At 73.7% G+C, this 54,205-nt stretch carries 58 protein-coding genes (2 of these 58 cut by a window edge); 20 read left to right on the plus strand and 38 right to left on the minus strand.

The window, feature by feature from the left end:
• A protein-coding gene (locus tag ACPFP2_RS04905) for a flavin reductase (protein ID WP_424086522.1) crosses the window boundary here: on the plus strand, positions 1-190 show its 3' portion. Its footprint begins 74 nt before the window's first position; the window shows 190 of its 264 coding nt (coding positions 75-264); its start codon lies beyond the left edge, outside the window; its stop codon occupies positions 188-190.
• 41 nt (positions 191-231) lie between these two features.
• Here the strand turns inward: ACPFP2_RS04905 and ACPFP2_RS04910 are convergent, their stop codons facing one another.
• The 4 genes from ACPFP2_RS04910 to ACPFP2_RS04925 all read right to left on the minus strand — a co-directional run bounded on the left by ACPFP2_RS04910 (position 232) and on the right by ACPFP2_RS04925 (position 5,178).
• Complete coding sequence (locus tag ACPFP2_RS04910; RefSeq protein WP_424086524.1) at positions 232-627, minus strand: zf-TFIIB domain-containing protein; 396 nt, start codon at positions 625-627, stop codon at positions 232-234.
• 29 nt (positions 628-656) lie between these two features.
• Entirely contained in the window at positions 657-1,292 is a 636-nt protein-coding gene (locus ACPFP2_RS04915; protein ID WP_424086526.1) for a phosphoribosyltransferase, read from the minus strand.
• Between the two features lie 10 nt (positions 1,293-1,302).
• Complete coding sequence (locus ACPFP2_RS04920) at positions 1,303-2,598, minus strand: glycosyltransferase 87 family protein (protein WP_424086528.1); 1,296 nt, start codon at positions 2,596-2,598, stop codon at positions 1,303-1,305.
• A gap of 63 nt (positions 2,599-2,661) precedes the next feature.
• Positions 2,662-5,178: a putative bifunctional diguanylate cyclase/phosphodiesterase gene (locus tag ACPFP2_RS04925; RefSeq protein WP_424086530.1), complete on the minus strand. Its 2,517-nt coding sequence runs from the start codon at positions 5,176-5,178 to the stop codon at positions 2,662-2,664.
• 548 nt (positions 5,179-5,726) lie between these two features.
• Here ACPFP2_RS04925 and ACPFP2_RS04930 point away from each other — a divergent pair.
• The 6 genes from ACPFP2_RS04930 to ACPFP2_RS04955 all read left to right on the plus strand — a co-directional run bounded on the left by ACPFP2_RS04930 (position 5,727) and on the right by ACPFP2_RS04955 (position 9,800).
• On the plus strand, positions 5,727-6,029 hold the full coding sequence (locus tag ACPFP2_RS04930) for an AfsR/SARP family transcriptional regulator (RefSeq protein ID WP_424086957.1): 303 nt from the start codon (positions 5,727-5,729) through the stop codon (positions 6,027-6,029).
• Between the two features lie 4 nt (positions 6,030-6,033).
• The gene (locus tag ACPFP2_RS04935) at positions 6,034-6,855 is read left to right on the plus strand and encodes a tetratricopeptide repeat protein (protein WP_424086532.1); all 822 of its coding nucleotides are present in this window, start codon (positions 6,034-6,036) and stop codon (positions 6,853-6,855) included.
• Positions 6,856-7,067: 212 nt separating this feature from the next.
• Positions 7,068-7,559, plus strand: a complete 492-nt coding sequence (gene moaC / locus ACPFP2_RS04940) for a cyclic pyranopterin monophosphate synthase MoaC (RefSeq protein WP_424086534.1) — start codon at positions 7,068-7,070, stop codon at positions 7,557-7,559.
• On the plus strand, positions 7,556-8,026 hold the full coding sequence (locus tag ACPFP2_RS04945) for a MogA/MoaB family molybdenum cofactor biosynthesis protein (protein WP_424086536.1): 471 nt from the start codon (positions 7,556-7,558) through the stop codon (positions 8,024-8,026). The genes moaC and ACPFP2_RS04945 overlap by 4 nt, the downstream gene beginning before the upstream one ends.
• Positions 8,027-8,112: 86 nt before the next feature.
• On the plus strand, positions 8,113-9,372 hold the full coding sequence (locus ACPFP2_RS04950; protein WP_424086538.1) for a molybdopterin molybdotransferase MoeA: 1,260 nt from the start codon (positions 8,113-8,115) through the stop codon (positions 9,370-9,372).
• Positions 9,366-9,800 carry a molybdenum cofactor biosynthesis protein MoaE gene (locus ACPFP2_RS04955; RefSeq protein ID WP_088976659.1) on the plus strand — a complete coding sequence of 145 codons (435 nt, stop codon included), beginning with the start codon at positions 9,366-9,368 and terminating at the stop codon, positions 9,798-9,800. The genes ACPFP2_RS04950 and ACPFP2_RS04955 overlap by 7 nt, the downstream gene beginning before the upstream one ends.
• 306 nt (positions 9,801-10,106) lie before the next feature.
• On the opposite strand, the gene ACPFP2_RS04960 is transcribed toward ACPFP2_RS04955, so the two are convergent.
• Complete coding sequence (locus tag ACPFP2_RS04960; RefSeq protein WP_424086541.1) at positions 10,107-11,552, minus strand: glycosyltransferase 87 family protein; 1,446 nt, start codon at positions 11,550-11,552, stop codon at positions 10,107-10,109.
• Between the two features lie 203 nt (positions 11,553-11,755).
• Positions 11,756-12,301 carry a DoxX family protein gene (locus ACPFP2_RS04965; protein ID WP_424086543.1) on the minus strand — a complete coding sequence of 182 codons (546 nt, stop codon included), beginning with the start codon at positions 12,299-12,301 and terminating at the stop codon, positions 11,756-11,758.
• 134 nt (positions 12,302-12,435) lie between these two features.
• Here ACPFP2_RS04965 and ACPFP2_RS04970 point away from each other — a divergent pair, with 134 nt between their 5' ends.
• Positions 12,436-12,981 carry a GNAT family N-acetyltransferase gene (locus ACPFP2_RS04970; protein WP_424086545.1) on the plus strand — a complete coding sequence of 182 codons (546 nt, stop codon included), beginning with the start codon at positions 12,436-12,438 and terminating at the stop codon, positions 12,979-12,981.
• 10 nt (positions 12,982-12,991) lie between these two features.
• Here ACPFP2_RS04970 and ACPFP2_RS04975 read toward each other — a convergent pair whose 3' ends face one another.
• Complete coding sequence (locus tag ACPFP2_RS04975) at positions 12,992-14,233, minus strand: ATP-binding protein (protein ID WP_424086547.1); 1,242 nt, start codon at positions 14,231-14,233, stop codon at positions 12,992-12,994.
• A 140-nt stretch (positions 14,234-14,373) separates the two neighbouring features.
• Entirely contained in the window at positions 14,374-14,850 is a 477-nt protein-coding gene (locus ACPFP2_RS04980) for an LppU/SCO3897 family protein (RefSeq protein ID WP_424086959.1), read from the minus strand.
• Between the two features lie 294 nt (positions 14,851-15,144).
• Between ACPFP2_RS04980 and ACPFP2_RS04985 the strand changes: the two genes are divergently transcribed.
• A complete protein-coding gene (locus ACPFP2_RS04985; RefSeq protein WP_424086549.1) occupies positions 15,145-16,128 on the plus strand; it encodes an EamA family transporter in 984 nt (327 codons plus the stop codon).
• Positions 16,129-16,139: 11 nt separating this feature from the next.
• Entirely contained in the window at positions 16,140-16,928 is a 789-nt protein-coding gene (locus tag ACPFP2_RS04990) for a prepilin peptidase (protein ID WP_424086551.1), read from the plus strand.
• A gap of 101 nt (positions 16,929-17,029) precedes the next feature.
• Here the strand turns inward: ACPFP2_RS04990 and ACPFP2_RS04995 are convergent, their stop codons facing one another.
• The 5 genes from ACPFP2_RS04995 to ACPFP2_RS05015 form a co-directional block, all read right to left on the minus strand.
• Complete coding sequence (locus ACPFP2_RS04995) at positions 17,030-20,224, minus strand: UvrD-helicase domain-containing protein (protein ID WP_424086552.1); 3,195 nt, start codon at positions 20,222-20,224, stop codon at positions 17,030-17,032.
• 94 nt (positions 20,225-20,318) lie between these two features.
• Complete coding sequence (locus ACPFP2_RS05000; RefSeq protein WP_424086554.1) at positions 20,319-21,566, minus strand: metallophosphoesterase; 1,248 nt, start codon at positions 21,564-21,566, stop codon at positions 20,319-20,321.
• A 13-nt stretch (positions 21,567-21,579) separates the two neighbouring features.
• Positions 21,580-21,825: a MoaD/ThiS family protein gene (locus tag ACPFP2_RS05005; RefSeq protein ID WP_424086556.1), complete on the minus strand. Its 246-nt coding sequence runs from the start codon at positions 21,823-21,825 to the stop codon at positions 21,580-21,582.
• Between the two features lie 3 nt (positions 21,826-21,828).
• The gene (gene moaA / locus ACPFP2_RS05010) at positions 21,829-22,842 is read right to left on the minus strand and encodes a GTP 3',8-cyclase MoaA (protein ID WP_424086557.1); all 1,014 of its coding nucleotides are present in this window, start codon (positions 22,840-22,842) and stop codon (positions 21,829-21,831) included.
• Positions 22,839-23,753: a fructosamine kinase family protein gene (locus tag ACPFP2_RS05015; RefSeq protein WP_424086559.1), complete on the minus strand. Its 915-nt coding sequence runs from the start codon at positions 23,751-23,753 to the stop codon at positions 22,839-22,841. The genes moaA and ACPFP2_RS05015 overlap by 4 nt, the downstream gene beginning before the upstream one ends.
• 173 nt (positions 23,754-23,926) lie before the next feature.
• On the opposite strand from ACPFP2_RS05015, the gene ACPFP2_RS05020 reads away from it, so the two are divergent.
• Positions 23,927-24,979 (plus strand): DUF4192 domain-containing protein, encoded by a 1,053-nt coding sequence (locus tag ACPFP2_RS05020; RefSeq protein WP_424086561.1) that lies wholly within the window; start codon positions 23,927-23,929, stop codon positions 24,977-24,979.
• Between the two features lie 5 nt (positions 24,980-24,984).
• Here the strand turns inward: ACPFP2_RS05020 and fdhD are convergent, their stop codons facing one another.
• The gene (gene fdhD / locus ACPFP2_RS05025; RefSeq protein ID WP_424086562.1) at positions 24,985-25,839 is read right to left on the minus strand and encodes a formate dehydrogenase accessory sulfurtransferase FdhD; all 855 of its coding nucleotides are present in this window, start codon (positions 25,837-25,839) and stop codon (positions 24,985-24,987) included.
• 148 nt (positions 25,840-25,987) lie between these two features.
• Here fdhD and mobA point away from each other — a divergent pair, with 148 nt between their 5' ends.
• The 3 genes from mobA to ACPFP2_RS05040 all read left to right on the plus strand — a co-directional run bounded on the left by mobA (position 25,988) and on the right by ACPFP2_RS05040 (position 28,089).
• A complete protein-coding gene (gene mobA / locus ACPFP2_RS05030; protein ID WP_424086563.1) occupies positions 25,988-26,641 on the plus strand; it encodes a molybdenum cofactor guanylyltransferase in 654 nt (217 codons plus the stop codon).
• Entirely contained in the window at positions 26,638-26,892 is a 255-nt protein-coding gene (locus ACPFP2_RS05035; RefSeq protein WP_424086564.1) for a DUF6457 domain-containing protein, read from the plus strand. Before mobA ends, ACPFP2_RS05035 begins: the two co-directional genes overlap by 4 nt.
• 90 nt (positions 26,893-26,982) lie before the next feature.
• Positions 26,983-28,089 (plus strand): T3SS (YopN, CesT) and YbjN peptide-binding chaperone 1, encoded by a 1,107-nt coding sequence (locus ACPFP2_RS05040; RefSeq protein ID WP_424086566.1) that lies wholly within the window; start codon positions 26,983-26,985, stop codon positions 28,087-28,089.
• 24 nt (positions 28,090-28,113) lie between these two features.
• On the opposite strand, the gene ACPFP2_RS05045 is transcribed toward ACPFP2_RS05040, so the two are convergent.
• Positions 28,114-29,070, minus strand: coding sequence for a zinc-binding dehydrogenase (locus ACPFP2_RS05045; protein WP_424086568.1), 957 nt, complete (start codon positions 29,068-29,070; stop codon positions 28,114-28,116).
• Between the two features lie 130 nt (positions 29,071-29,200).
• Positions 29,201-29,659, minus strand: a complete 459-nt coding sequence (locus ACPFP2_RS05050; protein ID WP_088976642.1) for an Lrp/AsnC family transcriptional regulator — start codon at positions 29,657-29,659, stop codon at positions 29,201-29,203.
• A 59-nt stretch (positions 29,660-29,718) separates the two neighbouring features.
• Here ACPFP2_RS05050 and ddaH point away from each other — a divergent pair, with 59 nt between their 5' ends.
• The gene (ddaH, locus tag ACPFP2_RS05055; protein ID WP_424086571.1) at positions 29,719-30,552 is read left to right on the plus strand and encodes a dimethylargininase; all 834 of its coding nucleotides are present in this window, start codon (positions 29,719-29,721) and stop codon (positions 30,550-30,552) included.
• Between the two features lie 69 nt (positions 30,553-30,621).
• Here ddaH and ACPFP2_RS05060 read toward each other — a convergent pair whose 3' ends face one another.
• Both ACPFP2_RS05060 and ACPFP2_RS05065 read right to left on the minus strand, forming a co-directional pair.
• The gene (locus tag ACPFP2_RS05060) at positions 30,622-31,848 is read right to left on the minus strand and encodes an ABC transporter substrate-binding protein (RefSeq protein ID WP_424086573.1); all 1,227 of its coding nucleotides are present in this window, start codon (positions 31,846-31,848) and stop codon (positions 30,622-30,624) included.
• Between the two features lie 56 nt (positions 31,849-31,904).
• The gene (locus ACPFP2_RS05065; RefSeq protein WP_424086575.1) at positions 31,905-32,723 is read right to left on the minus strand and encodes an alpha/beta hydrolase family protein; all 819 of its coding nucleotides are present in this window, start codon (positions 32,721-32,723) and stop codon (positions 31,905-31,907) included.
• Between the two features lie 81 nt (positions 32,724-32,804).
• On the opposite strand from ACPFP2_RS05065, the gene ACPFP2_RS05070 reads away from it, so the two are divergent.
• Entirely contained in the window at positions 32,805-33,404 is a 600-nt protein-coding gene (locus ACPFP2_RS05070; protein WP_424086577.1) for a bacterial proteasome activator family protein, read from the plus strand.
• 4 nt (positions 33,405-33,408) lie between these two features.
• Here ACPFP2_RS05070 and ACPFP2_RS05075 read toward each other — a convergent pair whose 3' ends face one another.
• The 3 genes from ACPFP2_RS05075 to ACPFP2_RS05085 all read right to left on the minus strand — a co-directional run bounded on the left by ACPFP2_RS05075 (position 33,409) and on the right by ACPFP2_RS05085 (position 35,945).
• Positions 33,409-34,221: an HAD family hydrolase gene (locus ACPFP2_RS05075; protein WP_424086579.1), complete on the minus strand. Its 813-nt coding sequence runs from the start codon at positions 34,219-34,221 to the stop codon at positions 33,409-33,411.
• Positions 34,221-35,042 (minus strand): HAD family hydrolase, encoded by an 822-nt coding sequence (locus tag ACPFP2_RS05080; RefSeq protein WP_424086581.1) that lies wholly within the window; start codon positions 35,040-35,042, stop codon positions 34,221-34,223. Before ACPFP2_RS05080 ends, ACPFP2_RS05075 begins: the two co-directional genes overlap by 1 nt.
• A 183-nt stretch (positions 35,043-35,225) precedes the next feature.
• Complete coding sequence (locus ACPFP2_RS05085) at positions 35,226-35,945, minus strand: hypothetical protein (protein WP_424086583.1); 720 nt, start codon at positions 35,943-35,945, stop codon at positions 35,226-35,228.
• Positions 35,946-36,077: 132 nt separating this feature from the next.
• Between ACPFP2_RS05085 and ACPFP2_RS05090 the strand changes: the two genes are divergently transcribed.
• The 3 genes from ACPFP2_RS05090 to ACPFP2_RS05100 all read left to right on the plus strand — a co-directional run bounded on the left by ACPFP2_RS05090 (position 36,078) and on the right by ACPFP2_RS05100 (position 37,806).
• Entirely contained in the window at positions 36,078-36,509 is a 432-nt protein-coding gene (locus ACPFP2_RS05090) for an OsmC family protein (protein ID WP_088976635.1), read from the plus strand.
• A 149-nt stretch (positions 36,510-36,658) separates the two neighbouring features.
• The gene (locus tag ACPFP2_RS05095; RefSeq protein ID WP_424086961.1) at positions 36,659-37,003 is read left to right on the plus strand and encodes a metallopeptidase family protein; all 345 of its coding nucleotides are present in this window, start codon (positions 36,659-36,661) and stop codon (positions 37,001-37,003) included.
• 77 nt (positions 37,004-37,080) lie between these two features.
• A complete protein-coding gene (locus tag ACPFP2_RS05100) occupies positions 37,081-37,806 on the plus strand; it encodes an AIM24 family protein (RefSeq protein ID WP_424086585.1) in 726 nt (241 codons plus the stop codon).
• A gap of 39 nt (positions 37,807-37,845) precedes the next feature.
• On the opposite strand, the gene pheA is transcribed toward ACPFP2_RS05100, so the two are convergent.
• From pheA to ACPFP2_RS05125, 5 genes are all read right to left on the minus strand, one after another.
• The gene (gene pheA / locus ACPFP2_RS05105) at positions 37,846-38,802 is read right to left on the minus strand and encodes a prephenate dehydratase (RefSeq protein WP_424086587.1); all 957 of its coding nucleotides are present in this window, start codon (positions 38,800-38,802) and stop codon (positions 37,846-37,848) included.
• A 10-nt stretch (positions 38,803-38,812) separates the two neighbouring features.
• Positions 38,813-39,400 carry a hypothetical protein gene (locus ACPFP2_RS05110; RefSeq protein WP_424086588.1) on the minus strand — a complete coding sequence of 196 codons (588 nt, stop codon included), beginning with the start codon at positions 39,398-39,400 and terminating at the stop codon, positions 38,813-38,815.
• 102 nt (positions 39,401-39,502) lie between these two features.
• Positions 39,503-39,892, minus strand: a complete 390-nt coding sequence (locus ACPFP2_RS05115; RefSeq protein ID WP_424086590.1) for an ACT domain-containing protein — start codon at positions 39,890-39,892, stop codon at positions 39,503-39,505.
• Between the two features lie 69 nt (positions 39,893-39,961).
• On the minus strand, positions 39,962-40,420 hold the full coding sequence (locus tag ACPFP2_RS05120) for a PAS domain-containing protein (protein WP_424086592.1): 459 nt from the start codon (positions 40,418-40,420) through the stop codon (positions 39,962-39,964).
• A gap of 181 nt (positions 40,421-40,601) precedes the next feature.
• Entirely contained in the window at positions 40,602-41,339 is a 738-nt protein-coding gene (locus ACPFP2_RS05125; protein WP_424086594.1) for a hypothetical protein, read from the minus strand.
• Between the two features lie 163 nt (positions 41,340-41,502).
• On the opposite strand from ACPFP2_RS05125, the gene ACPFP2_RS05130 reads away from it, so the two are divergent.
• The gene (locus ACPFP2_RS05130) at positions 41,503-42,720 is read left to right on the plus strand and encodes an arginine deiminase (protein WP_424086596.1); all 1,218 of its coding nucleotides are present in this window, start codon (positions 41,503-41,505) and stop codon (positions 42,718-42,720) included.
• A 77-nt stretch (positions 42,721-42,797) separates the two neighbouring features.
• On the opposite strand, the gene ACPFP2_RS05135 is transcribed toward ACPFP2_RS05130, so the two are convergent.
• From ACPFP2_RS05135 to ACPFP2_RS05190, 12 genes are all read right to left on the minus strand, one after another.
• A complete protein-coding gene (locus tag ACPFP2_RS05135) occupies positions 42,798-43,682 on the minus strand; it encodes a DUF5926 family protein (protein WP_424086598.1) in 885 nt (294 codons plus the stop codon).
• 62 nt (positions 43,683-43,744) lie between these two features.
• Positions 43,745-44,227 (minus strand): ATP-binding protein, encoded by a 483-nt coding sequence (locus ACPFP2_RS05140; RefSeq protein ID WP_424086599.1) that lies wholly within the window; start codon positions 44,225-44,227, stop codon positions 43,745-43,747.
• A 3-nt stretch (positions 44,228-44,230) separates the two neighbouring features.
• Positions 44,231-45,688 carry a PAS domain-containing sensor histidine kinase gene (locus tag ACPFP2_RS05145; protein ID WP_424086601.1) on the minus strand — a complete coding sequence of 486 codons (1,458 nt, stop codon included), beginning with the start codon at positions 45,686-45,688 and terminating at the stop codon, positions 44,231-44,233.
• A gap of 52 nt (positions 45,689-45,740) precedes the next feature.
• The gene (locus tag ACPFP2_RS05150; RefSeq protein ID WP_424086603.1) at positions 45,741-46,532 is read right to left on the minus strand and encodes a glycerophosphodiester phosphodiesterase; all 792 of its coding nucleotides are present in this window, start codon (positions 46,530-46,532) and stop codon (positions 45,741-45,743) included.
• A gap of 10 nt (positions 46,533-46,542) precedes the next feature.
• The gene (locus tag ACPFP2_RS05155; RefSeq protein WP_088976623.1) at positions 46,543-46,878 is read right to left on the minus strand and encodes a rhodanese-like domain-containing protein; all 336 of its coding nucleotides are present in this window, start codon (positions 46,876-46,878) and stop codon (positions 46,543-46,545) included.
• A 57-nt stretch (positions 46,879-46,935) separates the two neighbouring features.
• Positions 46,936-47,874: an LCP family protein gene (locus ACPFP2_RS05160; protein ID WP_424086963.1), complete on the minus strand. Its 939-nt coding sequence runs from the start codon at positions 47,872-47,874 to the stop codon at positions 46,936-46,938.
• A gap of 206 nt (positions 47,875-48,080) precedes the next feature.
• A complete protein-coding gene (locus ACPFP2_RS05165) occupies positions 48,081-49,292 on the minus strand; it encodes an LCP family protein (protein WP_424086606.1) in 1,212 nt (403 codons plus the stop codon).
• Between the two features lie 283 nt (positions 49,293-49,575).
• Positions 49,576-50,802 carry an LCP family protein gene (locus ACPFP2_RS05170; protein WP_424086608.1) on the minus strand — a complete coding sequence of 409 codons (1,227 nt, stop codon included), beginning with the start codon at positions 50,800-50,802 and terminating at the stop codon, positions 49,576-49,578.
• A gap of 78 nt (positions 50,803-50,880) precedes the next feature.
• A complete protein-coding gene (locus ACPFP2_RS05175) occupies positions 50,881-51,855 on the minus strand; it encodes an NAD-dependent epimerase/dehydratase family protein (RefSeq protein WP_424086610.1) in 975 nt (324 codons plus the stop codon).
• 96 nt (positions 51,856-51,951) lie between these two features.
• On the minus strand, positions 51,952-53,625 hold the full coding sequence (locus ACPFP2_RS05180) for a solute symporter family protein (RefSeq protein WP_424086612.1): 1,674 nt from the start codon (positions 53,623-53,625) through the stop codon (positions 51,952-51,954).
• Complete coding sequence (locus tag ACPFP2_RS05185) at positions 53,603-53,974, minus strand: DUF485 domain-containing protein (RefSeq protein ID WP_424086613.1); 372 nt, start codon at positions 53,972-53,974, stop codon at positions 53,603-53,605. The genes ACPFP2_RS05180 and ACPFP2_RS05185 overlap by 23 nt, the downstream gene beginning before the upstream one ends.
• 225 nt (positions 53,975-54,199) lie before the next feature.
• A protein-coding gene (locus ACPFP2_RS05190; RefSeq protein WP_424086615.1) for a flavin reductase family protein crosses the window boundary here: on the minus strand, positions 54,200-54,205 show its final stretch. 627 nt of this gene lie beyond the right edge of the window; the window shows 6 of its 633 coding nt (coding positions 628-633); its start codon lies off the right edge, out of view; it ends in the stop codon at positions 54,200-54,202.

Consider the following 54,205-nt stretch of genomic DNA (forward strand, 5'->3'; position numbering starts at 1 on the left):
GTGTCAGCCGGCCCGGCTCGGCCTGCTGGTGGAATACCGAGGAAACCGGACCGCGCTACTGCTCTACCTCGGCGCGTTGATGGCCGAGGCCCGTGACCAACTCGCCCAGCTTCACCCGGACCGGGCCCCGGAACTGCACGAACGCTTCCTCGCCTGGGCTCGGGCGCGCGGACAACCCACGCTCGACTAGGGAGGGCCGTGGGCCGGGCGGGCCGGCCCACGGCGTGCGGCTCAGCCGAACATCTCGTCGAGGAAGCCCTTGTGCTTCTTGCGCTTGTAGTGCCCGTGGTAGCCGTGGTGCTGCTGCGGGTGGCCGTACACCGGCTGCGGCGGGTAGCCGGGGGCGGGCGGCGGGGGCGGCGGTACGGCCGGGTAGCCCGGCTGGTGCGGGGGCGGGGGCGGCGGCGGGGCGTACCCGCCCTGGTGCTGCGGGGCGGGAGCGTGGGGCTGCTGCCCGGGCGGCGGAGGGCTCTGCTGCTGGTTCCAGCGGGACTCGGCCTCGAAGAGCTTCTCGAGCTCGCCGCGGTCGAGGAAGATCCCTCGGCACTCCGCGCACTGGTCGATGACGACGCCGCTGCGCTCGTACTGGCGCATGTCTCCGTGACACTTGGGACAGGTGAGCTGCATCGCTCGACGGTACCCGGTCGGAGCGAACTTCAGGCGGTGGCGACGAGCGCCTCGCTGACCTCGTCGTCGGAGACCTCGTGGAAGTCGTCGTAGTAGGCGCCGACCGCGCCGAAGCCGGGCGGGCGCTGGGCGCAGATCACCTGGTCCGCCTCGGCGGCGAGCATCTCGTACGCCTCCTGGGAGCCGACCGGCACCGCCACGACGACCCGGCCGGCGCCGAGGTGGCGGGCGACCTGGACGGCGGCCCGGGCCGTGGCGCCGGTGGCCAGGCCGTCGTCGACGATCACGGCGGTACGGCCGGTGAGGTCCAGCGGTGGCCGACCGGCCCGGTAGCGGGCCTCCCGGCGTTCCAGTTCGGCCTGCTCCCGGCGTTGCACGTCGGCGACGTCGTCGGGGCCGAGCTGGGCGGCCACCGGGTCGTTGAGCACGCGGACGCCGCCGGGGCCGAGCGCGCCGAAGGCGACCTCGGGGGCGAACGGCATGCCCAGTTTCCGGACCACCAGCACGTCCAGCGGCGCGCCGATCCGGTCGGCGACGACCCGGGCCACCGGCACGCCGCCCCGGACCAGCCCCAGCACGACGACGTCGGGTTGCCCGACCAGGCCGGTCAGTCGTTCGGCGAGCTGCCGGCCGGCGTCCTCGCGATCGCGGTAGGTGCTGCTCATGTCTCCAGGTCTACGCCCTTCCAGCGGCCCCTGTCGGCGAAACCGGGACTCCGGTCGGGGTGAGCGCGGGCGCCCAGACCAGCAGGGCGAGCGGGTAGAGCAGGTAGCCGAAGCGGGTGGAGGGCATGAGCAGGATTGCGGCGAGCAGGCCGTACCCGCAGATCAGCGCGGTGGCGGCGGCGGTGCGGGGCGGGCGGCGCAGCAGCCGGACGGCGATGGCCAGGCCGACGGCGACGAGCAGCGCGCCGGCGACCACCCGGCCGGCCGGCAGCGTGGTCGCGACGAGGTGGCCCGGGAAGGGGGACTGGGCGGGGCTGGTGACGAGGCCGTGGCCGAGCGGGAAGCGCAGCACGTTCTCCACCAGGGCGTCCCGGTCCACCAGCAGGGCCGGGACCAGGGCGAGAAGCGGCAGGCCGAGCGCGCCGGCGGTGACCCGCAGCCCGGCCCGGCGGGTGGCGCCCCAGAAGATCAGGACCAGGGCGACGGGCCAGGCGAAGAGCTTCAGCGCCCCGGCGAGCCCGACCGCGACGCCCGCCGCGCCGGGCCGCCCGACGGCGGCGAACGCCAGCGCGAGCAGGCAGAGCGCGAGTACGGGCAGGTCGTCGCCGCCGGTGGCGAGGGTGAGCGCGCAGACCGGCAGCACGGTCGCCGCCTGTACGCCCCGCAGCACCGTCGCCGGGGCGGGCCGGTCGGTCGGGAGGCGGCGCGGGTCGCGCAGGACGGCCACGGCCAGGGCCAGCACCAGCGCGGTGACCAGGGCGAACCAGACCCGTGAGTCGGTCCACCAGGCGTCCACGGCGGCCCGGGGCAGCCCGAACAGCGCCATCCCCGGCTGGTACGGCGTGTAGCCGAGCAGCCGTTCGTCGGCGGGGAGCGCGGCGATCGCGTCGTGCCCGAGGTACGGGGTGCCGGTGTCCGCCAGCCGGATGCCGGCGTGCTCGACCACCACCACCTCCTCCTGCGCCCGGTCGGTACGCCCCGACGCCCGTTGCACGCTCTGCGCCACCAGTGGCAGCAGGGCGGTGGTGGCCCAGGTCAGCCCGGTGACCGCCCAGCGGGCCGGGGTCGCGGTCAGTGCCGGACGGGACCGGCGGGCGAGGAGTTGGCCGGCGACCAGGAGGGCGGCGAGCAGGTAGCCGAGCGCCGCGACGCTCCCCCAGGCCCGGTGCGGCGGCAGGGTGGAAGTGGCGGCGGTGACCGCGGCGAAGGCGGCGGAGACGGCGTACAGGCCCAGGTCGAGGGCGAGGCCCCCGGCGGCGGAGTCCACCGCGCGCCAGGTGCGGGCGGCTCGGTCGAGGGCGGTCACGCCGGCCAGTCTGGCAGACCGGTCGGGTGCGGCCCGGCGGGCCCGAGGTCAGGCCGGCAGAGGTCAGGCCGGCAGGTGGGGAAGGCCCGTCGCGCGGCTCCGACCGGGCTGGCGGCGGCCGGGGGCGAGGCGGATGACCGCGCCGGTGTCGTGCAGCGGCGGGACGAGGGTGCCCGGACGGCCGCCCGAACCACGCTGGAGGGCGGCGAGGAGGGTGCCGGCGGGCAGCGGCCGGGCGAAGAGGTGCCCCTGTCCGGCGGCGCAGCCCAGCTCCCAGAGGGCCCGGCGCTGCGGTTCGCTCTCCACGCCCTCGGCGACCACGGTCAGGTCGAGGCTGCGGCCCAGGTCGAGGGTGGAGCGGATGACGGCGGCGGCTTCCGTCGACCCCTCCATGGCGGTGACGAAGCTCCGGTCGATCTTCAGCTCGTGCACCGGGATGCGGGAGAGCAGGGAGAGTGACGAGTAGCCGGTGCCGAAGTCGTCCAGGGCGAGCCGGACGCCGGCGTCGCGCAGCCGGCTGAGCACCCGGTCGACGACGTCGAGCTGGCTGAGGGTCAGCGTCTCGGTCAGCTCCAGCACCAGCCGGTCCGGCGGGAGATCGTGCGCCCGCAGCCGGGCGAGCACCGCGCCGGGGAAGCGGGCGTCGAGCAGGCTGCGCGGGGAGACGTTGACCGAGACCGGCAGGTCGAAACCGGCGGTACGCCAGCTCACGGCCGCCAGCAGCGCCTGGTCGAGGATCGCCTCGGCGAACGCGGGCAGCAGGCCGGAGCGTTCCACCGCCTCCAGGAAGCGCAGCGGGTCGATCATGCCGTGGGTGGGGTGGTGCCAGCGGGCCAGGGCCTCCGCTCCGGTGACCTCGCCGGTGCCCAGGTCCACGATCGGCTGGAAGTTGACCGTGAACTCGTGGTCGGCCACCGCCCTGGGCAGTTCCCCGCCGAGGGTGAGCCGGCCGAGGTCGGCGGTGTCCCGGCCCGGCGCGTACGTGGCGATCCGCTGCCCGGCCCGCTTCGCCTGGTACATCGCCACGTCGGCGCGGCGCAGCAGCTCGGGCATGCCGCCGCTGGCCGGGGCCACGGCGATGCCGCCGCTGGCCTCCACGCTGATCCGCATCCCGTCCACGTCGAACGGCTCGTGCAGGACGCCGATCAGCGCCTCCGCCCGGTGCGCGGCCACCGCGGGGGCGGGCAGGGCGCGCAGCAGCACGGCGAACTCGTCGCCGCCGAGACGGGCCACCAGGTCCTCGTCGCGGGCGGCGCGCCGCAGCCGGTCGGCGACCTGGGTGAGGACCTGGTCCCCGGCGGCGTGGCCGAGCGTGTCGTTGACCTCCTTGAAGTGGTTGAGGTCGATCAGCACCAGCGCGGTGACGCCTTCGGCGTGTCGGGTGGCGAGCTGTGCGGTGCCGCTCTCCAGCAGGTGCCGGCGGTTGGCCAGCCCGGTCAGCGCGTCGTGGGTGGCGGCGTGCTCGTGCTCGGCGGCCACCCGCGCCAGCTCCGCGTACGCCTGGGCGTTGCGCACGGCGGTGCAGAGCGCGGAGGTGAAGGTGCGCAGGGTGTACTGCTCCCGTTCGGAGAGCTGCACCGGGCCGCGGAAGCGCAGCCGGAGGGTGCCGACGTCGGCGGTGCGGTCGTGTCCTTCGAGGCGGGCGGTGACCACCGCGCCGTCGACCGGGCTGGGCTCGCCGGCCGGCCCGTCGTACGTGATGGTGCTGCCGGCGCCGCGGATCGTGCGCCTGCCGTCGCGCAGCGCGATCTCGACCTCGTCGGCGGAGAAGAGTTCGGCGGCCTGGGTGACCGCGGTGGTGAGGACCTTGTCCAGGTCGACCACGTTGAGCGCGTCGGTGGTGCGGGCGAGGCGCTGCCAGGCCTGTTGCTCGGTGCGGGCCTTGACCCGGTTGGAGTAGAGCAGGTGGAGGCTGAGCACCAGCGGTGGCACGGCCAGCAGGAGCCTGCTGTCGCCTTGGAGGATCAGGACGGTGCCGATGATGACGACGAGGCGGGCCAGCGCGAAGGCCAGTCGGAAGCCCCAGTCCTCGCGGAACAGGTCGGCGAGCCGTTCACCGGTGGCGAGGGCGATGACCGGGAGGGTGACCACTTCGTCGAGCAGCACCGCGACCAGGTAGGCGAGCGAGAGCGGCAGGATCGTCTCGGCCAGCGGCTCCTCGCCCGGCCGCCATCCGGCGATGTGGAGCACCAGACCGGCAGCGGTCGCCACGAGCATGTTCTTGCCCACGCCGAAGGCCGCCTTGATCAGGGGTATACGGGTGAGCACCATGACCAGCACAAGGCCGATCCCGGTGGCCAGCACCACGTGCGATGCGGGTGAGACCGTCAACCCGATCACGATGGCGGTCTCGGTCCAGGCGATGTTGTGGTTGTTGGCCCGGATCCGGATGCGCACCTTGGCCGTGAAGCCCACCGCCGTGAGGGAGACGACGGCGAGCCAGATCACCGGCGAGCTCGACGGCTGCGAATGGAGCTGCACGACCGACACGGTGGCCGATACGGCCGCCAGAACGACGACGAGACCGACTAACGGCAGCAGCCGTCGATCGGTCCCGTTTCGTCGGTCTTGTGGAGCCACCCATCGTCCTCATTCAGTCACCGATGGCTGTTCGCTCCGCAAGCGTACTGCTCTTCAGATGTCGGTAGAAGGTTTACTCAGGTCCACTCGTGCGACTTCATCTCGACCCCCAGTTGAAGTTTCAATGGCTTGGCTTGACCGTGGGAGCCTAAAACGGATTGAGTCACGTTTGGGAATATGAATGTCCATATGCGCAATATCAGCAAACTCAAACGCATTTGTCACGTTCTGTCCATCGTCCCGCTGCAGAGTGCGGTGCCCGGCCGGGCTGGTCCGGTGCAGCTCCCCACCGCCGGAGTATGCGCGCGGGCCTCGATCGTCAGGACGGAACAATCCTTAGTGTCATGGTGTCGGCGGCTCGTTCAATCCGCAGATCGGCCTGTCTCATCGTCAATGCTCTCGTCCGGTCACCGTGGCGTTGCGGGGCGCTGTGGTTGTGCGACGGCCCTCATTCCCCGTCGTCGAAAACCTCCGTACAGTGATCAGCGAATGTCCGCCGATCAGTTGCCGAGGAACCGGTGGAGATACGAGCACTGGGTAACCTGGAAGTGCGACTCCAGGGCGACGGAACGGATCTCGGCACCCCCAAACAACGGGTCGTTCTCGCGATGCTCGTCGGGCACGTGGGTCGGCTCGTCTCGGTCGACGAGCTAGTGGACGAGTTGTGGCCGGAAGCCCCACCTCGGTCCGCCGTCGCCAACGTGCGCAGCTACGCCGCCAACCTCCGTCGCACCTTCGACCGTAGGGCCGGGGGGCGAGGACTCCTCGTTCGTGAGGGTGCCTGCTACCGGCTGACGGCACCGCCGGACCGCACCGATGCCGTGCGAACCAGGGCGTTACCGACTGCATGACCTGATGCGGCAGTACGCGGTCGAACTCTTCCGTGACCTCGGCGAGGACCGGGAGCGGGACCGCTCCGCCCTCCGGCTGCTGGATCACGCCCTGCACGCCACGGTCCGCAGAGCCGCGCCGATCGAGCGCCCGGTGTTGCTCAGGCACCTTGATCTGGATGTTCCACAGCGGCCGGATCTGCTCGAAGGGGCGGATCCGGCCGACGTGGAGTGGCTGGAGCGGGAGCGGTCGAACCTCGTCGCACTGGTTGCCCTCGCGACGGAGGAGGGTCTGCACGAGTACGCCTGGCGCCTGGCGCGTTCGCTCTGGCGGTTCTGCTACATCCGCGGCTACTTCGACGACATCACGGTGACCCACCGGGCCGGACTCACCGCCGCGGAGCGGAGCGGGAACCGCAGGGCCCAGGCGGTGATGCACAACTACCTGGCCGTGGCGTACCGCGGTGTCGGTCGGCTGGACGAGGCCCGTGAACAGCACGAGCTCGCCCTGGAACTCGGCATCGACTCCGGGGAGCGCCACGTGCAGGCAGCCGTTCTCAACGACCTCGGCTCGACGGCCGCCCTCTGCGGCCGGAGCCGGGACGCGATCGCCGCGCACTCCCAGGCACTGTCCATCGCCACCCGGATCGCCCATCCGTACGAGCAGGGGCGGGCGCTGGCGGCTCTCGCCGACCATCTGGCGGATCCCGGGGAGAGCCGGCGATACCGGCAGCGGGCTCTGGCGATCTTCCGGCGGATGGGTGCTCCGGATCGGCACGAGTTGGAGCGCCGGCTGGCCCAGGACTCTCCGGCGGACCCGGCGCGAAACGGATCGTCCGCCGCCTGACCAGGGCTGTCATCGCTTATCGATTTCTTATCGCCGCCCTCGTTAGCGTGGCATGCCGGCGATCGGGGGAGGTTCTGGCCACGGTCAGAACCAGGCCGGCCAGGCCCCCGCCCGTCAGAGATCCCCCCCAGTGACTCCGACGGGCGGGTACGGCGGGGAGGGACGCCCGGTGGCGTCCCTCCCCGGCCACGCCTGCCGATAGGCTCGCGGACGTGACCGATCCCGCCCAGCTCACCCATGTCGACGCGGCGGGCGAGGCCCGCATGGTCGACGTCTCCGCCAAGCAGGTCTCCGGGCGGCTCGCCGTCGCCGCCGGCCGGCTGCGCACCACTACCGAGGTGGTCGACCTGCTCCGCCGCGACGGCCTGCCCAAGGGCGACGCGTTGGCGGTCGGTCGGCTCGCCGGCATCATGGGCGCCAAGCGCACCCCGGACCTGATCCCGCTCTGCCACCCGATCGCCCTGCACGGCGTCACGGTCGACCTGCACCTCACCGACGACACCGTCGAGATCACCGCCACGGCGCGCACGGCGGACCGCACCGGGGTGGAGATGGAGGCGCTGACCGCGGTGGCGGTCGCCGGCCTCGCCCTGGTGGACATGGTCAAGGCCGTCGACCCGGCCGCGTCGGTGGACGCGGTCCGGGTGCTGCGCAAGGAGGGCGGCAAGACCGGCGAGTGGGTACGGCCGGAGGACCGGCCGTGATCCGGGCGCGGGTGGTGGTGGCCTCCAACCGGGCCGCCGCCGGGGTCTACGCCGACACCAGCGGTCCGCTGCTCGTGGCGGGCCTGCGGGAGTTGGGCTGCACCGTCGACGAGCCGGTGGTGGTTCCCGACGGCGAGCCGGTGGGCGAGGCGCTGCGCAACGCCCTGTCGGACGGGGTCGACGTGGTCCTGACCAGTGGCGGCACCGGGATCACCCCGACCGACCGGACGCCGGACGTGACCCGGGCGCTGCTCGACTACGAGGTCCCCGGCATCGCCGAGGCGATCCGGGCGTACGGCCGTGACCGCGTGCCCGCCTCGGCGCTGAGTCGGGCGGTCGCCGGGGTGGCCGGGCGGATGCTGGTGGTCAACCTGCCCGGGTCGACCGGTGGCGCGAAGGACGGCCTCGCGGTGCTCGGCCCGATCCTCACCCACGCCGTCGACCAGCTCCGTGGTGGCGACCACTGAGGGCGCGGGCGCGTCGTGCCGGGCGATAGGCTCGCCGGGAGCGCGGAGCGAGGTCCCGCGTCGCGGACCGAACGGAGGCCAGCCCGGTGAGCACGGAAACCGCCGCCGCGACGGCAGAGGCCGCCGTACCCCCGCCGGCCGGCTGGGAGGAGGCCCGCTCCCGGGTGTACGCGGTCGGCCTGGCCGCCGCGCTCCCGGCCGTCGGCCGGCCGCTCGCCGAGACCGACGGGCACACCCTCGCCGAGCCGCTGACCACCCGGACCGACCTGCCGGCCTTTCCCACCTCCAGCGTGGACGGCTGGGCGGTGCGCGGCGCCGGCCCGTGGGACGTCATCGGGCGGGTGCTGGCCGGTAACACCCCGGCCCCGCTGACCGTGGACGGCACCACCGTCGAGATCGCCACCGGGGCGATGGTCCCCGAGGGTACGACCGCCGTGCTGCGGATCGAGGAGTCGAGCCGTACCTCCGACGGGCGGGTCACCGGCACGCCCCGGCCGAAGCCGGAGTGGCGGGAGCCGGGCGAGGAGGCGCACGCGGGTGAGGAGCTGCTGCCCGCCGGCACCCCGGTCGACCCTGCGCTGATCGGCCTCGCCGCCTCCTGCGGCCACGACCAGCTGCGGGTGCGCCGGCAGCCCCGGGCCGCGCTGCTGGTCTTCGGCGACGAACTGCTGACCGCCGGCCCGCCGGGCGCGGGTCGGGTCCGCGACGCCCTCGGCCCCGCGGTGCCGGCCTGGCTGCGCCGGTACGGCTGTCAGGTGCGCCCCTCCGACGTGGTCGGTCCGGTGGCGGACACCCTTCCCGCCCACGTGGCCGCCCTGCGCGGCGCGCTGGCCAACGCCGACCTGGTCTGCACCACCGGCGGCACCATGCACGGCCCGGTGGACCACCTGCACCCCGCGCTGGAGGCGTTGGGCGCGGACTACGTGGTGAACACCGTCGCGGTCCGTCCCGGCTTCCCGATGCTGCTGGCCCGGCTGGCCGGCACCGACGGCCGGGTCCGCTTCGTCGCCGGGTTGCCGGGCAATCCCCAGTCCGCGATCGTCGCCCTGGTGTCCCTGGTCGCGCCGCTGCTCGCCGGGCTGTCCGGCCGGCCGATGCCGGCGCTGCCGTACGCCACGCTCGCCGAGCCGGTGCCCGGCCGGGGCGCGTACACCCATCTGGCGTTGGTCCGGCTGGACCGGGCCGCCGGCACCGCGCACCCGCTGCGCCACGTCGGTTCGGCGATGCTGCGCGGGCTGGCCGGCGCGGACGGTTTCGCCGTGATCCGTCCCGGCACCACCGGCGAGGCCGGGGCACGGGTGCCGGTCGTACCGTTGCCGCTGCTGCCCGGGGAGCGCTCATGGTGACCGCCGATCCGTCCGTGACCGTCCTCGCCGTCACCGACCGCCCGCTCGACCTCGCCGCGCACGAGGCGGCGGTGGCGGACCGGCGGGCCGGTGCGGTGGTCTCCTTCCAGGGCGTCGTCCGCGACCACGACCACGGCCGCCCGGTGACCGTGCTGGAGTACGAGGGGCACCCGAGCGCCGAGGCGGTGCTCCGTGAGGTCGCCGCCGAGGTGGCGGCCGACCCCGACGTGTACGCGGTCGCGGTCTCGCACCGGATCGGCCGGCTGGAGATCGGCGACGCGGCCCTGATCGCGGCGGTCAGCACCGCGCACCGGGCGGCGGCCTTCGCGGCCTGCGCACGCCTCGTCGACGAGGTCAAGGCGCGGCTGCCCATCTGGAAGCGTCAGGTCTTCGCCGACGGCACCGAGGAATGGGTCAACTGCCCCTGACTCGGGCCCACCCCCCGCCCCCCTCACCTCGCGCCGCGCGTCCCCCGCCCACCTCGCGCCGCGCGCCCCCGCCCACCTCGCGCTGCGCGCCCTTCGGCCGCGCGCACACTTCGCGCCCAACCCCCACCGCTCCGCCCACGCCCCGCGCCCAGGCCGCGCAATTTCCTGGAAATAGTGGCCATCCGGCGTCGGATAGCCACTATTTCCGTGAAACTGTTGCCGTCGTGGTTGCCGTCGTTGCCGTCGTTGCCGTCGTTGCCGTCGTTGCCGGCAGGTGGGCGGGGTGGGCGGGCCCGGTGGAGTGGGTCAGCGGCGGGCGGCGACGGGGGCGGTGCGGGCCAGCCGGTCGGTGTAGAAGGCCGGCTCGGCGCCGGGACGCCAGGGCAGCGCGGCGACCAACACGATCAGCGCCAGCGCCAGCGAGTTCTCCATCAGCGCGCCGAAGAGGCCGTCCTGGTAGTGCGAGACCTCGGGGAGTTGGTGCTCGTACGGCCAGATGGGCGAGACGAGGAAGAGCAGGTAGAGCCCGACCGCCGCGACGGCGTGCCGTAGGCCGGTCAGCGTCGGGTACCAGATCGGCGGGCGCAGCCCGGCAACCGCGGGCGGTCCTCCGTACCCGGTCGACTGGGCGGCCCGCAGGGTCGGCCCCCGGCTCGCCTCGTGGCGGCGTACCGCGGCGTCGGCGAGCACGACGATCGCCGGGATGACCCAGACCAGGTGGTGCGTCCAGGAGATCGGGCTGATCACGTTGGCGGTGAGCCCGACCAGGGTGAACGCGGTCAGTTCGTCGCCGTCGGCGCGTGCCGTGGCGGCCCGGGACAGACCGAGCGCCAGGATCAGCACCGAGAAGGACAACCAGAGCAGGCCGGGCGTCTCGATCGAGTCGTACAGGCGGGCCAGCAGGCCGGCCAGCGACTGGTTCGGCGTCATGTCGGCGGCGCCGACCCGTTCGGTCTGCCAGAGCACTCCGGCGAAGTACGCCCGCGACTCCGTGCCGACCATGCCGAAGGTGGCCAGGGTGACACCGATGGTGGTGCCGACGGCGGTGGCCGCGGTGCGCCACTGCCGGGTGACCAGCAGGTAGACGATGAAGAGGGCGGGGGTCAGCTTCACGGCGGTGGCCAGGCCGATGCCCATGCCGGCCCACGCTCCGCTGTAGAGGAAGCGCAGGAAGGGGCCGTCGGTGGGCCGGCCGTGGGTGCCTCGCCGGGAGCGCCAACGCAGCCCGACCAGGTCGGCCATGATCAGCGCGAAGAGCAGCACGTTGACCTGGCCGTAGCCGAGGGTCTCCCGGACCGGTTCGATGGCGACGGACATCGAGGTGGCGATCCCGACGGTGAACCAGAGCGACCAGCCGAGCCGGTCGACGATCGGGCGCAGCAGCGCGGCCAGCACCACGGCCAGGGCGCCGATGCTGCCCGCCGCGTTGATCCAGCCGGCGGCCTCGACCGGCACGCGCGCCATCGGCAGCATCGCCAGGGCGGCGAAGGGCGGGTAGGTGAAGCCCAGGGTGGTGGTCGGCGCGATGAACTCGTAGAGCTCGTGGCCGCTCGCCCACCACACCACCGCGCCGTGGTAGATCTTCATGTCGAAGAAGTTGTACGGTCGCCCGAACGCGCCGATGGCGAGCCATGCGGCATAGGCGACGGCGGCCACGATGCCGACCCGTACGACTGTCCTGCGATCGATCCCACGCGCTGCGCGATGGACCGGGGCGAGGCGGTCCAGCCCTCTACCGACGATCGTCGGCATGGCGTGGCCACCCCCGTACCAAGGTCGTCCTACCCGTCCAGGTCCGGTACGGAGCCTAGAACGGCGCCTCACGTTGATGCCTCCCGCGTTATGCGACCGTGTCCGATCCCACACATGTTTTTGACATTTCCACCGCGTTAACGCCAGTGGAGTGGTTCAGGTGATTCGCGGCCTTGCGGGGGTGGTGGCCGTATTGATGCAGGTCAGCCCGGAAGTCGCCGGGCGGTGGACGCCGACAGGGCGGCGATCCTCGCCTCCCGGCGGGCGGTACGGACCGCGCGCTGGACGGAGCGTCGGGAGTGACCGATGCGGTGACCCGCCCGCCAGCGCAGTCCGGGCTTTCCCTCGGTGTCGGCGGCGGCGAGCAGCAACCCGCCGAGGAGCCCGAGATTCTTCAGGAAGTGGATCTGGTTGTTGGCCCGCGTCGCCGGGTCGTCGTTCTGCCAGAACGGGTGTCCGGCGACCGTGGTGGGCACCAGCGTGCCGGCGAGCACCAGCGCCGCCGGCCGGGTGAACCTTCCGGTGGCGAACATCAGGCCGGCGGCGAGCTGCGCGACGGCATTGGCGCGGATCAGTGTCTCGGTGTCGGTGGAAAGCTGCGGGGCGGCCCGCTGGATCAGGGGGGCGACCCGGTCGGTGACCGGCTTCGCGGTCGGCGCGAGACGCTCGGGGTGCTGGAGGTTGCGGGCGCCGCTGACCACGAAGATGCCGCTCAACATGACGCGGGCGAGGGAGCGCACGGGTTTCATGGATCAGTCATACCCCGCCGGGGCGGCCGTTATCCGGACAACGGCCGATCCGGATCGGCGGACATGCACGCCGCGCCACGCCGATTCGAGCGACCGTCGCTGATGGACCGGTCGTGGCGGGTAACGTCGCGCGGGTGACGACCCTGCGGTTGCGCCCCGAGGGACCTGCCGACACCGGCCCGGTCCGTCGTGTGCTGGCCGCCGCGTTCGCCCGTCCGGACGGCACGACGCCGGGCGAGGTGGGGCTCGTCGACGAGTTGCGGGGCAGTCCCGCCTGGATCCCCGAGTTGGCCATGGTCGCCGAGTACGGCGGCGAGGTGGTCGGGTACGCCCTGCTGAGCCGGGTCCAGGTGAAGTCCGACGACGCCCGGTACCCGGCGCTGGCGCTCGGGCCGGTCGGGGTGGCCCCGCACCGGCAGCGGGTCGGCCACGGCGCCGCCGTGGTGCAGGCGGCGCTGGAGGCGGCGACCGAACTGGGCGAGCGGCTCGTCGTGGTGCTCGGCGACCCGGCCTACTACCGGCGGTTCGGCTTCACCCGGGCGGACCGGGTGGGGCTGACCAGCCCCTGGTCGGGGCTCGGCGAGCCCTGGCAGGCGCTGGTGCTGCCACCGGACGTCAGCGGCGAGCCGCCGCCACCGGCGGGTGAGGTGGTCTTCCCGCCCCCCTGGTCGCGGGTCTGAGGCTGACCGGTCAGGCCGGCTGGGTACGCAGGTAACGGCCGAAGTGCGGGACGGTGAAGGCGACCGTGCCCCGCTCGCCGGAGTAGATCAGCCCCTTCTTGATCAGCGCGTCCCGGGCCGGGGAGAGGCTGGCTGGCTTCCGGTCGAGCGCCCGCGCGATCTCGGCGGTCGGCACGGCGGCGTCCATGTCGTCGCGTCCGCCGCCGTCGACCTCCCCCGCCACGAGGGACAGCGTCGCCATGGCCCGCATGTACTCGCGTTCGGCCGGGGTGGCCCGCTCGAAGCGGGAGCCGAAGAAGCCGACCGCCAGCTCGGCCTCCGCCTCGGGTGCGGCGACCCGGACGTCCGCGGCGGTGATCGGGGACCGGGGCGCATGGTCCCAGGTGGCCTTCCCGTACGCCTGGACGAAGTACGGGTAGCCGCCGGAGGACTCGTAGAGCAGGTCGAGAGCCTTCTGTTCGTACTCGACCTCCTCCCGCTCGGCGGGCGCGCAGAGTGCCTGGTCGGCGGCGAGCCGGTCGAGCCGGTCGATGCGCTGGTAGCGGTAGAGGCGTTCGGAGTACGACTTGGCCGCGCTCAGCACGGCCGGCAAGTGCGGCAGGCCGGCGCCGACCACGATCAGCGGCGCACCGAGCTGGGAGAGTTCGTGGCAGGCCGCGCAGAGCGCGGAGACGTCCTCCGCGCCGAGGTCCTGCATCTCGTCGATGAAGACGGCGATCCCGGTGCCCACGTCGGCGGCGACCCCGGCCGCGTCGCTGAGCAGCTCGACCAGGTCGATCTCGATGTCGCCGGAGTCGGCCCGGCCACTGGTCGCCGGCACGTCGATGCCGGGCTGCCAGCGGTCGCGCAGCTTCGGGGCGGCGGCTCCCCGCCCGGTCGGCGTGCCACGCTGGGCGAACGCCTTCAGCACACCGAGGAAGGCGTCGATCCGGTCCGGGGCGCGGTGCCGGGGCGCCAGTTCGCGGACCGCCATGTGCAGGGCGGCGGCGATCGGCCGGCGCAGCGACTGGTCCGGCCGGGCCTCGATCTTGCCGGTGCCCCAGAGGTGGTTGATCGCCTGCGAGCGCAGCGTGTTGAGCAGGACCGTCTTGCCGACGCCGCGCAGCCCGGTGAGCATCAGGCTGCGTTCGGGGCGGCTCCGGGCGACGCGCTCCAGCACGACGTCGAAGACGTCCAGCTCCCGCCCCCGCCCGGCGAGTTCGGGCGGGCGCTGGCCGGCGCCCGGGGCGTACGGGTTGCGGACCGGATCCACGTATCGCACAATATCGGGCCGTCTAGCCGTCGGCCTAGAGATGGATAGACGGGGCTATCGGCGTGTCCCCGACTCTCGACCCAAAACTAGGGCTGTCTAGCATCCACGCTAGACAGCCCGATATTCGGCTACGGAGCCGGTCAGCGCTTCCGGAGGCAGAGCACGAAGTCGAGCGAGTCCAACTCGCTGTCGTAGAAGAACCAGTCGGAGTAGCCCGCCACCTGGCCGCACTTGGCCTCGGCGTCCCGCTCGCCGCTGGTCTCACCGTCGAACCGGCGCAGCACCTCGTACGTCCCCGAGCCGCACTCGGCGATCAGCAGCCTCGGTCTGCCGCCGGCCGGCCCGTCGTTGCGGACGCACTGCCCCACCGCGACGAACCGCGGATCCGAGGAGGAGGCCGGCGCCGGTGTGGTGGGGGCCGGCCCGCCCGGACCGGGGCGGACGGGATCGACGGTCACCGGCGGCGCGGCGCTGCCCGCCACCGGCGTCGCCGCCTCCTCCCGCCCGGACAGGAGCCACAGCACGCCGGCCCCACCGAGGACGACAGCCGCCAGCACGGCCAGTACCGCGACCAGGGGGCCCCGGCGCTTCGGGCGGGGCGGCGTCGGGTCGCCCAGGTACGCCGCCGGCCCGCCCTGCTGGTACGGGACGACGGACGGATGCGGTTCGGTGGCGGCGTACCCGGTCGGGTGCCGGTCCGACCGGCCGGTGTGCGGCTCACCCCACCCGGGCAGCCGCTGCGGATCCGGCCCGGCACCGTACGCGTCGTCGGGTCGCCGCCCGGCCCACGGCGGCGGCGGGCCGTCGGGCGGTCCGTAGTTCGCCATGCACGCCTCCTGCGTACTCACTGCTGAGAGCCCGGCCACCACTGCGGGACGCCGACACCCTGGCCACCGTAGCGTGGTCGACCGATGAGCTCACCTTCCTCGCGTACGACACCCGCCGCCCCCGCGCTGATCTGGACCGCGCTCGTGCTGGTCTACGTGCTGTGGGGCTCCACCTACCTCGGCATCCGGATCGCCGTGGAGTCGCTGCCGCCGCTCGCCTCGGCCGCGCTCCGGTTCGCCGCGGCGGGCCTGGTGCTCGCCGCCGTGCTGCGGCTGCGCCGGGGACCGGGCGCCCTGCGGGTGGACCGCCGTCAGCTCGGCTCCGCCGCGCTGGTCGGGGTGCTGCTGCTGGCCGGCGGCAACGGGCTGGTGGTGCTCGCGGAGTCCGGCCCGCCCGGGGTGGCCGTGCCGTCCGGCGTCGCGGCCCTGCTGGTGGCGATCGTGCCGCTGCTGGTGGTGCTGCTGCGAACGGTCACCGGCGACCGGCCGCGTGGCTGGACCTTCGCCGGGGTGACCCTCGGCTTCCTCGGCCTGGTGCTGCTGGTGCTGCCGAGCGGCGGAGCGGACTCCGTGCCGCTGGCCGGCGCGCTCACCGTGGTCGCCGCCGCCACCTGCTGGTCGATCGGCTCGTTCGTCTCCGGCCGGCTGCGGATGCCCGCCGACCCCTTCGTCGCCACCGTGTACGAGATGTTCGCCGGGGCCGCCGCGCTGGCCGTGCTCGCGCTGGCCCGCGACGAGCTGCGCGGATTCTCGCCCGCCGAGGTGACCGCCCGGTCCTGGGCCGCGCTGGCGTACCTGATGGTGGCCGGCTCGCTGGTCGCCTTCACCGCGTACGTCTGGCTGCTGCACCACGCGCCGATCTCGCTGGTCGCGACGTACGCCTACGTGAACCCGGCGGTGGCGGTGGCGCTCGGCGCGCTGCTGGTCGCCGAGCCGGTCACCGCGCAGGTGCTGCTCGGCGGCGCGGTGATCGTGGCGGGTGTGGCGCTGGTGGTGAGCACCGAGCGACCCCGGCGTCCGGCCGGGGAGGCCGCCGCCGGGACAGCCGGGGAGCCCGCCCACCGGTAACGTCCCGACCCGTGTCCGTCGGCCTGGTGACTGTCACCGCGCTGCTCGGCGCCGCCGTCGGGGCCCTGGTCGGCCGGGCCGCGCCCGCGCTCGCCCGCCGGTTCCCCGCCGCCGCCCGGGACCCGGCCGACGCTGATGGGTCCGCGCACTGCCACGCCGATGCCGGCGCTCGGGTCGGGTCGGGCAGGAACGCCCACGCCGCGCCGATCCGGCGTGCCTGCGGCGGGGGCGGGCCGTGCGGAGCCGGCCGGGTGCCGCCGGACGTCCGCGCGGCGGTCGGAACCGCCTCGGCGGGTGTCGTCGGCGCACTGGTCTTCGGCGGGCTGACGGTCACTCTCGGCCCGGACCCGGCCCTGCCGGCGTTCCTGCTGGTGGCGGCCGGTGGGCTGGTGCTGGCGGCGGTCGACCTGACCTGCCGACGGCTGCCCGATCCGCTGGTGGCCGCGACCGCCGTGGCGGGTGGTGCCGGGCTCGTCGTGGCCGCGCTGGTCGCCGGCACGCCGGGCCGGCTGGGGGCCGCGCTCGTCGGGGCGGTGCTGTCCCTCGCCGGGTACGTGACGCTGGCCCTCCTGCCCGGATCGCGGCTCGGCTTCGGGGACGTGAAACTCGCCGCCGTGCTCGGGCTGCCGCTCGGCTGGTCCGGCTGGTCGCCGCTCTGCCTCGGCCTGCTCCTGCCGCACCTGCTCCAGGGAATCGTGGTGCTGACCCTGCTGGCCACCCGCCGGGTACGCCGCGACACACCGCTGCCGTTCGGCCCGGCGATCCTCGTCGGCGCCTGGCTCTCCGTCCTCCTCGCCTGAAGCGCCGCAGGCCGGCGGACATGATCGGGTAGCGTTTCCCGACACTCCAGCCGGCGTGTCGTGTCACATTCCGCTACCCGATCATGGGCGTGAATCCGGCCTCAGATGAGGCGGAGTTGGCGGTCCCTGGGCCGGCGGGGTTCCGCCTCGCCGAAGCGTTCGAACAGGCCCGGGTCGATCACGTCGAGGAACGGTGACGGCCGGCAGTCGCGCTCCGCGCCGTGCCGCACCCGCCGGGCGGCGTGGCTGACGTAGAGCCGGTCCTGGGCGCGGGTCAGGCCGACGAAGAAGAGCCGCCGTTCCTCGGCTACCGCGTCGTCGTCCGGCTCGGTGCCCGGCCAGCGCAGCGGCAGCAGCCCGTCCTCGGCACCCACCAGGAAGACGACCGGGAACTCCAGCCCCTTCGCCGCGTGCAGGGTGAGCAGGGTGACCGCCTCGGCGCGCGGGTCGAGGGAGTCCACCTCCGCGCCGGTGGCCAGCTGGGACAGGAAGAGCCCCAGGTCGTCGCCGCAGCGGCGGGCCAGCGGGGTGAGCAGGTCGACCGCCACCCGGACGTCCTCGGGGCGTACCGCGGTGGAGCCGTCCAGGGTGGGCGTGGCGAAGCGCTCGGCGAGCACCTGGCCGGCGAGGCGTACCCGGGCGGGCAGGCCGCCGCCGAGACCGTCCGCGTGCCGCAGCTCGCGGGCGATCGCCATCACGCCGGGCCGGTCCCGGAGCCGGTCGTGCGAGCGCTTCTGCACCGGGATGTTGGCCCGGGCGAGGGCGTCCACGATCGGCGCGGCCTGCGAGTCGGTGCGGTAGAGCACCGCGATGTCGGAGAAGGAGAGGGTGGTCGACCGGCCGTCGATCCGCCCCGAGTCCAACGACCGGTGGGACAGGCCGCCGACCAGCTCGTCGATGGTGCGTACCACGAAGTCTGCCTCGTCGGAGACGGAGGCCGCGGGGTAGCGACCGACCAGCGGGGCCTCCGGATCGAGCCGGGCCGGGTCCAGCCGGCGGCCCCGGACCAGCGACGACGGCGCGATGGCCTGCACCGCGGCGGCCAGGATCGGGGCCGACGAGCGGTAGTTGCGGTTCAGCCGGACCAGCCGGGCGTCGGTGAAGTCCTGCGAGAAGCGCAGGAAGTAGCCGACGTCCGCGCCCCGGAACGAGTAGATCGCCTGGTCCGGGTCGCCGATCGCGCAGAGGTTGCCGTCGGCGGGGCTGAGCAGCCGCAGCAGCTCGTACTGGACCGCGTCGACGTCCTGGTACTCGTCGACGAAGATCCACCGCCAGCGCTCGCGGTACTCGCGGACCAGCTTCCGGTCGGCCCTCAGCAGCGCGACCGGCAGGGTCAGCAGCTCGTCCAGGTCGACCAGGTCCTGCTTGCGCAGCAGCGCGGCGTACCGGGCGTCGTCGTCGCCGGCCTCGACGCGGGCCGCCGTCCGGTCGGCCTCGTCGGCGATCCGGAAGTCGCCCGGCAGCCCGACGGCCGCCGCGTTCTCCCGCAGGATGGTCAACCCCAGTGAGTGGAACGTGCCGACCGTGACGTCCTCGGCCACCGGCCCGAGCAGCCCGTCCAGGCGGTGCCGCAGCTCCTCGGCGGCCCGCCGGGTGAAGGTGATCGCCAGGCACTGCTCCGGGAAGACGTTCAGCTCCGCGCAGAGGTACGCGATGCGGTGCGTCAACGTCCGGGTCTTGCCGGTGCCCGGCCCGGCGACGATCAGCAGCGGACCGCCCGGCGCGGAGGCGGCCACCCGCTGCATGGCGTCCAACCGGTCCAGCAGCCCGGTGCCGACCTCCTCCATGCCGGCGAGCATCGGCTCGAACGGCTCGTGCGGGGAGGGTGCCGGCGCGATCGGCGGCGGTGGGGGCGGCGCGGCCTTCCGCTTCGGCTCGACCTTCGCCGGCACCGGGCGCTTCGCCTTCGGCTTCGGCGTCGGCTCCCCGGGCGTGCGCTGCGCCGGCACCGGTACGTCGAAGAGCGTCTCCTGTGCGCCCGGCGCACCGGGGCCGCCCAGCTCGGCCGGATCGAAGAGGGTGATCACCCCGTACTCGCCGTCGTAGCCGGGCACCCGGCGCACGTCACCGCGCCGCAGTCGGCCGACGCCCTCGGCGAGCAGCTCACCGCCGACCCGGCCGATCTCGTCCAGCGGGGTACGGGTGAGGATCTCCAACTCCGGACCGAGCGCCGCGACCAGCTCGTTGAGCTTGCCCTCGACCTTCTTCGACCGGGCGCCCACCTTGTTGATCTCGCCGAGGATCTCGGCCAGCGGCACCAGGTGGGTGACCTCCCGGGCGTGCGCCGGGCGGTGCCCCTCCGGCCGGTCGGCCAGCTCCTCGACCCGGCTCAGCACCCCGACGGTGAGCGGCTTGCCGCACTCCGGGCAGCGCCCACCGGCCTCCCGGGTCCGTTCCGGCGACCAGTTCACCCCGCAGAGCCGGTGCCCGTCCGCGTGGTACTTGCCCTCCTCGGGGAAGAACTCGATCGTCCCGGCCAGCCCGTCCCCGGTGCGCAGCGCCTCCCGGAGGGCGAAGTAGTCCCGGTCCGTCGCGAAGACGGTCGCCTCCCGGCCCAGCGCGGGCGGTGAGTGCGCGTCCGAGTTGGAGACCAGCCGGTAGCGGTCCAGGCTGCCGACCCGCCAGTTCATCTCCGGGTCGGAGGAGAGGCCGGTCTCCACCGCGAAGACGTGCTCGGCGAGGTCGGCGTAGCAGTCGGCGATCGCGTCGAAGCCGGACTTCGAGCCCAGCGCCGAGAACCAGGGCGTCCAGATGTGCGCCGGCACCAGGTAGCCGTCGCCGCTGGCCTCCAGGGTGATCTCCAGCAGGTCCCGGGAGTCCAGGCCGAGGATCGGCCGACCGTCCGAGCCCAGGTTGCCGATCCGCCCCAGCGCCGCGTTGAACCGCGCCACCGCGTCCAGGTCCGGCAGGTAGATCAGGTGGTGCACCTTGCGGGTCCGGTCGTCGCGCTTGTAGATCGTGGAGATCTCCACGCTCAGCATGAACCGGACCGGGTCGGCCTCCGCCTCGCCGGCCAGCCTCGGCGGCAGCCGGCGGGCCACGTCCCGCTCCACCTCGGGGCTGAGCCGGTACAGGCCGGGCTCGGCGGGACGCAGGGACTCCCGGAGGTGGTCGTACCAGGCGGGATGGGTGAAGTCCCCGGTGCCGAGCACGCCGATGCCCTTGCGCCGGGCCCACCAGCCGAGGTTGGGCAGGGTGAGGTCGCGGCTGCACGCGCGCGAGTACTTCGAGTGGATGTGCAGGTCCGCGACGAACGGCGGGACGCCACCGGGGGGTGCGGCGCTGAACGGAGGCACGCCGCATCCTGTCACGGCCGGTCCACTACCCGCCCGCCGCCACGCGTACGCGTGACCTGAGCAATCCGGTGCTGGACTGTGCGCCCCGGTCGCGCTATGGGGCGCGCAGCTCGACGAGGGTCACCTGCGGCGGGGCCCCGACCCGCACCGGCGGACCCCAGAAACCGGCGCCGTTGGTGACGTAGACCTTGGTGCCGTCCACCTCGCCGAGACCGGAGACCACCGGCTGCTGGAGCTTCACGGCCAGGTCGAACGGGACCATCTGCCCGCCGTGCGTGTGCCCGGAGAGCTGGAGGTCGACGCCGAACCTGGCCGCCTCCCGCGCGGCCACCGGCTGGTGGGCCAGCAGCACCACCGGTCGGGTCGGGTCCCGGTCACCCAGTGCGGCGGCGTAGTCCGGCGGGGCGGCCAGGCCGGTGCCGGCGGCGGTGACGTCGTTGACCCCGGCCAGGTCGAGCACACCGCCCCGGGCCTGGATCTCCAGCCGGGCGTTCTGCAACACCCGCAGGCCGAGCCGGTCCACCTCCTGGACCCACTCCTCCACCCCGGAGTAGTACTCGTGGTTGCCGGTGACGAAGAAGCTGCCGTACCGGGAGCGGAGGTCGCGCAGCGGTGCGGCCGCCCCGCCCAGCTCGGCGACGGAGCCGTCGACCAGGTCGCCGACGACCGCGACGAGATCCGCGTCGAGCCGGTTGATCGCGGCGACGATCCGCTCGGTGTGCTCCCGGCCGCGCAGCGGCCCGAGGTGGATGTCGGAGACGGTGGCGATGCGCAGGCCGTCCATGCTCCGGGGGAGCTTCGCCAGCGGGATCTGCACCCGGTCCAGCTGCGGCGGGCCCATCGCGGTGCGGACGCCGTACCCGGTGACGCCCGCGGCGGTGAGACCGGCGAAGATCGCTGCCCCCCGGGCGAGCAGCAACCGGCGGGAGGGGTCGTGGTCCGGCTGGTCGACGGCGGCGGCGGCGGGCGGCTCGGCGCTGCCCCCGGCCCCCACGAGCACCGGCTCCGGCGCGGCGGCGGTGGGCTCGGCGAGCACCGCCCGGCGGCGCAGCACCAGCTTCGCCACCGCCATCGGCACTTCCAGCACCACCAGGACGACCAGCAGGTAGAACATCAGCGCCAGCCAGAGGTAGCCGGGCCAGGCGAGCCAGAACGCGCCGGCGGCGCGGGTGGCCACCATCGTCGCCGGCACGAGCAGGGCCAGCACCAGCGCGGCGACGCTGCCGACGCGGCGCCAGCGACCGACCCGGGTGGTGTCCTTGACCAGCCGCTTCCAGAGGTAGAAGTGGATCAACCCGGTGATCAGGGTCAGGGTGGCCACGAACGCCAGGGTCGCCAACATGCCAGCCTCTTCCTCAGCCGCCCGCGAAGGGGGGCAACACGTCGATCGTGACCCCGGCCGGCAGCGGTGCCCGACGATCATGACAGGCCACGCCGTCGACCAGGAAACTCGCCACCGCCAGCACGGCGGCCATCCGGTCGCCGTGGCGGTGCACCAGTTCACCGACGAGTTCGTCGAGGGACCGGCCCGCGGATGCGGTCTCCTCGGTACGGCCGGCGGCGGCCCGCGCTCCGGCGAAGTAGCGGATGGTCAGCTCCACGGCTCAGCCTCCGATCGCCGACATGGGACGGGTCGGTTGCAGGAAGGTCGGGTCGTCGATCCCGTGCCCCGCGCGCTTGCCCCGCGTCGCGACCTGCCAGCGGCGGGCCAGGTCGGCGTCGTCGGCCCCGGCGCGCAGCGCGTCGCGCAGGTCGGACTCCTCGGTGGCGAAGAGGCAGTTGCGCACCTGGCCGTCGGCGGTGAGCCGGGTGCGGTCGCAGTCGCCGCAGAACGGCCGGGTCACGCTCGCGATCACGCCGACCTTCGCCGGGCCGCCGTCGACCAGCCACGTCTCGGCCGGGGCGGCGCCCCGCTCGGTCGGGTCGGGGGTCAGCGTGAACTCGTCGGCCAGCGAGGCGAGGATCTCGTCGGCGGTGACCATCGTCGCCCGGTCCCAGCCGTGCTGGGCGTCCAGCGGCATCTGCTCGATGAAGCGCAGCTCGTAGCCGTGGTCGAGGGCGAAGCGCAGCAGTGCGGGCGCCTCGTCGGAGTTGACGCCCCGCATCAGCACCGAGTTGACCTTCACCGGGGTGAGCCCGGCCGTGGCCGCGCCGGCCAGCCCGGCGAGCACGTCGGCCAGCCGGTCCCGCCGGGTCAGCGTGCGGAAACGTTCCCGGTCGAGGGTGTCCAACGACACGTTCACCCGGTCCAGCCCGGCGTCCCGCAGGGCGGGCGCGAGCCGGTGCAGCCCGATGCCGTTCGTGGTGAGCGAGATCCGGGGACGGGGTGTGAGTCCCGCCACTGCGGCCACGATGCCGGCCAGACCCGGCCGGATCAGCGGCTCCCCGCCGGTGAACCGGACCTCGGTCACGCCGAGCCGCTCCACGGCCACCCGGATCAATCGGACGATCTCGTCGTCGGTGAGCAGTTGCGGCCCGGCCAGCCAGGGCAGGCCCTCGGCCGGCATGCAGTACGTGCAGCGCAGATTGCACTTGTCGGTGAGCGACACGCGCAGGTCCCGGGCGACACGGCCGTACCGGTCGACGAGGACGCCGTCGGTCGTCGGGGCGGCGGTCACCCGTCGACCGTAGCGCGACCGTGCCCGCCCAGGGTCGCGCGGGCTGCCCGGGCGACCGCGTCCCGGTACGTCGCGCCGAAGAGCGCGGTGTGCACCAACAGCAGGTGGAGCTGGTGCAGTGGCACCCGGGCCCGCCAGCCGTCGGCGAGCGGCCACTTCTCCTGGTATGCGCCCATGATCCGGTCCAGGTGCGGCGGGCCGCCGAAGAGGGCGAGCTGGGCCAGGTCGGTTTCCCGGTGACCGCCGTGCGCCGCCGGGTCGACCAGCCAGGCCCGGTCGTCCGCCCCCCAGAGCACGTTGCCCGGCCACAGGTCACCGTGCACCCGGGCCGGCGGCTCGTCGCCGCCGAACTCCCCGATCCGTGCCACGACCTGCTCGACCAGGGCGGCCTCCGCCGCGCCGAGCGCGCCGCCGTCCACCGACCTGCGCAGGTACGGCAGGAGTCGTCGCCGCGCGAACCAGTCCGACCACGGCCCCTCGTCGGGGGTGTTGTCCTGCGGCAGCGCCCCGATGAAGCCGGTCCACTCCGCCCCGAACGCGTCCGCGCCGGCCCGGTGCAACCCGGCCAGCTCGCGGCCGAACCGCTCGGCCGCCTCGGGCGACGGCTCACCCGGCTCGACCCAGTCCAGGGCCAACAGCTCGGGCAGCGCCACCACCACCTCCGGCACGGCCACCGTGCCCGCCGCACGCAGCCAGCGCAGCCCGGCGGTCTCGGTGGCGAAGAAGCCCTCCGGCACCGGGCGGCCGGCCCGCTCCGGCCAGGTCTTGGCGAAGACGGAGTGCCCGTCGTCCAGGGTGAGCCGGGAGGCGGCACAGATGTCCCCGCCGGGGACCGGCGTCTCCCGGATCCGTTGGTGGGTGAGGAAGGTGGGCAGGTGTTCCGGGTGCGCCCGCAGGTACGCCAGGTCCATCAGCGCAAGGTATCCGCTTCCGGCCGGGTCGGTGGCCCGGCGCGTCCACCGTCGCCTGCCGGTGCCGTGCCGCAACGCCGCGACCTGGGCGAACACTCTCCGTGTCTGTGGATGGACCGCGTGTCGTCCACAGGGCCTGTCGGGCCGGTCCGTCGCCACAGCACGCTGCCCCCATGACCGCGACCGACCGCCCCCGGCTCACCGTCCGTTCCCCCGCCGACCTCGTCGCCGCCGTGCCGTACCTGCTCGGGTTCCATCCCGCCGACAGCGTGGTCGTGGTGGCGACGCGGGACCGGCGGGTCGTCTTCGCCGCCCGCGCCGACCTGCCCGACTCCGGCGCCGACCCCCGGTTGCCCGCCCGGCACCTCGGCGACGTCCTCGCCCGGCAGGACGCCGACGCGGCGACCGTGATCGGGTACGGCCCGCCCGAGCAGGTCACCCCCACCGTCGACGCGGTGCGCGAGGCGCTGGCCGGGGCCGGCCTGCCCGTGCTGGACGCGCTCCGGGTCACCGACGGGCGGTACTGGTCGTACCTCTGCGACGGGGTGGACTGCTGCCCGCCCGACGGCACCCCGTACGACCCGGGCAGCAGCCGGGTCAGCGCGGAAGCCGTCTACGCCGGCCAGGTGGCCCTGCCCGACCGGGCGGCGCTCACCGCCCAGGTCGCGCCCGACCCGGGGCACGATCCGGCGGCGATGCGCCGGGCCGGGGTACGCGCCGAGCGGCGGCTGCTCACCCTGCTGGAGCAGGCCCCCGCCGCCGACCTGCTCGGTGGCCGGTCGGTCCGGGCCGCCGGGGTGGACGCCGTACGGGTCGCCCTGCGCCGGCACCGCCGGGGCGAGCGGCTGACCGACGACGAGGTGGCCTGGCTCAGCCTGCTCCTGACCCACCTGCCCGTCCGCGACCACGCCTGGGAACGCACCGACGGGCGGGACGAGGACATCAGCCTCTGGAGCGACGTGCTCCGACGCGCCGAGGAGGAGTTGATCGCCGCGCCGGCCAGCCTGCTGGCCTTCGCCGCGTGGCGGGCCGGCCAGGGCGCGTTGGCGGCGGTGACGCTGGAACGGGCCCTGGCCGTGCACCCCGACTACTCGCTGGCCCGGCTCCTCGACGACCTGCTCCGCCGTGGCGTACCCCCGTCGGAACTGGACGGCTGGCCGGCGGTGGGGGAGACGTCCCCGGTGGTCCGCCGCAGGGGCCGCCGTCCCCGCCGCCGCCGGTCCTGACGGGCTCAGTGTCGGATCCGGTGGGCTCCCGTGTAGACGTTCATCGACCGTCCCCGCAGGAACCCGACGAGGGTCATCCCCGCCTCCCCGGCCAGGTCGGCCGCGAGGGTGCTCGGGGCGGAGACCGCCGCGAGCAGCGGCAGCCCGGCCATCCACGCCTTCTGGGTCAGCTCGAAGCTGGCCCGGCCGGAGACCAGCAGGAGGTGCCCGGCCAGCGGCAGCCGACGACGGCGTACCGCCCAGCCGACCACCTTGTCCACGGCGTTGTGCCGGCCGACGTCCTCGCGCAGCGCCACGAGTCCCCCGTCGGGGTCGAACAGGCCGGCCGCGTGCAGCCCGCCGGTGCGGTCGAAGGCGCGCTGCGCCGCCCGCAGCCGGTCGGGCAGCTCGGCCAGGAGTCCGGCGGGGACGGTGAGCGGGTCGTCCGCGACGGCGAAGCGGGACCGGGTGCGGATCGCGTCGATGCTGGCCTTGCCGCAGACCCCGCAGGAGCTGGTGGTGTGGAAGTTCCGGGTCGGGTCGGTGGCCGGCTCGGGCACGCCGGGGGCGAGCACCACGTCCACCACGTTGTACGTGTTCGGCGTCTGCGCGCCGGCGCAGAGCTGCGCGGTGCGGACGTCCTCGTCCGAGCGGATCAACCCTTCGGTGAGCAGGAACCCGATCGCCAGGTCCAGGTCGTCCCCGGGGGTCCGCATGGTCACCGTCAACGGGCGTCGCCGTCCCGGGCCGGCCGGACCGACCCGGATCTCCAACGGCTCCTCCACCGCCAGGGTGTCCGGCCGGCGCAGCGCCGCCCGCCCGTCGACCGCCGCGTCGAGGTCGATCCGGAGCACGCCCCGCCGGTCAGTCGCCCGTCCCATCCCGCCATCCTGCCCCGCCGCGGCGACCGCCCGCACGGCGACGTCCGCCGGATCCGGCCGCGCCGGCTTCTCCCCGATTGCGGGGTCCGGGTACGCCGGTCCCGCCACCTGCCGCGACCGGGGCGGGACGGCCGAATGGACGTGGCGGGTGGCCGGTCCCGGAGGCCGGACGGCACGGCGGCGCGGATACGGTGACCGGGTGACGGCGTACGCGGCGGTGGTGCTCGCGGGAGGCGCGGCCCGGCGGATGGGCGGCCGGGACAAGCCCGGCGTGCCGGTGGGCGGCCTGCCCATGCGGGAGCGGGTGCTGGCGGCGGTCGCCGACGCCGCCCCGCGCGTCCTGGTCGGGCCGGGTGGCCCGGTCCCCGACGACGTCCTGGTGACCCGGGAGCAGCCGCCCGGCGGTGGTCCGGTGGCCGCCACCGCGGCCGGCCTCGCCCCGCTGCACCCCGGTACGACCACCGTCGCCCTCCTCGCCGCCGACCTGCCCCTGCTCACCCGGGAGGCGGTCGCCACCCTCCGCGCCGGGCTGGACGCCGACCGGGACGCCGACGGGGTGTGCCTCGTCGACGACCGGGCGCGGCGGCAGCCGCTCTGCGGGGTGTGGCGGGTGGCGCCGTTGCGGGCCGCGCTCGACCGGCTGACCGACCGGCGGGGCGGGACGCTCGACGGGGCCTCGATGCGGGAGCTGCTCGCCGAACTGACCGTGCGCGAGCTGCCGTGGACCGGCAGCGGCCCGCCGCCGTGGTTCGACTGCGACACTGACTCGGACGTACGCCGGGCGGAGGAGTGGACACAATGACGGTGATGGACGACTGGGTGACGGCCGCCTGCGCCGAGCTGGGGCTGGACCCGGCCGGCGTGCCGGTGCCGACGGTGCTGGAGTTGGCCAAGGACGTGGCGCACCAGGTGCTGCGGCCGGGTGCGCCGGTCAGCGCGTACCTGCTCGGGATCGCCGTCGCGCGCGGCGCGGACCCGGCGGAGGCGGCGGCCCGGCTGAGCGCGCTGGCCGGGACGTGGCCGGTCGAGTTGGGCGGCGAACGCCCCGCGTGAGGCTGCCCGTCCGGGTTGTCCGATCCCGGTCGCGGTGGATTCGTTCCCCGGCCGGCGTGGGTAGGGTGACCTTGACGGACGGAGGCGATCATGACGGCGGAGCACCCCTCGAAGCCGGCGAGTGATCAGCCCGGCGCAGCGCCGGAACATCACGAGTCGGTCCTGCTGGACGAGCCGACCACGGCCGACCTGCGGGCCAAGGTCACCGAGGCGTGGCGGGAGTTCGCCCGGGCCCTGGCCGAGCGACTGCGCGACCTGCCCGCCGGGGCGCACCTCGAACTGACCCTCGACCCGACCGCCTCCGGCACCGGGGACGCCGTCTACTCGGTGAGCGTGGACGTGGCCGAGGGCCGGGTCGTCGCCCGGGCCGTCGGCAACGCCACCCTGCCGCAGGGCTACCGGCTGGACCGGGCCGCCGTGGCGGACATGATCGCGCTGGGCTGGTCGCCGCCCGGCGTGCTGGCCGGCTCGGGCGAGGACTTCGGCCTGGAGGGCTCGACCGAGGACGCGAGCAAGCTCGCCGCGCTGCTCTCCCGCACCCTGCGCGACGTCTACGGCGCCCCGCACCCGGCGTTCCTGGTCTACCTGGTGCACGACGCGCAGGGCGAGTCGCTGCCGGTCGAACCGCTCGGCACGGCGCGCAGCGAGTTCGGCCCCGACCGGGACGTGGAGGCCGACCTGGACGAGGCGCTGGCCGCGGCGGCGACCGCGCAGGGCGGCGACAACGACGTCCTGGCCCTGGAGGAGCGGGTCCGCACGGTCGTGTCGACCATGCTGAAGTCGAAGTCCGACGCGCTCCAGGTCGACTCCGACGGCGACATCAACATCCGCGCCGGGTCGGCCATGGTCTTCGTCCGGGTACGCGACAACCCGCCGCTGGTCGACGTCTTCTCCCCGGTGCTCACCGAGGTCGAGCCGACCGAGCGCCTCTACGTGAAGCTCTCCGAGCTGACCAACCGGATGCCGATCGGCCGGCTCTACTGCGCCGACGACACCGTCTGGGCGTCCATCCCCGTCTTCGGCCGGAACTTCCAGGCCACCCACCTGATGCTCGCGGTGCAGGTGATGACCGGGCTGGCCGACGAGTTGGACGACCGGCTGCACGGGGAGTTCGGCGGTAAGCGGTTCTTCGGCGAGGGCGACAAGCCGAGCCGCCCGGCGGCGGAGTCCGACCACCGCACCGGCATGTATCTCTGACCGCCGCTCCGCCGGCCGGCGGGCTCAGCCGACGTCGAGCAGGGTCTTGCCGACGGTGGCCCGGGACTCCATCGCGGCGTGCGCCTCGGCGGCCCGTTCCAGCGGGTACCGCTGCCCGATCAGCGGGCGCAGCCGCCCGGCCGCGCCCTCGGCCAGCGCCCGGGCGGTGAGGGCGCGCAGCTCGTCCGGCCCGGCCGTGGGCCGCAGCAGGGTCACGCCCCGCTCGGCCGCGAGCCGGTCCGGCACGTCGGCCCAGGACCCGCCGGCCAGCCCGAAGCTGACCATGCGGCCACCCGCGCCCAGCAGGTCGAACGCGGATCGGCCGATGTCGCCGCCCACCCCGTCGAAGACGACGTCCACTCCGCCGGTGGCCGCCCGTACCCGGTCGGCCCAGTCCCCGGCGGTGTAGTCCGCCACCACTTCGACCCCGGCGTCGCGCAGCAGCGCCGTCTTGCGCGGGCCGCCGGCCAGCCCGACCACTCGCGCGCCGGCCCGCCGCGCGAGCTGCACCAGCAGGCCGCCGACCCCGCCGGCCGCCGCCTCGACGAGGACCCGTTCCCCGGTACGCGGGGCGGCGGCCTCGGTCAGCAGCAGCGCGGTACGACCGTCGGCGAGCAGCGCCACCGCCTCGTCCAGCGCCAGCCCGTCCGGCACCTCGACCGGCGCGGTCCGCTCGACCACCACCCGCTCGGCGTACCCGCCGTACCCGCCGGTGCCGCTGACCACCCGCCGGCCGACCAGCGCCGGGTCCACATCCGGGCCGACCGCGCCGATCACGCCGCCCACCCCGTTGCCGGGGATCAGCGGCAGCGGGGCGCGGTACGGGCCGAACCCGGTGGCCCGGAACATGGTCTCGACGAAGGTCAGGTTGACGTGCGCCACCTCGATGAGCACCTGTCCGGGCCCGGGCGCCGGGTCGGGCGCCGTCCCCGGCGTCAGCGTCTCCGGCCCGCCGAACTCCCGTAACCAGACCGCCCGCACGGCTCCTCCTCAGCTCCTCCGGTCGCGTCCCGGCACCGCCCCGAGGGGCCGGCGCCGCCGGGGCGGCGGTGCGGCCGACGGGGACGACCGGCCCCATTCGACAACCTGACGTCGACTTCAGGTCAAGGGGTCAGGTCGTGGACGGGCCGACGCCGGGGGACTCGACGAGCCGGGACAGCACGATGGTGCTCCGGGTGGAGGTCACGAACGACTCCGCCCGCAGCCGTTCCAGCGCCTCCTCCAGGTGGGAGATGTCGGCCGCGCGCAGGTGTACGAGGGCGTCCGCCTCCCCGGAGACCGTGTACGCCCCGACCACCTCGGGGTGCCGTCGGGCGGCCACCCCGATCTGGGCGGGTGTGGTCCGGCCGGCGCAGAACAGCTCGACGAAGGCCTCCGTGGTCCAGCCGACGGCGGCCGGGTCGACCACCGCGGTGAACCCGCGGATCACCCCGGCGGCGCGCAGCCGGTCGACCCGTCTCTTGACCGCCGGAGCGGAGAGTGACACCCGGGTCCCGATGTCCGCGTACGAGGCGCGGGCGTCTGCTACGAGCAACGCAATGATTCGCTGGTCTACCGCGTCTATCTGCAACGTTCCGCCTTCATAAAGCAAGAGTTATGGCTGTTACCAAAGTTCTACGCTACCTACTCTTGGTCACCGTGAACCAGCAGCGAGTCCCGCGAAAGCGGACATATCTCATGTGCTCGCCCGAGCACTTCGCCGTCGAGTACGCGATCAACCCGTGGATGGACGTCACGACGCCCGTCGACGCGGAGCTGGCGGTCAAGCAGTGGGACCGCCTGCGGGAGACCCTGGTCGGGCTCGGTCACGACGTGCACCTGCTCACCCCCGAGGCGGGGCTGCCGGACATGGTCTTCGCGGCCAACGGCGCCTTCGTGGTGGACGGCACGGTCTACGGCGCCCGGTTCAAGCACGAGCAGCGGACCGCCGAGGCCGCCGCGCACCGGGCCTTCTACGAGTCGCAGGGCTGGCGGTTCATCGCGCCGAGCGAGACCAACGAGGGTGAGGGCGACTTCGCGTACCTGCCGGAGGCGCACGGCGGCCTGATCCTCGCGGGCCACGGCTTCCGCACCGAGCTGCCGGCACACGCCGAGGCGCAGGAGGCGCTCGGCCGGCCGGTGGTCTCGCTGCGCCTGGTCGACCCGCGCTTCTACCACCTGGACGTGGCGCTGGCCTCGATCGACGACACCAACGTCGTCTACTACCCGGGGGCCTTCTCGGCGGCCAGCCAGCGGGTGCTCACCCAGCTCTTCCCGGACGCGGTGCTCGCCGACGACGAGGACGCGCTGGCCTTCGGCCTGAACCTGGTCAGCGACGGGCTCAACGTCGTGCTCAACAGCGAGGCCACCCGGCTGGCCGGCAAGCTCAAGGCGGCCGGCTACCACCCGGTGCCGGTCGAGCTGGCCGAGGTGAAGAAGGGCGGCGGCAGCGTGAAGTGCTGCATCGCCGAGCTGCGCCACTGACGCGTCCCGGCTTCGACGTGCGAAGGGCCGGCCCCGGGCGGGGGCCGGCCCTTCGGCGTACGGGGGCGCTCAGCCGAGCGTGGCGACCTCGCTGACCATCACGTTGGAGAGCAGCCGCCCGTCGAGCTGGACGGTGCGCAGGTACCACTTCTGCTGCGGGGTGCGCGGCTGGTTGAACTGCCACACCCCGCGCGGGCTGTCGATCTGGCCGATCTTGCCGAGGGCTAGGTTGACCTGCTGCGGGGTCGGGTCCGGCCCGGCCAGCCGGATCGCCTTGTCCAGCACCTGCGCGGCATCGTACGAGGCCATCGCGTAGGTGCTGGGGGAGACGTTGTACGTCTTGCGGTACGCCGAGGCGAAGAGCCGGTTGGCGGCGTTGTTCAGGTCGGCCGAGTAGTTCGACGCGGTCTGGATCGTCCCGGGCAGCAGGTTGTCGTCGTCGTCCAGCAGCACCCCGCGTACCTCGTTGAGGACGTTGCCCTCGGTCAGGAAGCCGGGGGCGTAGAGCGGCCCGGTGTAGGCCGGCCGGGTGCGGCGCAGCTGCCGGATGAACTGGATCGCGGCCTGGCCGGTGAAGTGGCAGAAGATCGCGTCGGGGTTGCGGTTCAGCGCCGCGCGGATGTCGTCGGCGTAGGTGTTCTCGCCGGGGTTGGCGGAGGACTTGGCCCAGATCGGCTCGCCGGCCAGCCGCGGGTCGTCGACGCCGAAGGCCTGGCGGAAGCCCTGCACCACGTCGAGGCTGCCGCCGCCCTCGGGAGCGATGACGACCACCCGGCTGCCGGGCGGCATCCGCTCCTTGAGGTACCCGCCGAGCGCCCGGCCCGGCTCGTCCAGCACGTACGACGTGCGCCAGATGTAGACCACGCTCTGCAGGCTGACCGGTGAGGCGTTCGACCCGATCAGGGGCACCCGGGCCTTTTCCACGATGTCGCGGATGCCCGACATCACGACCGGGTTGGCCACCCCGGTGAGGGCGAGCACGCCCTGCTTGAGCAGGTCGTTGACGGCGGCCTGGCCGGCCTTGGCAGTGTCGCCCTCGTCCCGCTTCTCCAGGGTCACCGGGTGCCCGCCCAGGCGCTGGTCGTGCATCGACAGGTAGAGCTCGAAGCCGTTGACCATCTCCTGGCCGACGGCCTTGCCCGTGCCGCTCTCCGGCGCGATGAGGCCGATCTTGATCGGGGAGCCGTCCGCGACCGTCTCGCCGCCGTCGTCGTCGGTGCCGCAGCCGGCGACCAGCCCGGTGGTACCGAGCGCGGCCAGCAGTTGAAGGGCGCGCCTGCGGTTCATGTGCGACACCGAAATCCTTCCGGGAGCGTTGCCGGGCGTCACCGCCCCTCCGGCGTTCTACCTGCTTAGCGACGCTGCGTCAATGGCTCTTGATCTTTCCAGAGCGACTGCAACGCATCCCTGACCTGCGGCCAGGCCGCCGAATCCGGATCGATGAGGCCGAAGTGCTCACATTCCGGCAGTTCAACCAGGGTGACGTCGCCGCCCGCCGCCCGTGCGGCGGCGACGTAGTCCCGGCTCATCGCCACCGGCACCTGCCGATCCCGCACACCATGGCAAATTACTGTCCGTGTCGGCAGGGGTACCAATGCCCGTGGATCGGTGGCCGCGTACCGGTCGGGGTGCTCGCTCGGGCCGCCCCCGAGCAGCGCGGCCACCGCACCGGCGTCCAGGTCCAGCCGGTACGCCTCGGCGAGGTCGGCGACCGGGGCCAGCGCCAGCACCCCGCGTACGGCGTCCGGAGCGTGCGCCGCGACGTGGAGCGCGAGGTGCCCGCCGGCCGAGTGGCCGAGCAGCAGCGGCGGACTGGCGGCCACTCGGCCGGGCAGGGCCCGGACCGCCATCCCGGGCAGCGCCGCCACCCCGGCCAGCACATCGGTCAGGGTGCCCGGCCAGCCGCCGTCCGGCTGCCCGGTGCGCCGGTACTCGACCTGGGCCACCGGCCAGCCGAGCCCGGCCAGCGCCGCGGCCAGTGGGCCGGTGTGGGTGCGGTCGTACTCGGCCCGCCAGAAGCCGCCGTGCAGGATCGCGACCAACGGCCGGAGCGGGCCGTCGCCGGCGGGGCGACGCAGGTCGACGATCTGGTCCGGGTGGTCCCCGTAGGCCAGGGTCAGGTCGGGGGGTGGCGCGGGGCGGGTGAGCACGGCGCGCGGGTCGGCGGGCATGTCGGCGACGGTAGCGCGCCGCACCGCCGGGTGGCGGCGGTGACCGGTCCCACCGCGTGCTGCTCGCGGGGGTGGGTAAAGATGGGTGCCATGACCGAAGCGCACTCCGCTGGACAGAACGACGAGCCGGGCCGCGACGGCGCCGGGCACTCCGGCACCGTGGTGGTGATCGGACCGGACGGCCGCCCGGTCGGCACGGTGCAGACCGACGAGCAGGCGGGCGAGGACCCGGCCCGCCTGGTGGAGCAGCCGGCCAAGGTGATGCGGATCGGCAGCATGATCAAGCAGCTGCTGGAGGAGGTCAAGGCCGCTCCGCTCGACGACGCCAGCCGGCACCGGATGCGGGAGATCCACGAGCGGTCGATCGTCGAGCTCAAGGAGGGCCTCGCCCCCGAGCTGCGCGAGGAACTGGAGCGGATCTCGCTGCCCTTCACCGAGGACAAGGCCCCGAGCGAGGGCGAGCTGCGGATCGCCCATGCCCAGCTGGTCGGCTGGCTGGAGGGGCTGTTCCACGGCATCCAGGCGGCGCTGGTCGCGCAGCAGATGGCGGCCCGGGTGCAGCTGGAGCAGATGCGTTCCGGCCGGCAGGCGCTGCCCAGCGGCCCGGCCGGGATGATGCCCGGCATGCCGGGCATGGGTCAGCCGCAGGGTGGGGAGCACAGCACCGGCCAGTACCTCTGACCGGTCAGCCCGCCCCGAAGACCTTCTCCAGGTACGCCGCCACGCCGTCCTCGGTGTTCGCCCCGGTCACCTCGTCGGCGATCGCCAGGACGGCGGGGTGCGCGTTGGCCACCGCCACCGCCCGTCCGGCCCAGGTCAGCATCGGCAGGTCGTTCGGCATGTCCCCGAAGGCGAGCACGTCCTGCTCGGACATGCCGAGCCGTTCGGCGTACCAGGCGAGGCCGGCCGCCTTGGTCACCCCGGCGGCGGAGATCTCCACCAGCCCGCTGTACGACGAGTGCGTCGCCTCGGCCAGCCCCTGCAGCGCGCCGGCCACCAGCTCGACGAAGGCGTCCGGGTCCTGCTCGCCGGCGCGGGCCAGCAGCTTCACCGCCGGGGCCGAGAGCAGCTCTTCCGGCGACTCGACGGCCCGGATCGCGTCGTGGTCGGCGTCCCAGCGCAGCGGGTAGTGCGCCTCGTGCCGCATCTGCCGGCTGTCGACGATCTCCACCGCGAAGCTCACGTCGGGCACCGCCGCGCGCAGCCGCCGGGCCACCTCGGCGAGGTGTTCCGGGGCGAGCGGGTCGGCCCGGAGCACCTCGTCGGCGGCCGGGTCGTAGACCACCGCGCCGTTGGCGCAGATCGCCGGGAGCGGGGTGGGCAGCTGGTCGTAGACGAGTTGGAGCCAGCGGATCGGACGGCCGGTGACCAGCACGACCGGCGTGCCCTGCGCGGTGATCCGCTCCAGCACGGCGGCGGTCCGGGCGCTGAGCGTACGGTCGTCGGCGAGCAGGGTGCCGTCGATGTCGGTGGCGACGAGTCGGGGTGGGATTCCCATCACCGGGACAGTAGTCGGTCCAGGTAGACCGCGACTCCGTCGTCGTCGTTGCGCAGGGTCACCTCGTCGGCCGCGGCCCGCACCTCCGGGTGGGCGTTCGACACCGCCACCCGGGCCCACCCGGCCCAGCCGAACATCGGCAGGTCGTTCGGCATGTCCCCGAAGACCAGCACCTCCGCCGGGTCCACACCCAGCCGCTCGGCGACCACGCTCAGGCCGGTGGCCTTGTCCACCCCAGGCGGGCAGATCTCGATGAACCCCAGCCCGGCCTGGGTCAGCGTGGCGACCTGCGGCGGGATGATCTCGCGCGCCACGGCCAGCAACTCGTCGACGTGATGGTCGGCGGTACGCGCGAACGCCTTGATCACATCGCCGGAGAGGCACTCGGCCCGGCTGCGCGCCTCGAACCGGTCCTGGTACGGCCAGCTCGGGTGGTAGTCGCCCCAGAGTGGCGCGTCGTGCTCGTCGGACGCCTCGACCATCACGGTGAGCGGGCCCGCCGCCGCCTCCAGGTCGGCCAGGAGCGTCGCCAGCACCTCACCCGGCAGCCGCTCGTCCCGGAGCACCAGCGGGCCGGCCGGGTCGCTCTGGTCCACCACGCAGCCGCCCCCGGCCATCACCAGGAAGTCGGCGGCGCGGATGTCGTTGCGGGTCAGCTCCTTCAGCCGGGGGCCACGGCCGGTGGCGCCGACCACCGGGATGCCGGCGGCGCGCACCCGGTCGAGCACCCCGTGCGTGTACGCCGAGACGGTGTCGTCGCTGCGGACGAGCGTCCCGTCGAGGTCGGTGGCGATCAGCTTGGGCAGTCCCGGGCGGGTCATCGTTCCTCCTTCGCCCGCCGCCGTCGCAGCCAGCCGTTCTCGGTCGTCGGTGCCTCGACCGGAGTTGACGGCGGGCAGCAACCGTACCTCGCGGAACTGGTCGCAACCATGACTTCCCGGCGAATCGGGTGCCAACGCCCGGTGGCGTGCCCCGCGCCCCCGCGCCGCGCCGGAGACGGCCGGTCAGGCTTCCGGATCCCGGCGGGCGAACGGGACGGTCGGCGCGACCGTGAGGTCGGCGGGGGCCGGGGGTCGGGACCCTTCCCCGCGCCCCGGCCGGCGGAAGTCGACCGGGGTGGCCTCCGCCCCGGGGTCCGGCGCGGGGGACCCGGCCGGCTGCCGGCCGGCGACCTGGAGCGCGGCCCCGAGCAGCGCCGCCGCGACGAACGCCATCACCAGGCCCCGCCCGTACGCCACCCGGAAGCCGTCGTCGGTGGAGTAGAAGAGCACCCGCTGCCCGGAGTCGTCCAAAGAGAGGGCGGTCGCGGTCAGCAGCGCCAGCAGCGCGCCGGCCACGGCCAGGCCGGCCACCCGGGCCTCCCGCCGCACGGCCGGGCCGCCCCGCAGGGCGAGCGCCACGGCGGCGGTGAGCAGCAGCAGTCCCACCAGGTACGCGACCCCGAAGCCGCCGATCTCGGACACCCCGTTCGGCACCTGGATGGTGGCGTCGCCCTCCGGTCCGCCGTTCGGCAGCGTCAGCACCAGCCACTCGCCCAGCAGGGACGCCATCGCCGCCACCGCGCCGAGGGCGGCCACCACCAGGGGCAGCCGGCCGTCCCGGCGGAGGCCGGTCAGCCCGCCCCCGAGCCGCCGGTCCGGGGTGCTCTGCGCCGCACCCCACTCCACGACGGTCGTCCCGTCCGCGCGGTCGTCCTGGCGCGGGACCGGGTTTTCCTGTGACATTCCGATCACCTTCCGCTGTCCCGGGACTGTCCCGCATCATGTCACGCCCCGATCGTGCCGACCGGGGAGCGCGAGCCGGGGACCGGCGCCGGCCGGTCGCCGGCCGGGGCGGTTTCGGTTAGCGTCGCAGTCATGCCTATCCGTACCGCTTCCGCACGCTGGCAGGGCAACCTCACCGAGGGTTCCGGGACCGTCCGCACCGGCAAGGGCGGCCTGACCGGGAACTACTCCTTCAAGTCCCGCTTCGAGGAGGGCGAGGGGACCAACCCCGAGGAGCTGATCGGCGCCGCGCACGCCGGCTGCTTCTCGATGGCCCTCTCCAAGCAGCTCGCCGACGCGGGCGCCGCCGACACCTCCGTGGAGACCACCGCGAAGGTGCACTTCGACAAGACCGACGCGGGCATGACCGTGACCCGGATCGACCTGGAGACGGTCGGTCAGGTGCCGGGCATGGACGAGGCGCAGTTCACCAAGCTCGCCGAGGCCGCCAAGGAGAACTGTCCGATCTCGCGACTGCTCTCCCCGGGCGCCCAGATCACCCTGAACGCCCGACTCGCCTCCTGACCCGCTCCGGACGCCGTCCGCCCCGCCCGGGGCGGACGGCGTCCGCGCGACGGGGCGCCCTTGCGGCCTCGACCGCCACCTGGGCGGCGCGGGCACGGATCTCGAGGCGGCCGACCGGCCCGGAGTCGGGGACAATGGACGGCGTGCCGGTGCAGATGAGCCGTGAACGCTTCGAGGAGCTGGTCGGCGAAGCCCTCGACGAGGTGCCCGAAGAGCTGCTCGGGCTGATGAGCAACGTGGTGATCCTGGTCGAGGACGACCCGCCCCCCGGGGAGGACCTGCTCGGCCTCTACGAGGGGCACGCGCTGACCGAGCGCGGCTGGGACTACGGCGGGGTGCTGCCCGACCGGATCCTCATCTACCGCCGCCCGATCCTGCGGATCTGCGACACCGAGGACGATGTCGTCGACGAGGTGGCGGTGACCGTGGTCCATGAGATCGCCCACCATTTCGGCATCGACGACGAGCGGCTGCACGCCCTGGGCTGGGGCTGACGCCCCGCACGGCCGATGCCGCCCGTTGCGCCGGGAGCCTACGGTTGGGGAGCACACCCCGAATCAGGAGGAAGACCATGCGCAGCGCGCTGTTCTCCGCGGAGAACCTCGAGAAGGAGTCCGCCCAGCCCGGCATGCGGCTGCAGAACTCCAAGATGCTGAAGATCGAACTCAACGGCGAGGCCATGGCCCGCGTCGGCTCGATGGTGGCGTACCAGGGTCAGGTGCAGTTCCAGGCACTCGGCTCGGGGGGCATCGGCAAGTTCATCAAGCAGCGGCTGACCGGTGAGGGCGTGCCGCTGATGAAGCTGAGCGGCCAGGGTGACGTCTTCCTCGCCGAGCTGGCCAAGGACGTGCACATCATCGACCTGGAGCCGGGCGACGCGCTCTCCATCAACGGCTCCAGCGTGCTGGCCTTCGACTCCACCCTGTCGTACGACATCAAGATGGTCGGCGGCGCGGGCATGGCCTCCTCGTCCGGCCTGTTCAACTGCGTCTTCACCGGCCACGGCCGGATCGCCATCACCACCAAGGGCACCCCGGTGGTGCTCAACGTCGACGCCCCCACCTACGTCGACCCGCAGGCCGCGGTCTGCTGGTCGGCCAACCTCCAGACCGGCTACCACCGGGCGGAGCAGCTCGGCCTGGGCACGCTGCTCGGCCGCAGCACCGGTGAGGCGTTCACGATGAGCTTCGCCGGCCAGGGCTTCGTGGTGGTCCAGCCGTCGGAGGAGCCGCCGATCATGGGCAGCGGCGCCCAGCAGCAGCAACAGGGCGGTCTGCTCGGCGGACTGCTCAGCTGAGCGCGACGGCGGGGCGCCCGGACCGGGCGCCCCGCCGGCTCAGGTCAGCTCGCCGCGCCGCAACCGGGCCAGCCAGGCCGCCGCGTCGGCGTAGTCGGCCTCGGAAAGCCCGGCCGGAGCCGGGACCGGCCGGTCACCCACCCCGTCGGCCCACCGGTGCCGGGGGTACGACCCGAGGAAACGCACGTCGGCGCAGACCCGGCGCAGCCCCTGCAACGCCTCGCCCATCCGGACGTCGGCGACGTGGCCAGTGCCGTCGAGGAAGAAGACGTACCGGCCCAGCGCCTCGCCCGTGGGGCGGGACTCGATGCGGCTCAGGTTGACCCCGCGTACGGCCAGCTCCATCAGCACCGAGAGCAGCGCGCCCACCCGGTCGTGGGCGATGTAGACCGCCAGCGAGGTGACGTCGTCCCCGGTCGGGGGCGGTGGCGGGCCGGGGCGGGACACCAGCGCGAAGCGGGTCACCGCGTCCGGGTGATCCGCGATCTTGTCGGCGAGCACCGCCAGCCGGTGCCGGGTGGCCCCTATCGGCGCGCAGATCGCCGCGTCGTACTCGCCGGCCGCCGCGCCGGCCGCCGCCGCGCCGTTGGAGAGCACGTCGACCACGGTGGCGTCGGGCAGGTGCTCGCGCAGCCAGTTGCGGCACTGGGTGGAGGCCTGCGGGTGGGCGGCGACGTCGCGCACCGACTCCAGGGTGGTGCCGGGGCGGGCGCCCAGCACGAACTCGACGGGCAGGATCACCTCGCGGGTGATCACCAGCGGGTCCCCCTCGGCGAGTTCGTCCAGGGTCACCCCCACCGCGCCGCCGATCGAGTTCTCCAGCGGCACCAGGGCCGCGTCCGCCTCGCCCGCCCGTACGCAGTCCAGCGCCTCACCGACGCTGCGGGCCGGCGTACGACTGCCGTGCTCGGCGGCGGGGACGGTGCGCAGCGCCTGCTCGGCGAAGGTCCCCTCGGGGCCGAGGAAGACGAAGCGGGTCGGCGGTGTTCCGGGCATGTCACCCAGCCTACGCACCCGGCAACGCCCCGGTCCCGGCGTCGCAGGCCAACGTCCGGATGGCGGGTGGTGCGGCGGCGCGTACCTCGATCGAGCAGACGTCCGTGCCGGCGGTGACCAGACGCAGCGCGCCCGGCTCGCCCCGGGTGACCGCCTGGAGCGCCTCGTGCCCGGCCACGGCGAGCACGGTGTACTGCCAGCCGTCGGCGCAGAGCGGACCGGTGGTGGCCCGCACCCGGACGCCGGCCGGCAGCACCCGGTCACGCAGCAGCCCCACCACGCGGTCGGCCGACGGTCGTCCCGCGCACGCGGTGGCGGCCGCCGCGGGAGTGGGGCCGGGCGGCGTGAGCGGGGTGCTCGAAGTCGGCGACTCGGCGGGTGGGAGACCGGGGGTGGCGGTCACCGGTGGGACCGCCGTGGGCACGCCGCCCGGCAGCACGCCGCGGGTGGGTGGCCCGTCGACACCCGGCGAGGTGACCGGGGTGGCGGTGCCCCCGGCCGACGGGGCGGCGCAGGCGGCGAGCGGCAGGGCGGCGAGCAGGGCGCCGGCCACGGCCAGCCGGCGCGCGGCGGGGCGGTGCGATGGGTCAGGCGGCACGGCCGGTCCTCAGGGGGGCGAGCCTCAACGGCATCGATACGGATCGTTGCGGCCGGGTGGCCGGTGCGCCCATGGTAGGAGGATCGGGCGGCAACGTGAAGGTCAGCGCAGGACGCGGTGACCGGCGCGTTCCAGCGCGAGGGTCGCCGCGCCGAGGCGTACCGCGGGAACCAGCACGTGGTCGGTGTCGTACGTGGAGAAGGCCACCACGTCGACCCGGGCCTCGGCGAGCGGGCCCACCAGCGCGGCCAGGGTGCCGGTCACCGGCGCGTCCACCGGCCCGACGATCCGCAGGCACCGCCACTCGGTCTCCACCACGGCCTGCCCGGGCGCGCGGTCGGCCGGGCAGATCACCGAGATCCCGTCGGCGGTCCAGCTCACGGTCACCACGTCGGTGCGACCCGGCTCGGCCCACAGCCCGGACGGCAGGGGCGTCCCGGCGGGCAGCCGGCACACCGCGTACTCACCCGGGAGCAGCGCGAGATCGAGCATGAGGGCACCTTACGGCGTCGGGGGTCGACCCCGGAGCGCCGTGGCGTGCGGCACCCGCCGCCCGGCGGGTCAGACCTGGGAGAAGAAGGTGAGCGAACCGGCGACGTCGCCGTCGGTGAGCACCGGGGTCGAGATGGCGTCCACGGTGGCGTCGGGCGCGTCGTCGCCGGCGGCCTGTACCCGCAGCAGCCCCCGGGCGAGCCGCCCGGAGTGCAGTGCGAGCAGCGGCGGGATCTTGTCGGTCTCCTGCTCGGTCAGCTCGCCGCGGGCCGCGGTGAAGTCGAGCAGCCGCAGGCCGCCCTCCAGCAGCGGCAGGCCGACCACGTCCTCCGGGGCGCCCAGGCAGAGCAGCCGGCAGCCGGACGCCGAGATGGCCAACACCCGGGTCTCCGCGTCGATCAGCAGGCAGGGCTCGTCGGCGTGGGAGACGGTGGCGGACCACTGACCGACGTTGTCGGACCCCTGCTCCGGCGGTGTCCGCGAGGCTGGTGCGAACACGTCCGAGAGCGAGAGTTCGACGTGGGCCACCGCGCCTCCTATGTACACCGACGGTCTGTCCACGCTAGCCGGTCGATTCGACAGGCGCTCGACCGCGCTCGTGTCACCGGTCGCCGTCGACGTTCGGATGCCCGGACCGACCGGACGGCCGGCGACGGCGCGGTCCGGGGTGCCTTTCGGTGGCCCGGGCCGCGTGGCGTCGCCGGTGACGTTACCGGCGGGCGGCCGGCTTGTCAGCGGCCGTTCGGCCCTCGTCGTACCACCGGTAGTCGGCGGCGGGACGGTACGTGCCGTTGAGCCAGGTCTGCGGCTGCTGCGCGATCCGGGACAGCTTCTCGGCGGTCGCCGGGCTGATCCGGTTGCCGCCGGCGACGAGGAGCCGGTCCAGCTCCCGGTGGGTCGCCATGAGGCAGTCCTTCGGCAGGCCGTACACGCTGATGACGCCGGAGCCGACGAATGTCAGCACCGGCGTCACCGGGATCGGCAGGCCGACGGCCTCGGAGAGCGCCTTGCTCGCCCGCTTGGCGTCCCGGCGGGCCTCGGCCACGTACGGCGGCCGCTTGCCGTTGATCTGCACCACGTCCCCGGCCACCAGCACGCGGGCCCGCCCGTGGTCGGCGATGCTCACGGCGAAGAGCCCGCTCGGGCCGATGGCGAGGAAGCCGGCGCGGTCGTCCTGCCCGCGGTCGAGCAACGCGTCGACGGCGTCCGTGCGCGGCCACTCGATGACGTGCCAGGCGGGGCCCAGGTGGTCGAGCTGGCCGAGCGCCCGCGCCCCGGCCGCCTCCAGGCGGCGGGCGTCCCGTTCGGCCCGACGGCGGCGGGCCCACTCCAACGGACTCGGCCGGGCCGGCTGGAGCGCCGAGGGCGCTTCCGTCCGGGGATGCGGCACCGCCACGGGCGGCAGTGCCCGGGTGGGTACGGCTCGGCGAGCGGGAAAGACAGTCATCGCGACCTCCGGCAAAAGGTCCCTCGAAGTTATGTCCTCACTACCCTACGTTGCCATCCGGGGGGTACGGCAAGTTGGAGCGCCGGAATGAGTGCGGATGAATGCCATATTCATCCGCAGTTCTTCCCGTGAACACCGCTCATACCTGTCCTACGCTGCGAGGGTGACCCACTACGTGGACAGCGAGGTCGGTCGGCTCGGCACGGTGCTGCTGCACCGACCCGGGCCAGAACTCGCCCGGCTCACCCCTCGCAACAACGACTCGTTGCTCTTCGACGCTATCCCATGGGTGGGACGCGCGCAGGAGGAGCACGACGCGTTCGCCACGGCGTTGCGCGAACGCGGGGTCGAGGTGCTCTACCTCGCCACGCTGCTCGCCGAGACCCTCGCCGTGCCCGAGGCCCGCGCCGAACTCACCGACCAGGTGCTCCGCTCGCCCCGGCTCGGCGACACCCTGCGCCGCCGGGTCGCCGAGCACCTCGCCTACCTCGACCCGGCCGCCCTGGCCGACGTGCTCATCGCCGGGCTCGCCCACGAGGAGGTACGGGTCACCCCCGAACGCCCCGGCGGCCTGGTGTGGACGCTGATGGACCGGCACGACTTCGTCATCGACCCGCTGCCCAACCTGCTCTTCACCCGCGACTCGTCACTGTGGATCGGCGACCGGGTGGGCGTCACCAGCCTCGCCATGCCGGCCCGCCGCCGGGAGACCACCCTGACCGACGCCATCTACCGGTACCACCCGCGCTTCGTCGGCACCGAGGCCGTCTACCACCCCGAGCTGGAGCACCTGGAGGGCGGCGACGTGCTCCTGCTCGCCCCCGGCGTGCTCGCCGTCGGGGTGGGCGAGCGGACCACGCCCGCCGGCGCCGAGCGGCTGGCCCGGCAGGTGTTCGCCGCCGGGCTGGCGCACACCATCCTGGTGGTGCCGATCGCCCAGGAGCGGGCCACCATGCACCTCGACACGGTCTGCACCATGGTCGACGTCGACGCGGTGCTGATGTACCCGAACATCGCCAGCACGCTGTCGGCGTACACGGTCATCGCCGGGCCGGACGGCGAGCCGCGGGTGGACGGGCCCGCGCCGTTCCTGCGCGCCGCCGCCGACGCGATGGACCTCGACCAGCTCCGGGTGATCGACACCGGCCTGGACCCGGTCACCGCCGAGCGGGAGCAGTGGGACGACGGCAACAACACCCTCGCGCTGGCGCCCCGGCTCTGCGTCGGCTACGAGCGCAACGTGGAGACCAACGCGCAGCTCGAACGGGCCGGCATCGAGGTCATCCCGATCGCCGGCTCGGAGTTGGGCTCCGGCCGGGGCGGCCCGCGCTGCATGTCGTGCCCGCTGGTCCGCGAGCCGCTGCACCCGACCGGGGACTGACCGGTCGGCCAGCCAGTCGAACGACACGGCCCGCCGGGCGGGGCCGGCGGGCCGTGGTGGCGCGGGACGGGCGCGGGTCAGCGCAGCGTGAGCTGGCGGCCGAGCAGGCCCTGGCGGGCCCGCCGTCCGGCGGCGTCCAGCGGCTCCTTCTCCTCCAGCGCCTCGGCGTACCGCTTGGCGAACTCGGCGACCGGGGCCTCCCAGTCGGCGGCCGGGACGTCCTCCGGCAGGTCCCAGACCGGCACCAGCCGGCCGTGCGCCCGGAACATGCCGGCGAACTTCGTCTGCTCGCCGAGGGTCAGCGTGCCGGCGGCGGAGAGCCGGGAGAGGGCGTCCAGCGCGGTGTCCTCGTCCTCCGGCAGCACCCAACGCACGTGCGACTTCTCCGGCACCTGGCACCAGTAGGCGGCCGGGGCGGCGGCGAGCTTCACGGTCGGGTAGATGGCGGCGTTGGCCCGCTCCAGGGACGCCTGCACGGCCGGGTCGTCGGCCGCTCCCGGGTCGAGCCAGAACTCGAAGCCGTCGTGCATGGTGATCTCCAGCGGGCCGTCCACCAGGATGTCCTGCAGGCGCGGGCCGGGACCCGGCAGCGGCGGCACCGAGACCTGGCCGCCCGGCTCGGTACGCAGCGCGCAGAGCAGCGCCTCGGCCAGGTCCCGGGAGACGTCACCGGACTGCTGGTGCCGCTGGAGGCCGATGAAGACCCGCCCGTCCGGCTTCGTCATGGCCGGGGCGGCCATCGGCAGCACGGTGGCGAGGGTGACCGGGCGGTCGCCGTACTCCTCGACGAGTTCGGGGGTGAGCCGCAGCGGCGCGGAGGCGGCCGGCACGAGCTCGCGCAGGGCGATCCACTCCGGCTCGTCCGCCAGCCCCTCGAACGGGCGGGGGACGAAGATGTCGCGGACCTTCTCCCGGCGGGGAGTGGCTTCGACGGCGCGCTGGTTCTTTCGACGCTTGCTCACGGCGACACAGCCTAGAGGCCGGAGCCGGGCGGCGTGGGGAGGACCCGCCCCCGGGCGCCGGGTCAGCCGGCCGCGACCAGATCGGGCCGGGACGAGGCGGTCGGCTCGAACTCCGCCCAGACGCTCTGGCCCAGGCCGTCCCGGTCGACCCCCCAGCGGGTGGCGAGGCCGGAGACGATGTGCAGGCCACGGCCGTCGACCGCGTCCGGGCTGGCCTCCCGCATCAGCGGACCGGCCACCGCACCGCCGTCGGTCACCCGGATCGACACGCGCGGACCGGTCGGCGTGGGCCGCAGCCGCCAGGCCACCCGGACCACCCCGCCGGGCAGCGGGTCGGCGTGCCGGACCGCGTTGCCCACCAGTTCGGCCAGGACCGCCACCAGGTCAGCCAGCAGCGCCGGGGGGACGACCTCGGCGAGTTCGTCGGCGAGCCGGTGCCGGGCCAGCCGCGCGCCGGTGGCGTGGTGGGGTACCACCACACACCACGAACGTTCGACCGCCTGCGCCGACACCCTCGCTCCTTCTCGCCCGCGCCCGCCGGCCACGGGTCATCCCCGTGGCAGCCGCACCTCTGCGACCGTACCGCCACCGCTTCTCGGGCGGAGGGATACCCATCCATTCTGCTGTTCAACGATCCGGCGGACGAGATAGAGGCCGAGTCCGGCGCCCGGGTAGCCCCGGCGGTCACCGGACTCCCCCTGCCAGAACCGGTCGAAGGCACGCTCCACGTGCTCGGGGCGGATGCCGATGCCCCGGTCGCTGACCCGGAAGGAGACCGTCTGCCCGTTCGCCCCGGCGGTCACCTCGATCGGCGAGTCCGGCGGCGAGTACTTCCCGGCGTTGGTGCTCAGCTCGGTGAGCACGGTGGCGATGCTGTGCCGGTCCCCGAGTGCCTTGGGCAGGTCGGCGGGCAGGTCCAGGACGAGCCGGTGGCGCAGGTCGGCCGGGAGGTCCGACACGGCGGCCCGGAGCGCCTCCCCGAGGTCGAACGGGACGGTCGGGTCGCCGTCGGGGCGTACGTCGGTGGCCGAGGAGAGCAGCCGGTCGACGAGCCGGGCCAACTCGTTGGCGCGCTGCCCGATGACCCGGGCGGCCTGCCGCCGGTCCGCCTCGGTCAGCGACTCCCAGTGGTCGGTGAGGGTGTCCGCGTACCCCTTGATGACGGTGACCGGCGTGCGCAGCTCGTGGCTGGTCACCGCGACGAAGAGGTCGCGGTCGGAGTCGCGGCGCTGCTGGTCGGTGATGTCGCGGAAGGTGACCACCCGCAGGGTGCCCGGCCCGGCCAGCTCCCCGGAGGTGATCCGCAGCCAGCGCCCGTCCGGCATCCGGTGGTCGAGCACCTGGCCCGACGGGGGGAGCGGGAACGGCAGTGGCCGGTTCAGCGCCTCGGTCGAGCAGCGCCCGGTGAACTGGGCGGCGGCCGGGTTCCAGAGCCGGACGTGCCCGTCCCGGTCGACCACGGCCAGCCCGTCGGCGAGCGCCGCCACCACCGGACCGTCACCGTGTACGGGCAGGCCGCTCTGGTCGCCGTACATGTGAGCGATGCAGGAGGCGAGGTAGCCGACCACGGCGTGCGCGGTGCCGTCCTCGGCCTGCTGGGCGTCCGCGTAGAGCGCGTGCAGGCTGCCGACGGTGAGGCCGCCGATCTCGGCCCGGGCGGCGATCATCCGGCACAGCCCGCGGGCGGCCAGTTCACCGGCGAGCGGCCCGGGCAGGCGGTCGAGGCGCACCTGCCGGACCCGGGGGCCGGCGAGCAGGCAGACGGTGGCCGGGTCGGAGGCGGACAGCGGCCGACCGATGGTCCACTCGGCGCTGCCACTGGCGGCGATGACCCGGCCGCCGGTCGGGGTGAACTCGACGAAGGCCAGGCTGTCCGCACCGAGCGCCGGACGGGCCACCTGGAGGAGTTGGGTGAGGACGGGCAGTCCCGCGTCTCCGGAATTGATCATCTCGATGACCGCGTTGTGGCCGGTGATGAGGGCGGCGAGGTCGGTACGCTCCGGCATGTCCCGAGTGTGCCCCCTCGACCGGAGTACGGGCACCCCCGCTCGGTGGCCCTCACCGGCCCAGCCGGGCCAGCGTCCGGGCCGGCCGGTCGGTGATCACTCCGTCCACCCCGGCGTCGAGGACCAGTTCCAGGTCCTCCGGCTCGTTGACCGTCCAGACGTACACCTGGTTGCCCGCGGCGCGCAGCGCCGGCACCAGTTGCGGGCGGGCCCGGATCAGCCCGATGCCGGGGCCGGCGATCCGGGCGCCGAAGGGCAGCCGGCCCAACCGCAGCCAGCGCGGCAGCACCTCCAGCAGCAGCACCGTGGGCAGCGCCGGGGCGAGTTCCCGCATCCGGCGTACGGCCAGCGGCGAGAACGACATGACGGTGACCTGGACGTGGTCGTCCGGGCGGGGGTCGGCCAGCCCGTGCCGGCGCAGCATCGCGACCAGTGTCCGCTCGACGTCCCCGCCGTAGCGGGACGGGTGCTTCGTCTCCACCAGCAGCCGGACCGGCCGGCCCGCAGCCGTCACGGCGGCCAGCAGCCGGTCCAGGGTGAGCAGCCGGGTGTGCGAGTCGTCCAGCACCTCGTCCCCGTCGGCCGGTACGCAGCCCGGGTGCCAGGACCCGAAGTCGAGCGTCTCCAACTCGGCGAGGGTACGGGCGCTGACCAGCCCGTGGCCGTTGCTGGTCCGGTCCAGCCGGCGGTCGTGCACGCAGACCAGGTGCCCGTCGCGGGTCAACCGGACGTCGCACTCCAGTCCGTCCGCGCCCTCGTCCAGGGCGCGCAGGTACGCCGCGAGGGTGTGTTCCGGGAGGTCGGCCGACGCGCCGCGGTGCGCGAAGACCTGCGGGTCGCCCATGCCCCGACTCTCAGATGACCTGGCCGGGCTGCCCGTCCTCGCCGATCACCGGCTTGCCGACGGCGGCCCACTGGCGCATCCCGCCGTCGGCGTTGCGCACCTGCTCCCACCCGTTGTTCAGCAGGTAGCCGACGACCTGCGCGGAGCGCCCGCCGGAGCGGCAGATGACCGCCACGTCGCGGTCGGTGGGCACCTCGGCGAGCCGGGCCGGCAGTTCCATCATCGGCAGATGGTGGGCGCCGGGGGCATGGCCCGCTGCCCACTCGTCGTCCTCGCGGACGTCGAGCAGGTAGGTCCGGTCGTCGATCTCGGTCACGGGCACGGTGGGAACCTGGGGTCCGAACACGGGTGAAAGCCTAGATCCTCGGCGGCCGGATCGACACCGGCCCGCCCGGTGGTGGGGTCACAACCGGGTGACCCAGCGCGGGTTCGCGGTCGCCCAGTCGGGCACCCGCTCGGCGCGGACGGCGTCGAAGAGCCCCGCGCCGCCGTTGTCCAGCACCACGTACGACACCTGGTCGATGGTCTGCGGGTACGACGGCACCTGCACCCCGCTGAGCGCGTCCGCCGGCAGCGCCCGCAGGGCGAGGGCCAGATCCTGCAGGGGTACCCCGTTGGTGTCGACGGTCAGCGAGCCGCCCACCGCCCGCAGCACCCGGTCCAGCTTGACCGGGTCGCCGCGCAGATCGGTCTGGCCGGCCCGGTCGAGCACCGCCCGGAGCAGTTGCTGCTGGTGCCGCTGCCGGTCGTAGTCGCCGCCGGGCAGGTCGTAGCGCTGACGGACGTAGTCGAGCGCCTGCGCGCCGTCCATCTGGTGGCAGCCGGGGGTGAACACCCGGTTCGTGTGGATCGAGCGCACCTCGGTCTGCACGCACATCCGGATCCCGCCGAGATGGTCGATGACCTGCTTGAAGCCGGAGAAGTCGATCAGCGCGGCGCCGTCGAAGCGGATCCCGGTGAGCCGGCTCAGGGTGGTGGAGAGGAGCCGGGTGCCGCCCTCGCCACCACCGCCGTGCTCGTACGCGGCATTGATCTTGTCCGGCCCGCCCGGGTACCCGTTGCCCGGCGGGATGGCCACCAGCAGGTCGCGCGGTACGGAGATGAGGTACGCCTGCCGCATGCCGGGCGGCACGTGCACGATCAGGATGGTGTCGGAGCGCTGGTCCGGGCGCGGTGAGCCGGCCCGCCGGTCCGAGCCGACGAGCAGGTAGTTCAGCCCTTTATCCAGGTCGGTGCGCGCCTGCCGGGCGTCCGGGGCGAGCAGTTGCTCGCGGGTGACGGTCCGTTCGTACCGGGAGGAGAGCGCCTTCATGCCGACGACGGCGAGCGCGGCCAGCAGCACCAGGGCGAGCCCGGCGCCGAGCAGCACGCGTGGCCAGCGGGTGGCCCGGGGGCCGGGCGGCGGTGCGCCCTGTCCCCGGTTGGCCCGCGCTGACCTGGACGTGACGCCCTCCCCGTGGCCGTTACGTGAGGCTTGCTCACGTCCAGGCTACGGGTCGGACGGTGCCGGCCGGGCGCGTTTCGCGACAGCTACCGCCGGTCACCCGGTCACTTGCGGGTGGAGAGCACGGACGGGTTCGCGTACACGAATTCGCCCAGCTTGTCGTTCTTGACCGCCTTGAACATCTCCAGCGTCTGCTCGCTGAGCGCCTCGCGGTTGTTGGCGTTGCCGTGGAAGGTGCCGCCGTTGGTGCGGAGCATGGTCAGCTCGTTGGCGCTGACGCCGCGCAGGGTGAAGATGAAGTCGGGGACCGGCACGCCGCCGGTGTCCAGGACGAAGGCCTTGCCGGCCGCCCGGATCAGCTGGTTGACCTTGACCGGGTTGGTCAGCATGCCCTTGTCGGTGGCTTTCTTCGCCATCGCCTTGATCAGCTGCTGCTGGTTCTGCTGCCGGTCGTAGTCGCCGCCGGGCAGGCCGTAGCGCTGCCGGGAGTAGTCCAGCGCCTCCAGGCCGGACATCTGGCGGCAGCCCTTCTTGTAGACCACCGGGGTCATCGGCCGGCCGGTCTTCTTGGCGTCCGCCTTCCACATCTGCTTGCCGTCGACCATCACCGTGTGGATCGACTTCACCTCGTGCTTGACGCAGATCCGGACGCTGCCCAAGGTGTCGATGACGTTCTTGAAACCGCCGAAGTTGATGATCGCGGCGCCGTCGAAGCTGACCCCGGTCATGTTCTTGATGGTCTGCGCCATCAACTGGGCGCCGCCCTCCCAGCCGCCGCCGTTGCGGGCGCCGGCCTGGAACGCCGCGTTGATCTTGTCGGTGCCGCCCGGGAAGCCGCTCTTCTCGAAGGCGGGGATCTGCGCCTCGGTGTCCCGCGGGATCGAGATCATGTACGCCTGGTCGTGGCTGGACGGGATGTGCAGCACGATGATGCTGTCCGCCCGGACGTCGTCGGCCGCCCAGCGCTCGCGGGCGTCCACGCCCAGCAGCAGCATGTCGATCGGGCCGTCCAGGTCGGCGCCGCCCTCGGCGTCGCTCTTGCCCGCCCCGCCGAGCAGGTTCTTCTGCGAGATGTTGCCGGTCGCCTGGCTGATCAGCGCCTTGCTGCCCACGATCGCGACACCGCTGGTCATCATCAGCACCGCGCCGAAGACCACGGTGAGCCGGGCCCAGAGGGGGTCCTTGCGCCTGGTGCGCTTCTTCGCGCCGCCGGTGCGCTGCCCGCCCCGACCGCCCTGGGTCGGGATGGTCGCGGACGCCCTGGGGTAAGGGTCGGAATCCAGCGACGTGGGGCGGGGGCTGGTCTGAACCGGCATGCGTGCTCCAGCTCGCTTGATCGGGGGGCGGGACCACTTTACGTACCGCTCCCCGTCAAGGCGAGGTCGTCACACGCTCATTTCTCAGATATCCCGACAGTTCTGACCATGGTTCATCCGAACGGATGAGGCATTGCATCTGATCGGTGGTTGGCCATCGATGATCGAGCCAACTCCGAACGTACCTCTGATGACGTCCGTCGAAATGTGCCGGCAACGACCCGTCCGGCGGCCGGACCCCCGGCGGCGGTCGTGCGCCCCGGCCGCCGGGGGGGTTGCGACGTCAGTTGCCCTTGGTGTCCGGATCCTTGTTGGCGGCGACCCAGTCCGCCATGGTGTCCGCCGACATCGCCTTGTACATCGCCAGCGCCTTCTCCCGGTCGGACACCACCACCGACTCGCCGTTGATGGTGTCGCTGCCCGAGTTCGGACTGGTCAGGAAGATCAGGTTCTCGCCGCGCAGGTTCCGGAACTGCAACGCCATGTCGGCCAGCGAGAAGTCCTCGTCCACCGTCACCGCGTCGGTGACCGACTGGAGGAACGCGTTCAGCATCTTCGGATTGGTCAGCGTGCCCGTGCTCGCCGCCTTGTCCATCAACGCCCGCAGGAACTCCTGCTGGTGGCGCATCCGGGCGAAGTCGCCGTCCGGGAACTGCTTGCGCTGCCGGATCCAGTCCAGCGCGGTCGCGCCGTCCATGTGCATGGTGCCCTTGGTGAACTTCCGGTACGGCTTGTGGATCGAGGTGACGCTCCGCTCCACCTTCAGGTCCACGCCGCCGACGGCGTCGGTGACCTCCTTGAAGCCGCCGAAGTCGATCGCCATCACGTGGTCGATCCGGACGTCGGTGAAGCACTCCACGGTGCGTACCGCCAGCGGCAGGCCGCCGAACGCGAAGGCCGCGTTGATCTTCGCGCGCTGGCCGGAGCCGCACTCCGCGCCGGCGCTCTCCGGGATCGGCACGTACAGGTCGCGCGGGATGGAGACCAGGTAGGCCGACTTGTGGTCGGCCGGGATGTGCATGACGATGATCGTGTCGGCCCGCCACTGGCTCTGCTGGTCCACCGGCGCGTCCGGGTCACGCGAGTCCGAGCCCACCAGCAGGATGTTCAGCGCGCCGTTGACCGCCTTCGCCGGCCGGCCGCCGGTGATCTCCGAGAACGGGTCGGTCCGGGCCAGGTCGTTGTTGAGGCTGCGGGTGTACATCCAGGCGCCCGCGCCGCCGAGCAGCGCCAGCACCAGCACCGCGATGCCGGCGACCAGGCCGATCCGCCCCCAGCGCGGGCGCGGCCCGCGCCGCCCCGAGCCGCCCGGACCACCCGGGCCCGGGGGCAGGCCCGGGCCGCCGGGCCCGCCGGAGCGCGGCTGCTCCTCGTCGTACGACGGGTACCACTGCGCGTCGGGCTGCCGGGCGCGCCCGGCAGCGCCCCGGGCGGGGCCGGGGACCTGGGCGCGTCCGGAACTCCGGTGCAGGTGCGGGAGCGGGACGCCGGCAGACGATGTCGCGGACATGTGTTTCAGCGTACGTAGCCCGGTCGAGGGTTGCCCGAAGGCGAATGCCGGATCGCCGTCCGCGTGGCGCGGGAGGCGTTACCCTAGCCGGCTGCGGAAGTGCGCGATCGTGCGCCGCAGGCCATCTTCGGGCGAGACGGTCGGTTCGTATCCCAGCAGCTCCCGGGCGAGCGTGAGATCCGGCCGGCGCATCTCCGGGTCGTCCGCGCTGCGGGTGATGTACGTCACCTCGGAACTGCTCGCGCAGAGTGACACGATCGTCTCGGCGAGTTGTCGCATGCTCATCTCGTGCTCGGTGCCGCAGTTGATCGGCCCGGTCTCGGTCGAGTCGAGCAGCAGCAGGATGCCGCGCACCAGGTCGTCGACGTAGCAGATGGACCGGGTCTGGTTGCCGGTGCCGTGCACGGTGATCGGCTCGCCGCGCAGCGCCTGCGAGATGAAGGTGGGGATGGCCCGGCCGTCGTCGGGACGCATCCGCGGGCCGTACGTGTTGAAGATCCGGACGATCGCGGCGTCCAGCCCCCTGCTCCGGTGGTACGCCATGGTGGCCGCCTCGGAGAAGCGCTTTGCCTCGTCGTAGACGGCCCGCACCCCGATCGGGTTGACGTTGCCCCAGTACGTCTCGCGCTGCGGGTGCTCCTTCGGGTCCCCGTACGCCTCGGAGGTGGAGGTCATCAGGAAACGGGCGCCGTCGGCGAGCGCGCGGTCCAGCAGGTGCAGCGTGCCGACCGAGCCGACCCGGAGGATCTCCACCGGCAGCTTCTCGAAGTCGGTCGGGCTGGCCGGCGAGGCCATGTGCAGGATGGCGTCGAACCGCTCCGCCAGCGCCGGGTGCGCCGGCAGCCCGTCGGAGATGTCCGCCTCGACCAGGGTGAAGGTCGGCGTGTCCAGCAGGTGGGCGACGTTCTCCTTGGACCCGGTGACGAAGTTGTCCAGCGCCACCACCGTGCAGCCGCGCTCGATGAGCCGGTCGACCAGGTGGGACGGGACGAAGCCGGCGCCACCGGTGACGAGGACGCGGTGACCGGTGCCGAAGCGGGGAGCGACCTTCATGCCGGCCAGCCTACTCAGGGCGCCGGCCGGACGCGGCGCGACATGCGGCGGGGTCCCGGCGCGGACGCGCGGGACCCCGCCCATGTGGACGGACCGTCAGTGCGCCCCCGCACCGGTGAGGGCACGCACCTCCAGTTCCGCGTACTTCTCCTCGTCCTGCTCCTTGGAGAGCACGGTGCCCAGCCAGCCGCAGAAGAAGCCGAACGGGATGGAGATGAGGCCCGGGTTGGACAGCGGGAACCACTGCCAGTCCTGCTTCGGGAACATCGCGGTCGGCGCTCCGGAGACCACCGGCGAGAAGAACACCAGGAACACCGCCGCCAGCAGGCCGCCGTAGATGGCCCAGACCGCTCCCGAGGTGTTGAACCGCTTCCAGAAGAGGCTGTAGAGGATCGCCGGCAGGTTGCCCGACGCGGCCACCGCGAAGGCCAGCGCCACCAGGAAGGCCACGTTCAGGCTCTGCGCGTAGATGGACAGGACGATCGAGACCGCACCGATGACCAGCGCGGAGACCCGGGCGACCATGACCTCCTGCCGCTCCGACGCCTTGCCGTCCTTGAGCACGTTGGCGTAGAAGTCGTGCGCCAGGCTGGACGACGAGGCCAGGGTCAGCCCGGCCACCACCGCCAGGATGGTGGCGAAGGCGACCGCCGCGATGATCGCCAGCAGGGTCGCCCCGCCCAGGTCACCGCCGAGGAAGTCCATGCCCAGCGCCTCGGCCAGCTGCGGGGCGGCGGTGTTGCCGGCCTTGTCCTGCGCGGTGATCGCCTCGCCGCCCACCAGCGCCGCCGCGCCGAAGCCGAGAGCCAGGGTGAGCAGGTAGAACGTGCCGATGATGCCGATCGCCCAGAGCACGCTCTTGCGGGCCGCCTTCGCCGTCGGGACGGTGTAGAAGCGGATCAGGATGTGCGGCAGGCCGGCGGTGCCGAGCACCAGCGCGACGCCGAGCGAGAGCAGGTCCATCTTGCTGTAGAAGGTCTTCAACGCGTCGCCGGGTGTGTCGACGCCGTACCGGAGCCCGGGTTCCAGGAACGCGCTCCCCTTGCCCGAGGCAGACGCGGCGTCGCCGAGCAGCGAGGAGAGGTTGAACTTGTACTTCGCCAGCACCAGCAGGGTCATCACCAGCGCGCCGGCCATCAGCAGGAACGCCTTGACGATCTGGACGTATGTGGTGCCCTTCATCCCGCCGACGGTGACGTAGATGATCATCAGGGCGCCGACCATGACGATCGTGGCGACCTTGGCGGTCTCGGCGTCCATGCCGAGGAAGGTGGTGCCCGGCTTGATGCCGAGCAGGAGTGCCACCAGCGCGCCCGCGCCGACCATCTGGGCCAGCAGGTAGAAGATCGACACGGTGATGGTGGAGACCGCCGCGGCGGTGCGGACCGGACGCTGGCGCATCCGGAACGCCAGCACGTCGGCCATCGTGTACCGGCCCGAGTTGCGCAGCAGTTCGGCGACGAGCAGCAGCGCCACCAACCAGGCGACCAGGAAGCCGATCGAGTAGAGGAAGCCGTCGTAGCCGTAGAGGGCGATGATGCCGGCGATGCCGAGGAACGAGGCGGCCGACATGTAGTCGCCACCGATCGCCATGCCGTTCTGGAAGCCGGAGAAGGAGCGCCCGCCGGCGTAGAAGTCGGTGGCGGTCTTGGTCTGCCGGCTGGCCCAGATGGTGATGGCCAGGGTGACCGCCACGAAGACCAGGAAGAGCGTGATGGTGAGGTTGCGGGCGGTGCCGCCACCCGCCTCAGCCGCGAGGACCGTGTTCATGCTTCACCTCCCCGATCTCGGCGCGGATCCGGTCGGCGATCGGGTCGAGCTTCCGGTCGGCGTGCCGGGAGTAGAGCCAGGCGATCAGGAACGTCGAGACGAACTGGAGCAGGCCGAAGACGAGGGCGATGTTGATGTTGCTGCCGAAGAACTTCGTACCCATGAAGCCCCGCGCGTACGCGGAGAGGATCACGTAGAGCGCGTACCACAGGAAGAAGGCGACGGTCATCGGGAAGACGAAGCCGCGCAGCGCGCGACGCAACCCGGCGAACTCGTCCGACCGTTGTACGGCCAGGTACCGCTCCGCCGCCGATTCCGTCGGCGCGGACGCGGGCGTGTCCGTGGACATGTGTGGATCACCACCTTCACAGGTGTCGGGAGTTTCGCGCACGGTAGAGAGCGCGGTCCCCGGCCGGGAAGGCTGTGATCGACGGTGGTCGCCGGCTGCGCCGAACGGTCCGCCGGCTGCGCCGAGTGACCCAGGTCACTCCGGTGAGCGGTCGCCCGGTGCGCCGGTCGACGGGTGGTCGGCCGGCCCGGTCACCGATGGTCGGCTCGCCCGGTCGGCCCACCCTCAGCC

Origin of the sequence: Micromonospora citrea, assembly GCF_049629545.1 — a bacterium.
GTDB classification, from domain to species: domain Bacteria; phylum Actinomycetota; class Actinomycetes; order Mycobacteriales; family Micromonosporaceae; genus Micromonospora; species Micromonospora citrea_A.

Coding starts and splice junctions, on each gene's coding strand:
- ACPFP2_RS04960 (WP_424086541.1), bottom strand. CDS start 11,552: ATGCCGACGATCGTCGGTAGAGGGCTGGACCGCCTCGCCCCGGTCCAT.
- ACPFP2_RS05015 (WP_424086559.1), bottom strand. CDS start 23,753: ATGGACCTGGCGTACCTGCGGGCGCACCCGGAACACCTGCCCACCTTC.
- ACPFP2_RS05070 (WP_424086577.1), top strand. CDS start 32,805: ATGGGTGCCATGACCGAAGCGCACTCCGCTGGACAGAACGACGAGCCG.
- ACPFP2_RS05020 (WP_424086561.1), top strand. CDS start 23,927: ATGACCGCGACCGACCGCCCCCGGCTCACCGTCCGTTCCCCCGCCGAC.
- ACPFP2_RS05035 (WP_424086564.1), top strand. CDS start 26,638: ATGACGGTGATGGACGACTGGGTGACGGCCGCCTGCGCCGAGCTGGGG.
- ACPFP2_RS05150 (WP_424086603.1), bottom strand. CDS start 46,532: ATGGGCGACCCGCAGGTCTTCGCGCACCGCGGCGCGTCGGCCGACCTC.
- ACPFP2_RS05085 (WP_424086583.1), bottom strand. CDS start 35,945: ATGTCACAGGAAAACCCGGTCCCGCGCCAGGACGACCGCGCGGACGGG.
- ACPFP2_RS05075 (WP_424086579.1), bottom strand. CDS start 34,221: ATGGGAATCCCACCCCGACTCGTCGCCACCGACATCGACGGCACCCTG.
- ACPFP2_RS05165 (WP_424086606.1), bottom strand. CDS start 49,292: ATGCCGGTTCAGACCAGCCCCCGCCCCACGTCGCTGGATTCCGACCCT.
- ACPFP2_RS05170 (WP_424086608.1), bottom strand. CDS start 50,802: ATGTCCGCGACATCGTCTGCCGGCGTCCCGCTCCCGCACCTGCACCGG.
- ACPFP2_RS04955 (WP_088976659.1), top strand. CDS start 9,366: ATGGTGACCGCCGATCCGTCCGTGACCGTCCTCGCCGTCACCGACCGC.
- ACPFP2_RS05125 (WP_424086594.1), bottom strand. CDS start 41,339: ATGACTGTCTTTCCCGCTCGCCGAGCCGTACCCACCCGGGCACTGCCG.
- ACPFP2_RS04965 (WP_424086543.1), bottom strand. CDS start 12,301: ATGAAACCCGTGCGCTCCCTCGCCCGCGTCATGTTGAGCGGCATCTTC.
- ACPFP2_RS04935 (WP_424086532.1), top strand. CDS start 6,034: ATGCGGCAGTACGCGGTCGAACTCTTCCGTGACCTCGGCGAGGACCGG.
- ACPFP2_RS05115 (WP_424086590.1), bottom strand. CDS start 39,892: ATGCTCGATCTCGCGCTGCTCCCGGGTGAGTACGCGGTGTGCCGGCTG.
- fdhD (WP_424086562.1), bottom strand. CDS start 25,839: ATGGGACGGGCGACTGACCGGCGGGGCGTGCTCCGGATCGACCTCGAC.
- ACPFP2_RS05100 (WP_424086585.1), top strand. CDS start 37,081: ATGCGCAGCGCGCTGTTCTCCGCGGAGAACCTCGAGAAGGAGTCCGCC.
- ACPFP2_RS04910 (WP_424086524.1), bottom strand. CDS start 627: ATGCAGCTCACCTGTCCCAAGTGTCACGGAGACATGCGCCAGTACGAG.
- ACPFP2_RS05185 (WP_424086613.1), bottom strand. CDS start 53,974: ATGTCCACGGACACGCCCGCGTCCGCGCCGACGGAATCGGCGGCGGAG.
- pheA (WP_424086587.1), bottom strand. CDS start 38,802: ATGCCCGGAACACCGCCGACCCGCTTCGTCTTCCTCGGCCCCGAGGGG.
- ACPFP2_RS05090 (WP_088976635.1), top strand. CDS start 36,078: ATGCCTATCCGTACCGCTTCCGCACGCTGGCAGGGCAACCTCACCGAG.
- ACPFP2_RS05000 (WP_424086554.1), bottom strand. CDS start 21,566: ATGTTGGCGACCCTGGCGTTCGTGGCCACCCTGACCCTGATCACCGGG.
- ACPFP2_RS05065 (WP_424086575.1), bottom strand. CDS start 32,723: ATGCCCGCCGACCCGCGCGCCGTGCTCACCCGCCCCGCGCCACCCCCC.
- ACPFP2_RS04985 (WP_424086549.1), top strand. CDS start 15,145: ATGAGCTCACCTTCCTCGCGTACGACACCCGCCGCCCCCGCGCTGATC.
- ACPFP2_RS05180 (WP_424086612.1), bottom strand. CDS start 53,625: ATGAACACGGTCCTCGCGGCTGAGGCGGGTGGCGGCACCGCCCGCAAC.
- ACPFP2_RS05175 (WP_424086610.1), bottom strand. CDS start 51,855: ATGAAGGTCGCTCCCCGCTTCGGCACCGGTCACCGCGTCCTCGTCACC.
- ACPFP2_RS05145 (WP_424086601.1), bottom strand. CDS start 45,688: ATGCCGGAGCGTACCGACCTCGCCGCCCTCATCACCGGCCACAACGCG.
- ACPFP2_RS05040 (WP_424086566.1), top strand. CDS start 26,983: ATGACGGCGGAGCACCCCTCGAAGCCGGCGAGTGATCAGCCCGGCGCA.
- ACPFP2_RS05080 (WP_424086581.1), bottom strand. CDS start 35,042: ATGACCCGCCCGGGACTGCCCAAGCTGATCGCCACCGACCTCGACGGG.
- ACPFP2_RS04915 (WP_424086526.1), bottom strand. CDS start 1,292: ATGAGCAGCACCTACCGCGATCGCGAGGACGCCGGCCGGCAGCTCGCC.